This window comes from Pseudomonas sp. 43mfcvi1.1, assembly GCF_900115935.1.
Taxonomy (GTDB): domain Bacteria; phylum Pseudomonadota; class Gammaproteobacteria; order Pseudomonadales; family Pseudomonadaceae; genus Aquipseudomonas; species Aquipseudomonas bijieensis.
The window spans coordinates 228,379-275,196 of record NZ_UETT01000010.1; the positions used below are offsets into that span (position 1 = coordinate 228,379).

Genomic DNA, 46,818 nt, shown 5'->3' on the forward strand with positions numbered 1-46,818 from the left:
CCCTGGCCCAGGAGAAAGTCGGCAATGATCGAGCAGCGTTGTCGGATGTATTCCGGGGTTTTCTCGCCGTAGGGAATATGCCCACAGTCAGCCACGTACAACAGCGACTCATCGGGCAGCAACCGACGGATTTCCCCCAGCACCGACAACCCGCCGACACCCGAGTCAAGCACACCGACCGGCGCTTCACTCATGCCGACCACCACATACGCCGCAGCCTGGATCACGCTTGACCCGCAGTTCACGGAAACGCGAGCCCAATGCATCGATCAATAGCAGGCGCCCCACCAACGGCTCGCCGAAACCGGCCAGCAACTTCAAGGCTTCAAGGGCTTGCAGACTGCCTACCAAGCCCACCAACGGCCCGATCACGCCGGCTTCGCTGCAGGTCAACTCGGCTTCGCTGCCGTGGCCGTAGAGGCAGTGGTAGCAAGGGCTTTCGGGGCGACGCGGATCGAACACCGACAACTGCCCTTCCAGGCGAATCGCCGCACCACTGACCAGCGGTTTACCCACCGCGACACAGGCCGCGTTCACCGCCTCGCGGGTCGAAAAGTTGTCGGAGCAGTCGAGCACCACATCCACCGCCGCGACCGCCGCGGCCAGGCTGTCTTCATCCATGGCCGCCAGGTGAGGCACCAGCCGGACCTCGGGGTTGATCGCCGTCAGGCGACGCATCGCCGAATCGACCTTGCTCAGGCCGACGCTGTCGGTGTCATGAATGATCTGGCGTTGCAGGTTGGTCAGGTCGACGGTGTCGAAATCCGCCAAGTGCATCTCCCCCACCCCGGCGGCGGCCAGGTACAACGCCACCGGGGCGCCAAGACCGCCAAGACCGACGATCAGCACGCGGCTTTGCTTGAGACGCAATTGGCCGTCGATGTCGACGTGCTGCAACAGAATCTGCCGGCTGTAACGCAACAGCTCCTGATCGTTCAGCACGGCAGGCACCCCAGGCTGATGCGCTCGTGACCGCCCAGGTCCTTGCGGCTATGGACTTCAACAAAGCCTTGGGCTCGCAGCAAATCACGCACCGCTTCGGCCTGATCGTAACCGTGTTCAAGCATCAACCAGCCGCCCGGTTCAAGATGCCCGGGGGCCTGGGCAATGATCTGGCGCAGGTCATCCAGACCGTCCGGTCCCGCGACCAGGGCACTGGCCGGCTCGAAACGCACGTCGCCCTCGACCAGATGCGGATCGCTGGCCGCGATGTAAGGCGGATTACTGATGATCAATGTAAAACGCTCGCCCTCCAACGCGCTGAACCAGTGGCTGCTCAACACCGTGACGTTGCCCAGGTCCAGGCGCTGGCGATTACGTTCGGCCAGGGCCACGGCTTCCAGCACCCGGTCGACCGCCGTGACTTTCCAGGCCGCTCGCTCACTGGCCAATGCCAAGGCAATCGCGCCGCTACCGGTGCCCAGGTCCAGGACCCGGGCCGGGGTCGCCGGCAGCAACGCCAGCGCGGTTTCCACCAGCAACTCGGTGTCGGGACGCGGGATCAGGGTGTGGGGCGCGACTTCCAGGTCGAGCTTCCAGAAGCCCTGCTGCCCGAGGATGTACGCCACCGGCTCGCCGGAACGACGCCGGCGCAGGTATTCGGAGAACAGCAACGCCGCCTCGCTGGGCACGATCCGCTCGGGCCAGGTGTGCAGGAAACTGCGGGACTTGCCCAGCGCAGCGGCCAGCAACAACTCGGCGTCCAGCCGCGGCGTGGGCGAATCCGGCAGTTCGGCGGCGCGTAACAGACTGGCGATGATGGTCATTTATTCACCTGTGCTTACTCGCCAATCGCAGCCAACTGGTCGGCCTGGTATTCGGCCAGCAACGGCTCGATCACCGCATCGACACCACCGGCAAGAATCTCGTCGAGGGAATACAGGGTCAGGTTGACACGATGGTCGGTGACTCGGCCCTGGGCGAAGTTGTAGGTACGGATCCGCTCGGAACGATCACCCGAGCCCACCAGCAGCTTGCGCTCGCTGGCGATGGCATTGGCGGCGGCGCTGGTCTGCTGGTCGTTGAGCTTGGCCGACAACCAGGCCATGGCCCGCGCGCGGTTCTTGTGCTGGGAACGTTCTTCCTGACACTCGACCACGATGCCCGACGGCAAGTGCGTGATGCGGATCGCCGAGTCGGTCTTGTTGACGTGCTGGCCGCCCGCGCCGGAGGAACGATAAGTATCGACCCGCAGGTCCGCCGGGTTGATCTCGATGGCTTCCTGCTCGTCCGGCTCGGGCAATACCGCCACGGTGCAAGCCGAGGTATGGATGCGTCCCTGGGACTCGGTGGCCGGCACGCGTTGCACGCGATGGGCGCCGGATTCGAATTTCAGTTTGCCGTAGACATTGTCGCCTTCGACCCGGGCGATGACTTCTTTATAGCCGCCGTGCTCGCCTTCGTTCTCCGAGAGAATCTCCACCCGCCAGCCGCGCCGCTCGGCGTAGCGTGAATACATGCGGAACAGGTCACCGGAGAAAATCGCCGCCTCGTCACCGCCGGTACCGGCACGAATTTCAAGAAATACGTTTCGCCCGTCATTCGGGTCCTTGGGCAGCAGCATGCGTTGCAGGTTGCTTTCCAGTTCGAGCAACTGCTCCTTGGCTTCGCGAACTTCCTCCACCGCCATCTCGCGCATATCCGGATCGCTGTCCTTGAGCAGCGCCTGGGCACCTTCGAGGTCGCCCTGCACCTTGAGCAGCTGTTTATAAGTGGCGACGATCGGCTCGACTTCCGCGTATTCCTTGGAATAGGTGCGGAACTTGTTCTGGTCGGAAATGACCTCGCCATCGCCCAGCAAGGCGGTCAGTTCTTCGAAACGGTCCTGGAGGATGTCCAGCTTGTTGAGCAGTGACGCTTTCATTGCGGTTTTTTATCCGAAAAGCTATCCGGTGAGCCCTCACCGAGGGCAAAGAGTTCCTGGGCCATGGCCAGCGCATCGAGGCGACCTTCGGCGGTCAGCTTCTTGAGCTGGACGCTGGGGGCGTGGAGCAATTTGTTGGTCAGGCCGCGGGCCAGTTGCACCAGCACCTCTTCGGCACTGCCGCCGTTGGCCAGCAGGCGCTGGGCTTTTTGCAGTTCCTCGTCGCGCAGGCGTTCGCTCTGCTGACGATACGCCTTGAGCACATCCACCGCGGCCAGCTCGCGCAGGCGCACCATGAAGTCGTCGGCACCGACGCTGATCATCTCTTCCGCCGCCTGGGCCGCGCCCTGCCGGCTCTTGAGGTTCTCGGCGACCACCTCGTGCAGATCGTCGACGCTGTAGAGGTAAACGTCGTCCAGCTCACCGACTTCCGGCTCGATGTCCCGGGGAACGGCAATGTCCACCATGAAAATCGGTTTGTGCTTGCGCAGCTTCAGGGCACTTTCCACAGCGCCCTTGCCGAGGATCGGCAACTGGCTGGCGGTGGAACTGATGACGATGTCGCTGTGTACCAGTTCGGCCGGGATGTCCGAGAGCAGCACCGCATGGGCGCCGAACTGCTCGGCCAGGCTACTGGCCCGCTCCAGGGTGCGGTTGGCGACGACAATGCGCTTCACACCCAGGTCGTGGAGATGGCGGGCGACCAGGGTAATGGTCTCGCCAGCGCCGATCAGCAGCGCCTGGCTGCGTTGCAAATCACTGAAAATCTGTTTTGCCAGGCTGACAGCGGCAAACGCCACGGACACCGGGTTCTCGCCGATGGCCGTGTCGGTACGCACCTGCTTGGCGGCGTTGAACGTAGCCTGGAACAGGCGCCCCAGCAGCGGGCCGACGGTGCCGGCCTCACGGGCCACGGCATAGGCCGACTTCATCTGGCCGAGGATCTGTGGTTCGCCCAACACCAGCGAGTCGAGCCCCGAGGCGACACGCATCATGTGACGAACGGCCGCATCGTCTTCGTGCACATAAGCACTGGCGCGCAGCTCTTCAAGGCTCAGGTTGTGATATTCGGCCAGCCAGCGCAGGACTGAATCGACTGAAACGTGATCCTGTTCTATATAAAGCTCGCTGCGATTGCAGGTGGAGAGGATCGCAGCTTCGCGACTGTCGGTGAGTCGGCAGAGCTGCTGCAAGGCCTCAACCAGCTGCTCAGGCGTAAAGGCCACGCGCTCGCGGACGTCTACTGAAGCAGTCTTGTGGTTAATACCGAGTGCAAGGAAGGCCATTCAAGGTCGCTGATGGTGACGTGAAGCCGGCAATTGTCCTACTTCGTCAGATTCAGAACAACCACTCGATCTCTATCGCCCCGCGAGGGATGGTAAATCGACGGGGCGGTTATGTTTGACTCAAGGCTTGTGTCATGATGATCCGACCGCAGGTTAGTCGTCCTCTTCCTATATGAATAGATCTTCCGCGTTGCTCCTCGCCCTTGCCTTGCTCAGCGGCTGCCAGTCCATGGCCCCCGTTTCGACGGACGGTACGCCGCCGGTCGAAGACAGCGTGCAGGCACCTGAAAAACCCAAGGTCTACGGTTCGTTCAGCGAAGAAACCATCTTCAGCCTGTTGAGCGCCGAACTGGCAGGCCAGCGCAATCGCTTCGACATCGCGCTGGACAACTACGTGACCCAGGCCATCAACACCCAGGACCCGGGCATCTCCGAGCGGGCCTTTCGCATTGCCGAATACCTGGGCGCCGACCAGCCCGCGCTGGATACCGCACTGATCTGGGCCAGGAATGCTCCCGATGACCTGGAAGCGCAGCGCGCCGCCGCCGTGCAACTGGCCCGGGCCGGGCGCTACGACGACTCCATGGTGTATATGGAGAAGGTCCTGCTGGGCAAGGGCGACACCCATTTCGATTTCCTGGCGCTGTCCGCCGCCGATACCGACCAGGAAACCCGCAACGGCCTGATGAAAAGCTTCGATCGCCTGTTGCAGCGCCACCCGAACAACGGCCAGCTGATTTTCGGCAAGGCCTTGCTGCTGCAACAGGATGGTGACACCCAGGGCGCCCTCACCCTGCTGGAAGACAACCCGCCGGAAGCCGGCGAGGTGGCACCTATCCTCCTGCGCGCGCGCCTGCTGCAAGGCTTGAATCGCGGCGACGAAGCGCTGCCGCTGCTGGAAAAAAGCATCAAGAAGTACCCGGACGACAAACGCCTGCGCCTCACCTACGCCCGCATGCTGGTGGAAAACAACCGCATGGACGACGCCAAGGTGGAGTTCTCCAGCCTGGTCCAGCAATACCCGGAAGACGACGAGTTGCGCTACTCCCTGGCACTGGTCTGCCTGGAAGCCAAGGCCTGGGAAGAGGCCAAGGGCTACCTGGAGGACCTGATCGCCCGGGAAAGCCATGTCGACTCGGCCCACCTGAACCTGGGTCGCATCGCCGAGGAACGCAACGACCCCGAGAGCGCACTGATCGAGTACGCCCAGGTCGGCCCGGGCAACGACTATCTGCCGGCGCAGTTGCGCCAGGCCGATATCCTGATCAGCAATGGCAAGACCGCCGACGCCCAGAGCCGCCTAGCCGTACAGCGCGATTCCCAGCCGGACTACGGCATCCAGCTGTACCTGATCGAAGCAGAAACCCTGTCGGCCAACAATCAGGGCGACAAGGCCTGGAACGTGCTGCAACAAGCCTTGAAGCAGTACCCGGACGATCTGAACCTGTTGTACACCCGTGCGATGCTGGCGGAAAAACGCAACGACCTGGCCCAGATGGAAAAAGACCTGCGCCTGATCATCCAGCGCGACCCGGACAACGCCATGGCCCTCAACGCCCTGGGCTACACGCTGTCGGATCGCACCACCCGCTATGACGAAGCCAAGCTGCTCATCGAACAGGCCCACCAGATCAACCCGGAAGACCCGGCGGTGCTCGACAGCCTCGGCTGGGTGAATTTCCGCCTGGGCAATCTCGACGAAGCCGAACGCCTGTTGCGCCAGGCCCTGGAGCGTTTTCCCGACCAGGAAGTCGCCGCTCACCTGGGCGAGGTCCTGTGGGCCAACGGCAAGCAACGTGAAGCGCGGCAGATCTGGAGCCGATTCCTCAAGGATCAGCCTGACAGCCCTATCCTGCGCAGCACCATCAAACGCCTGACCGGATCCGAGACTCTTTAAAATCATGTTTTTGCGCCATTTCATCGTTTTCAGCTTCATTGCCTTGCTCGCCGGTTGCGCGGGCTTCGGCGCCCGTGAATCCGTCCAGGGCCAGGGCAACCAGGCCCAGTGGCGCGAGCACAAGCAACAACTGAGCGGCCTCGACGGCTGGCAGATCGACGGCAAGATCGGCATTCGCGCGCCGAAGGACTCGGGCAGTGGCACGCTTTTCTGGCTGCAACGCCAGGACTACTACGACATTCGCCTGTCGGGCCCACTGGGTCGCGGCGCGGCACGATTGACCGGCCGGCCGGGCCAGGTTTCGCTGGAAGTCGCCAACCAGGGACGCTACGAGGCACCCACCCCCGAAGCGCTGCTGGAAGAACAATTGGGCTGGAAACTGCCGGTATCCCACCTGACCTGGTGGGTTCGCGGGCTACCGGCACCGGACAGCAAGAGCCGCCTGACCCTCGACGCCGACAGCCGCCTGTCCAACCTGGACCAGGATGACTGGCAGATCGAATACTTGAGCTATGCCCAGCAGAACGGCTACTGGCTGCCCGAGCGCATCAAGCTGCATGGCAGCAATCTCGACGTCACGCTGGTGATCAAGCAATGGCAGCCGCGCAAGCTGGGGCAATGACATGACCGCTGCACGCCTGACCCTGCCCTCCCCGGCCAAGCTCAACCTGATGCTGCACATCCTCGGTCGCCGCCCCGACGGCTATCACGAGCTGCAGACGATTTTTCAGTTCCTGGACTACGGCGACGAAATCACGTTTGCCGTGCGCGACGACGGTGTGATTCACCTGCACACCGAATTCGATGGCGTCCCCCACGACAGCAACCTGATCGTCAAGGCGGCGAAAAAACTCCAGGAACAATCCGGTTGTTCGTTGGGCATCGACATCTGGATCGAAAAAATCCTGCCCATGGGCGGTGGTATCGGTGGCGGCAGCTCGAATGCCGCGACAACCTTACTGGGGCTAAACCACCTCTGGCAGTTGGGCTGGGACGCGGATCGCCTGGCGGCGCTGGGCCTGACACTGGGTGCCGACGTGCCGGTTTTCGTGCGTGGCCACGCCGCTTTCGCCGAAGGCGTAGGGGAGAAACTCACCCCGGTGGAACCCGAAGAACCCTGGTACTTGGTACTGGTGCCGCAAGTCTCTGTAAGTACAGCAGAAATTTTTTCAGATCCGCTGTTGACACGTAACTCTCCTCCCATTAAAGTGCGCCCCGTTCCCAAGGGAAACAGTCGAAATGACTGCTTACCGGTGGTAGCAAGGCGTTATCCAGATGTTCGTAACGCATTGAATTTGTTAGGTAAATTTACCGAAGCAAAACTCACCGGAACTGGAAGTTGTGTGTTTGGGGGCTTCCCAAGCAAAGCTGAAGCTGATAAAGTCTCGGCCCTTCTGACAGAGACCCTTACGGGGTTTGTAGCAAAAGGAAGCAACGTTTCGATGTTGCATCGCAAGCTACAAAACCTGCTCTAAAAGGAATCGAGTGCTGGGCACTCGCAGCAACAGATACAGGGGCGTCGCCAAGCGGTAAGGCAGCAGGTTTTGATCCTGCCATGCGTTGGTTCGAATCCAGCCGCCCCTGCCATTTTCCTATACTCATCCAGGTATACCCTCAGCCTTCAGGTACTGCGCGTGTCCAAGATGATGGTCTTTACGGGGAACGCCAACCCCGATCTGGCTCGGCGTGTCGTACGTCAGCTGCATATCCCTCTCGGTGACATTTCTGTCGGTAAGTTCTCCGACGGCGAAATCACTGCCGAGATCAATGAAAACGTTCGCGGTAAAGACGTCTTCATTATTCAGCCGACTTGCGCTCCGACCAACGATAACCTGATGGAACTCGTCGTGATGGCTGATGCCTTCCGCCGTTCCTCGGCTACTCGTATCACTGCTGTTATTCCTTACTTTGGTTATGCCCGTCAGGATCGCCGTCCGCGTTCCGCACGTGTGGCAATCAGCGCGAAAGTCGTGGCTGACATGCTTACCGTAGTCGGCATCGATCGTGTCCTCACGGTTGACTTGCATGCTGACCAGATTCAGGGCTTCTTCGATATTCCCGTGGATAACATCTACGGCTCCCCGGTCCTGGTGGATGATATCGAAGATCAGCGCTTCGAAAACCTCATGATCGTGTCCCCGGACATTGGTGGCGTCGTGCGTGCACGGGCCGTTGCCAAATCCCTGGGCGTGGATCTGGGTATCATCGACAAACGCCGTGAGAAAGCCAATCACTCCGAAGTGATGCACATCATCGGCGACGTCGAAGGGCGTACCTGTATTCTGGTCGACGACATGGTCGATACCGCCGGCACCCTGTGCCACGCGGCCAAGGCCCTGAAAGAGCATGGCGCCGCCAAGGTCTTTGCCTACTGCACACACCCTGTGCTGTCGGGTCGAGCGATCGAAAACATTGAAAATTCCGTGCTGGACGAACTGGTGGTGACCAACACCATCCCGTTGTCCGCAGCAGCACAAGCCTGTGCGCGTATCCGTCAACTGGATATCGCACCGGTGGTTGCCGAAGCGGTTCGCCGCATCAGCAATGAAGAATCGATCAGCGCGATGTTCCGCTAAGGGCCCTGCCCTCACCGCGACATCTCGTTGACGAAAAGCGCCCCGCCCCGACATTCACTGTCGGGGCGGGGCTTTTTTGCCCATATCGCCTTTAGCGCTGGTCGCAAGCGCTGGGGTGAATGTGGTTACTTTGGAGATACAACATGAACGATTTTACTCTGAATGCTGAAGTGCGTTCCGACCTGGGGAAAGGTGCGAGCCGCCGCCTGCGTCGTCTCGCAAGCCTGGTTCCAGCTGTAGTCTACGGTGGCGACAAAGCCCCTGAGTCCATCAGCATGCTGGCCAAAGAAGTTGCCAAACTGCTCGAAAACGAAGCGGCCTACAGCCACATCATCGAGCTGAACGTTGGTGGCACCAAGCAAAACGTCGTGATCAAGGCCCTGCAGCGTCACCCGGCCAAAGGCCACGTGATGCACGCCGACTTCGTACGCGTAGTAGCTGGCCAGAAACTGACCGCTATCGTGCCTGTGCACTTCGTTGGCGAAGCTGCTCCGATCAAGAAAGGCGGCGAAATCTCGCACGTTGTTTCGGAAATCGAAGTGACCTGCCTGCCGAAAGACCTGCCTGAATTCATCGAAGTCGACCTGGCTAACGCCGAAGTCGGCACGATCATTCACCTGTCCGACCTCAAGGCTCCTAAAGGCGTTGAGTTTGTTGCTCTGGCACACGGCGATGACAAGGCTGTTGCCAACGTCCACGCTCCACGTGTTGCTCCAGAAGCCACTGAAGAAGGCGCTGCAGAGTAATTTCACTCTGTCGCCGGAGTGACCGGAAACATCGCGGACTGGAACGTAGCGAGACAGCGGGCGAGAACGCGAAGTTTACTTAACGGTAAATCCTCCATTTTCGTCCACTGTCGCAACACCGCCTGATTGCGACATTGTTATCCACACTCCAGGAAGGGCCCCTATCGTGACTGCCATTAAACTGATCGTTGGCCTGGGAAATCCAGGCGCTGAATACGAACAGACCCGGCATAACGCAGGGGCCCTTTTTGTTGAGCGCATCGCGCACGCACAAGGCGTCAGCCTGGCGGCCGATCGCAAATATTTCGGCCTGACCGGGCGCTTCTCGCATCAGGGTCAGGATGTTCGTCTGTTGATCCCCACCACCTACATGAACCGCAGCGGCCAGGCCGTGGCGGCATTGGCCGGTTTCTTCCGCATCAAGCCTGAAGAAATCCTGGTGGCCCACGACGAACTCGACCTGCCTCCGGGCGTTGCCAAGCTCAAGCAAGGCGGCGGCCATGGCGGGCACAACGGGTTGCGCGACATCATCGCGCAATTGGGTAATCAGAATACCTTTCACCGCCTGCGGCTCGGCATCGGCCACCCGGGCGTAGCCAGTATGGTTTCAAACTTTGTCCTGGGTCGTGCGCCTCGCGCCGAACAGGAAAAACTCGATGCCAGCATCGACTTTGCCCTCGGCGTGCTGCCGGATATCCTCGCCGGTGAATGGAACCGCGCGATGAAAAACCTGCACAGCCAGAAGGCCTGACACTTATCCGAGGGGAAACACCATGGGATTCAATTGCGGCATCGTCGGCCTGCCTAACGTCGGCAAGTCCACCCTGTTCAACGCCCTGACCAAATCCGGTATCGCGGCCGAGAACTTCCCCTTCTGCACCATCGAGCCGAACACCGGCATCGTGCCGATGCCCGACCCACGCCTGGAGGCCCTGGCGGCCATCGTGATCCCGGAACGCGTGCTGCCGACCACCATGGAGTTCGTCGACATCGCCGGCCTGGTGGCCGGGGCCTCGAAGGGCGAAGGCCTGGGCAACAAGTTCCTGGCCAACATCCGCGAGACCGACGCCATCGCCCACGTGGTCCGCTGCTTCGAAGACGAAAACGTGATTCACGTCTCCAACAGCGTCGACCCGAAACGCGATATCGAGATCATCGACCTGGAACTGATCTTCGCCGACCTCGACAGCTGCGAAAAGCAACTGCAGAAAGTCGCTCGCAACGCCAAGGGTGGCGACAAAGAAGCCGTCGCCCAGAAAGCCCTGCTCGAACAGTTGATCGCCCACTTCACCTTAGGCAAGCCGGCCCGCAGCCTGATCAAGAACATGGGTGCCGATGAGAAGCAGATCATTCGCGGCTTCCACCTGCTGACCACCAAACCGGTCATGTACATCGCCAACGTCGCTGAAGACGGCTTCGAGAACAACCCGCACCTGGATGTGGTCAAGGCCATTGCCGAAGAAGAAGGCGCCATGGTCGTCCCGGTCTGCAACAAGATCGAAGCGGAAATCGCCGAGCTTGAAGACGGCGAAGAGAAGGACATGTTCCTGGAGGCCCTGGGCCTGGAAGAACCTGGCCTGAACCGCGTGATCCGCGCCGGCTATGAAATGCTCAACCTGCAGACGTACTTCACCGCAGGCGTAAAAGAAGTCCGCGCCTGGACCGTTCGCGTCGGTGCCACCGCGCCACAAGCCGCGGCCGTGATCCACACCGACTTCGAAAAAGGCTTCATCCGCGCCGAAGTCATCGCCTATGACGATTTCATCCAGTACAAGGGCGAAGCCGGTGCCAAGGAAGCCGGTAAATGGCGCCTGGAAGGCAAGGAATACATCGTCAAGGATGGCGACGTGATGCACTTCCGTTTCAACGTCTGACGGCTTTCCTGAGCCTATCGCGTGGCAGCACTCACTGCCACGCGACCTTCTCAAGCAGACGTCACGTCAATAGATGCCCTTGATCGACCTCTGCCGCTACCCCGATCAGCCCTATCCCGGCGTCGGGCGCAAAGATCATGTCATCTTCGTCGAGGTTTTCCCGCCAATCCCCGGCCAGCGCGATCTGGAACCGATGGCCTTGGGCGTCTGCTCCCACATCCGCCAGATAAGTGCGGTCCAGTTCCTGGTTGTAAACCATCTTCAGCGTAGTGCCCGTACCGTCTCCGAAGCCGGTATAGCCCAGCGTCGCCACATCGATCTTGTCGTCAACCGTGAAGCCTTCGATAAGGTCGGTAAAGCTCTGGCTGTCAGTACGGTAGCTGTCTTCGGTAGAGGTGTAGCGGAACACGTCGGCGTTTTCCCGGTTATCGGTCCACAACGAGATGTCGGCTCTGTCTCCGCCGTTGAGACGGTCGGCGCCCGCGCCGCCAATGATTACATCCGCGCCAGCGCCGCCGTCGATACGGTCATTGCCGCCCAGGCCATAGATGATTTCCGACAAGGCAGAACCATTGATCGTATCCGCGGTAGACGCACCTTCAACGGTGGGCGCGGTGAACACCAGGTTGGTGCTGTTCAATTGCCCCACCAGGTTGCCGTCCAAGGCCAGTTCAAACCGTTGCCCGGCGGCATCGGCGTCGTAGCTCTTGAGGTAGGTGAGCGTGCCGTCTGCGCTGGCCTGGACGGCCAAGGTGCCGTCATGGCCGTCGCCAATGCCGGTGAAGCCCAAGGCAATCAGGTCGATGCGGTCCCGAGAGGCGTCGAAGTCCTGGACCCGGTCGCTGTGGTTTTGCGTCGCAGTGCGGAAACTGTCGCTCAGTTCGGTGAAGCGGAAGATGTCAGCGCCAACGCCACCTTGCAGGAGGTCGCGCCCGCCGTTGCCTTGAAGCACATCATCCCCCGCCAGGCCACGGATAATTTCGGCGGCGTCGCTACCCTGCAAGATTTCTTCACCGACGTATCCGTCCACATGGAGCTTGCCGTCCTGGCTGCCGAAGCTTGTATCCACACTGCCATCCGCGTTCCAGCGGATGATGCTGAAATCCCCACCGCTCGTGCCGGTCGCCAGGATCTTGCCATCGGCCTGCACCGTCACAGCCACAGGCGTGTCGGCCTCGAAGGTCACCCTGCCATTGGAGCCAAAACTGGTGTCAAAGGAACCGTCAGCGTTAAACCGCGCCACAGTAGCCGAAGTGGAGCCTTCGCCATGGCCCATGACGATGATCTTGCCGTCAGCCTGCACGGTGACCACTGAGTCTTCGCCAAACCCCATGGCAGCACTCAAGTAGAGAACACCGCCATCACCGAAATGGGTATCCAGCTGACCGTCGGGATTGAAGTGCTGCAAGGCGTACGTCGGCTCACCCGCGCCGGGGGCATTGTACGCAGCCCCGACCACGACGCCGCCATCGGCCTGTACCGCAGTGGAAATTGCGCCGTTGTAGTATTCGTCTTCGGGAATGTTGACGGTCAGCACGCCATGGTCGCCAAAGCCATCGACGAAAGTGCCGTCATTGTCGAGCCTGGTCACTGTAGCCTGGTCAAACCCGCGGGCGCTGATCTGGAACGTGCCATCCGTATTGGCCGTCAGGTCGATGTCCTTGAAGTCATGGCTGATATCGACCGTGATAGCGCCGTTTTGACCGAAGGTCGCATCGCGCGTCCCGTCGCTGTTGAAGCGCTCCACCTGAACGCCGGTATTCAGCGCTGTGGCGATCAGCACCTTGCCATCAGATTGCACCGCCGTCAGCTCGTAGCGCGACGCCGGGGCTGTCGCGGCGGGTACGATATCGACGCCGCCGTCATGGAAGCTGGTGTCCAGACTGCCATCTGCGTTCAGGCGGATAACGCTATGGTTCTGTTCGTAGCCGTAGCTTTCCTCGCCTGGCGCCCCGGGGTAGCCCCATGCCAGGTACTCCGTATAGCCACCGACCAGGATCTTGCCGTCCGGCTGGATAACGATGCTCTGGTTATCATCGAACTGGCCGGTGAGGTCGACCTGGACTGTGCCCGGGCCAGTTCTCACGGTATGAGTACTGACCGTCGTGTTGTCGGTGGTTGCCATGGGTTAATCCTTTAAGGGCATTGGATCCGTCACTCTAGTGGAGCAGGAAGGATTTGCACGCGGCCCCATCGCTGACACGAGCAGCGTCCGACCGATGGCTTTTTTTAGCCGTCTGGCCTCGCTGGAGGGCTGAGAAAGGTGCGCATAGCAAAAAGCCGCGTTGGTTCGCGGCTTTTTCATGGGCGTGGTGATGGAGGTACTTGAGAGTCGCTACGGTCTAGAACAGATAGCCTATATAGATCGCCCCGCCACCACCGGCCTGCAAACCAGCATTAATGCCTGCCATGACCAACGCGCCCTTGGCCGACTTCGCCAACTGCCGGTTGACCGTGGTGGACGCGATGAGCGCGGTCGCCGGGTTGGCGTTCAGCGCCATCGACAATGCCAGCAGCTTGGGATCGAGCCCGAACAGCAGGGCCGTGGCCGAGCCGCCAATCCCCAGGCCCACGCCCACTTCGGTATACATGCAAGGGCCAGTGATGTCGTCACTGGTCAGGTCACGACTGACCAGGGCGTCGCTGACGAAGACCTTGCCGGTGCTGGGAAACGCCTCAGCCGCACCGGCCGCACTCACGCCCTTGCCCTTGATCTGGATATTGATCTTGCCGAAGCGCGGCAGCCTCGCGCCAAACCCGGCACCCACGCCGACCCCGCCATAGCGGTAGCTGATGTCTTCGCCTTGGGGCGAGCGCAGGATAATCGAGCCGCCACTGCCCGCCACCATGACCACAGTCAGGCCTCCACCGCTGGCGGTCTGGTACTGCCAACGACTTTCATTGACCGGGAGTGGGATGTTGTAGCTCATACGTCAAAGTCCTTTATGTGAATGAACCGCACCGCGGCCGCGCGGCCGGATGGCTTTTAGCAGGCCGACAAAAGTGAACACCAGGCCGATGAATCCCAATACTCCAGAGGTGCCCCACAGGGCGGCCGGGGCATCGACGATGGCGCTGCCCGCCGGCTGCTCGGGCAAATAATGCACCCGCACCGGCTGGTCCTTCTGGTAACCGAAGATAAAACCGCCTTGGGGGTAGGAGATCTTTTCGCCGCTGGCGGTGGTGAAAGCGATCTCAGGATGCGAACCACCGGCATTCAAGTGGCTGACAATGCCATCGGCAGTCTGTGCCCGGGCGAGAAAGTCGCGTCGATCGATTGTGAGATTGACGGCAATGCCCAACAAGCCAATGCCAATCAGGGCAAAAAGCAGGCCCAGCAGAATTGTCCCGATACGTGACGGGGTGTCGTTAGCCATGGTTTATCTCGGCGTTCATCCATGAAAGAGGCCGTCAGGATAACAAAGAAGTCTCGCTATCCCCCCAACAAAATTATTCAGGGCCAGGAGAAACCGCTGCCTCTTGCATGAAGCGTCGAGGCAGCTTCCAGACCTATGATCTACGCCTGGACCAGGTTGGCAATCTTGACGTCCGGATCGACGTCAGCCTCGTAGTCCACCCCTTCGATGCCGAAACCGAAGAGACGCAGGAACTCCGCCTTGTAACCGACAAAATCAGTCAGCTCGTAAAGGTTATCGGTGCTGACCTGATCCCAGAGTTGCTTGACGCGATCCTGGACTTCGGGAGCCAGTTCCTTGTAGTCCACGCGCAGGCGCCCCTCCTCATCCATCACGGGAGAATGGCCGTACAGGCTGTCTTTGTAGAGCGCATGGACCTGTTCGATACACCCCTCGTGCGTGCCCTGCGCCTTCATGACTTTAAACAGCAATGACAGGTACAGCGGCATGATCGGGATCGCTGAGCTGGCCTGAGTCACCACGGCTTTCAATACCGAGACCCGCGCATCGCCCCCCAGGGCAGCCAGTCGCTCACGAATGCCAAGGACTTTCTGGTCCAGGTCCTTCTTGGCCGCGCCAATGGAGCCATTCCAGTAGATGTCATGCGTCAGCTTTTCGCCCAGGTAGGTGAACGCGGTCGTTTTCGCCCCGTCGGCCAGGACACCTGCGTCGTGCAGGGCATCGATCCACATTTGCCAGTCTTCGCCGCCCATTACGGCCACCGTGCCATCGATTTCGCTCTGGGTCGCCGGTTCCAGGGTCGTGTCCTTGACCACTTCTTTATCCGTGTCCAGGCCCCGCAAAGTCACGGCCTTATCGAGCGGCTTGAGGGTAGAACTCAATACCACACCGGTCTTGGGGTGTGTCCGGCGTGGCGCGGCCAGGCTGTAGACAACGAGGTCGATCTTGCCCAAGTCGCGTTTGATGACGTCGATGGTCTGTTGTTTGATTTCATCGGAAAACGCATCGCCGTTGATGCTCTTGGCGTAGAGGCCCTCTGACTCGGCGAACGAGTGAAAGGCCGCAGTGTTGTACCAACCAGCGGTGCCAAGCTTGCCTGGATCACCTTCACGCTCGAAAAACACCCCCAGGGTCTTGGCGCCACAACCAAAAGCGGCGGTTATCCGCGCAGCCAGCCCGTAGCCGGTCGATGCACCGATCACGAGTACGTTCTTTGGCCCAGCGGTGATGGGACCTTGGGCGGTCACGTAGTCGATCTGACTCTTGACGTTGGCTTCGCAGCCAGTGGGGTGGGTGGTCACACAGACAAAACCACGAACGCGCGGCTTGATGATCATAGAGAATCTGCCTCTTCCAGGATGTAAAGCGCCAACACTGGCAATATTAAGTCGTAGACGCCTGGAAAGTTGAAGCGTCACGATGAATGCGTCCTGACGCGGTCGGACTCACCAACGGTAGACTCACCACTAACGCGGCGAACATGACCGGCCGACCGTTATCGCTGGGCAATGACCACCCGGATCGCTTTCAGGCAGCCGATCTCGCGGAGCAGCAAGTGCACGATTTCATCGATGGACAAGTCCGGCGCGCGGCTATCGGCCAGCCGATTTCTCCAGATTGAATCAAGTTGGCGAGTGTGGGGCTATGGGAATGATTGGGACGCTGTTCGAACATCGCAATCACGCCGGTTTCACCGTTGCGGTGATTCGCCCGGGTTGAAGGGTGCCCGCGCTCCAGGCTGGCGCCTGGAGCGGGTTGGAAAAAAACTAACTCCTTTTGACCTTGAAGCGTCCCAGCACACGCTGCATCAGCGATGCCCGCTCCGAAAGGTCCTTGGCCGCCACCGCGCACTCTTGTGAGTTGGACTGGTTTTTCTGTGTCACTTCATCGATCTGCTCCAAGCCGATGCTGGCCTGCTGCAAGCCCGAAGCCTGCTCGCTGGAGGCTTGATAGATCAACGAAACCAGGTTGGAAACCGCGCTGGTTCCATTGACGATGTTCTTCAGCGATTCGGCGGTCCGGCCGGCGATGATCATGCCGCGCTGGGTCTTGCTCGAGGAGTCAGCGATCAGCGCGGCCGTCTGCTGGGCGGCCTCGGCGCTGCGGGCGGCCAGGCTGCGCACTTCATCGGCCACCACGGCAAAACCGCGCCCAAGCTCACCGGCCCGGGCCGCTTCGATGGCCGCGTTCAGGGCCAGCAAATTGGTTTGTGCAGCGATGTTGTCGATGGTGGTGATGATCGCGGTGATGTCCTTGCCCGAATTGTCGATCTCGGCCATGGCGGCAATCAGCTCGCTCATCAGTTTATCGCTCTCCCCCGCATCGGCTCGCGACGCCTGGGATTGCTCATCGGCTTTCTTGGCGTTGGCGGCGTTGTCCCGGGTCTGCGCCGCCATTTGCGTCATCACCGCACTGATTTCGGTGATGGACGAGGCGGAATTGGACGCGCCATCGGACAGTGACTGGCTCAGGTCGGTAACCTGCGCCGAGCTGCCGGTAATCTGCGTGGCGCTGATTTGAACCTCGGAAATCAGTTGATTGAGGTTGCTGACCATCTTCTCCAGTGACTTGCCCAGGGTATCGTGGGGCGAAGACAAGCGAACCTCCAGGTCCAGGTCTCCCTCGGAAATGCGCTCGGCCACCCGCACTTGCCGTTGCAGGCTTTCAGACATGTCGTTAAGGGCCGCAGACAACTGCCCGACTTCATCCTCGGATTTCTGCACCAAGCGACGGGAGAAATCCCCCAGGCTGATGTTGCCGGCCAAGGCCGCGGCCTCGCGGATCGGCCCGACGATCTTCGCGGCGGCAAACCACAGGGCGGCCAGGGCCAGCAGCGAAATACCCAAGCCTACCGAGACTTGCCAGATGCTGTTGCTGATACTGCGCGCCTGCAACTCCTGCTCCAGGGCAATGGCCTGGCTCATGACCACGGCCTTGGGCAGGCGAATCAGTACCGCCCAGGGCTTGCCAGTACGACCGAGCGTAATGGGCATCAGCACTTCGATATTCTGGGTTTGAGGGTTGAGCAAGCCGTCACTACGACCGCCCTGGATATCACTCAGCACTTTTTCCCAGGACTCAGGCAGCAAGGCCTTGATGGACTGACCAATCAGATCAGTGCGCTGGCTGTCCGCGACTACCAGCCCCTGGTTACTCAGGATCGACACCGTGCCCTTGCCACCGTAGAGCTCGGCGGACATCTGCTCGCTGAGTTTCTGGATAAAGGCGATATCGTAGTCCGCCCCGACCACACCATAGAACTTGCCATTGGCGACGATCGGAACCGACAAGGTGGTCAGCCATACGTTTTTACCCTGGACCACGTAAGGAATGGGGTCCAGCACGCTTTCCTTCAGGGTGTCGCGCGGGCCGCTGTACCAACCGCCTTTAGGCACACCATTGGGGTGACGATCCGGCGAGTCATACTCGACCAACGGCTGCACCGCGACATGGCCACCGGCGCTGCGGGTCCAGTAAGGCGTGAAGCGCCCCGTCTGTGGATTACTGCCATCCTGGGTGTTGCGCGATGCCAGATCCTGTCCGTCCAGCGCATCCGGTTCCCAGCAGGAATAGGTGCCATTGAAATCGGGGTTGTCCTTGAGGACGCCGAGCAACACCGTATTGATCTGCTCCCGGCCCAATGCCAGGGGGCTTTGCGTGACCTTGCTGGCGGCAAATGCATTGGCCATGGTGCGGGCCGCATCCAGGGCATTTTGCAACTTGGCCTGAATGGCGTTGGCCCGGGATTCGGCCAGGTTCTGAATTTCCCGGATGGTTGATTTTTCCACCAGCGCCGAGACTTCGGTGGCCACGTATTGCTCATTGGCCCGTGCGGTAAAGAGCCCGTAGATAATCAGGCTGACCGATGAAACAAACAGGCAAACGCCTGCCGTGACACAAATGCGTGCCTGCAATGACTTGAACTTCATATCATCCCCTGCCTGATTTCTATTTATTGCCAGCGTTAAAGACGACGGTCTCTAACTCATGCACGACGCAGCGAATAAGCATCGATCACGGCTGTTTACGCGGCCTGCGAGACAATCGCCTTGAAAGGGCACGGCGATACAGCTGCTTTATAAGTATTTGAAACGTGGCAGGTTGGGGGCACAAAAGCAGTAGAGGTATTCAAGTCAGGAACCGAAGGCCTTATGTCCAGGACAGTAAGGGCGATAGCTGGAAAGAATGCGAAGCCTGCTTGTCCAGTAACCACAGGGTCACCCTTGAATAATGCCGCAGAATCCATTCAGACCAATAACCACAACAGCAAATTAACACGGTCGAGATTTGTACAAAATCGAACTTAGGACTTATACAAAATAGTGCTTTAGGCGTAATTCGCCGGGCCCCATCATCCGGATGAAAGTGTCCACAAGCGACGTGAACACCGTGCCTTACCGGGAATATCTGAGGCGTCACGCCGGGCCATTTGATCCTGAAAAGGGCTGGGCACCCCGTCGCGTTATCGACTATAGGAGGGCATCGCCAATGGCACCGGCTGCGGGTTGGCGATGACCCAGCGCACAGCCAATTCACAAAGACGATCAGTGTGCTCGGCGTCATCGTTGCCATTGCGCAGAGCAACTGCCAGCGCCCGTGTTTCAGCGAGTTCGGCCGCCGGCAAGGACACGGCGCTGCCCACGTGGTCAACCAGAGCCGCCAACATCGCTTTGAAATCCGCGTCCCAGTTGGCCGAGCCGTTGTGGTGAATCTCTCGGGAGATACGGCCACTGATGCGGATCACCTCACCTTGCATCGTCGCTGCGGCACCAGAGGATGGCACCAGCAGCTCCCACAGTTGCTGATGCTGGTCAGGCCAGCCGTTGGCCGTGACGACGATAGCGGCCTGACCGTCGTGAACCTTGCGGGAGGCAACGGGAGTGACGTCGAAAAGACGATAAAGACTGGCCAGGGCAGCGTCCGTTGCCTCGAGATAGTCCGGGTTGAAGGAGGCCCGATGAAATTCGAATTCACGGCCGATGCGCTGCACCTCGGCGAGCATGCCGTCATCGGGTTGCAACCCTGCCGCCAGCAGAGTCTGGGCGATTTTCGCGGTGGCCTCGATATCGGCATTGCGGGTAGTCGCCAGGGCAATATGCAGCACACCCTGTCCCTGCCGACTCCTGGCATCGACGCTGGCGCCGCGGCGGATCAGGGCAGCGATGGCCTCGGCTTTGTGACTGTTGGCCGCGGCATGCAGCGGCGTGTAGCCCTGGTAATCCTGCGCCTCGATATCGGCGCCCAGATCCAGTAGCAGGTCGACACCGCCGATCCAACTCGAACTGCGATGGTGCAGGGGTGTTCGTTGGTAAGTGTCACGGGCATTGATGTCGGCGCCCTGCTCCACCAGCCAGCGGGCCAGTTCATCGGGACAGTTGTAGAAGCCCAGCGCGGTGCTCTTGCTGTAACCGCCGGTGGCTTCAAGCTCGCATTCATCGAACACGGCGACCAGCTCGGCAAACGAGGCGTGCTCCAGCAACTGAGCGAAATCCTTCGGCAATGTCTTGCGTTTACGCTTACCCATGGCGGCGGTCACCGTTCTGATCAAAAAGGTCTTCATCATAAAACTGGATTTCATTGGTAACAGCCATCTCGATGGGGTTAAACCTCACGCCACATCCGATTGTCTTCCACGACAAATGAACCAAAGAGCCCACTGCACTCGGTGCCATCCGGTGCCTGCACTGAGACCCCTGCACCGATACTTGTAACAGCAAAGTGAAGTGCGGAAATCGGACCTGGTGCGCTAGCGAGTAGTAATGCCTGCGCAACGATGTCACGAGACATCTGAATGCCAGGTTTATCTTCAAGCAGATCCTCTTCGAGGTACCGGGCAACTCGCTCCATTTCTCGCAGTTGGCCGCCTCCAGAGAATTTCAACAGATCAAACCAATAGGGATGAGCCATCACCAGTTGCAAAAACTCCGCGAGCGAAGCCGCGACTATTCCAGCCTGCCCCTCAGAGGTGACGTAGAGAATCGAATCGCTGGAACCCCCCTGCAGGAATACACCGCCAGCGCCTTCGGTGGCGATAGGCAGGAAAGACTCTGGCGCCTTGACGGTAAACCATACCGACTCGTCAGGCACAGGAGCGAAATCAATATCGAACGCGGTCGCCAAGGTCTGTGCCAGATGCCGATTCTTTGCGATGTGATGTGCCGTTTCTTCCATGAAAGTCTCGCGTTTGGCCTGAGCGACGGCTGGAGGCAGGCGCCCGCTCGATATGGCAGTGCATGGGTTCAGCGAAGTATGACACCTCCCGGAATCGCTTCGAAGAACCTCAGGCAGGGTATGAATGCCGGGCTACACTTCATGCGCGTTCTGCAAGGCATATCACTCAAACGCCTTCATCCGCAGATAGGGAGATTCGTATGAACCGTCTCGCAACCTATGGATATATAAAGAGACCTGCCCCCTCCGTTTCCACACCGTCGCCAGCGACTGGCCGCATTGCAAGACATCAGCCTGGCTGACCCCCTCATCCAAACCACCTCCTGGATCTGTTGATGCGCCTCCAGGCCTGGTTGCAACACCAAACTTGCAAGGTTTCCCGACCGATCGAGTCGGCGCAGTGGGCATAGACGCGCGGTATTTGTGCGACCGCAGCCCGGCCCATGCCCCGTCGCTCATTTCCGACAACAACCGCAAGGCGTCCACCCAATGCAGTGAAAAGGAGATTCACATGAACAACCTGAGCGATACAGCGCTGGCAACATCCACCAACCCCAGCATTTTCCGCACCGTGCCACTCGGCGAGCCGGTCCAGGCCGACAGCGGCAACATTCCACCCAATACGCGGATGCTGCCCGGTCAGTGGGCGGCAGCGGCCGGCAACGGCTATGTGTTGCTGCTGCAGACTGACGGCAATCTGGTGCTGTACCAGGTCGTCACGGGGCCCGTGTCGGCCAACAGCTCGTTCACCGGTAGCGCGATCTGGGCCACGAACACCGACGACGGTGCCTATTTCGACGTCCAGACCGATGGCAACCTGGTCCTGGGTACCAGCGACGGCAACGTGGCGTGGTCGCCTTATACCAACGGCATCGACCCTCAGGAATTGCGCGTACAGAACGACGGTAACCTGGTGCTGTACAACACCCTCGGCCAAGCCTGCTGGGCCTCGAGCAGCAATCACTATCAGGTCTGGCCACCGACTCGTTGGGTCAATGTGCAAAGCAGCCTCGTCGCGCCCGTGAAAGGCGTGCCCTTTGTACTCACCGCCGGTTCCGACGGCATGACGTTGAGCCCCTTCGTGGCCGGTTCGCCCAACCAAATCTGGCAAATCACCGCCGATGGACGGCTGCTCAGTGGGCTGCTCGGCGGGTTGGTGTTGGGTCAGGATGCAGGCAGCAGTACGGCAATCAACACAACACAGAACGTGCCCGTCCCGGTCGAGCAGACCTGGCTCTGGGGAACGGGACTGGGCCCCACCACCCTCCAGAACAGCGGTTCGAACCAGTACCTGAGTGTCGACATCGCAGAGGGCTCGGTACAGATGCAAGATACCGACACTTCGGGCCAATGGTACTTCATGCCCACCACTCCCCTGGACAGCATCATGGCCTTGCCGGCGTCCGACCCGCCCTTTCCAGCCTTTACGCCTGACCAACAGGTGGTCTACGACTGGATCAACAGCAAACTGGCCGCCATGAACAATCAACCCCATTTGATCCTGCGCGAACAGTACACCAACGGCGCCAGCACCCTGGATGGTTACCGACAAGACATGCTCGGCCTGGACTACAGCGCATTCGAGCCGCAAGTCTGGCAACCCGTGGTCGATCAACTCAAGTTGGAGCTCAGCGCAGCGAGCGCTGTTAACAGCCTGTTCGCCTGCTACAGCAGCTTCCACACCCAGTTGTTCGTGGACCAGGGTGCGCTGCTCTCCGAGCTGGGCCAGGATGCCGGCTTCGAGGACGGTGACTCGACCAACATCGGCGGCATCATCCTGGCGGTGCTCTCGGGCGTCATCTACACCGTGCTCTCGGCGGAGACGATGGAAGGCGACATCAATTATTTCGCCGTCGCGGCCAACGTTCTCCAGAGCGGCATCAATGTGGCGGTCGCGGCCCAGAGTTCGAGTGTTTCTCCCAGCCTGTTCCAGGTGGCCTACGCCGACCTCTGGGGGCAATTGAGCGCTACCTTCGAAGGGTTGCTGAGCACTTTCGGCAGCATGGAAAACGCGATACTGACCGACTGGGCCAAGCTGGAGGTCACCTATACGCTGATCGCCTCCAAAGCGCCCGACGGGTTGTTCTGGAACTCCGGTGAAACCGGAAACATGGTGACAGCCGCCAAGCACGGTTACGTGCTGTCGGTGATGCAGATGCTGCTGCCGGCCAAATTCCAGATCTACCAATACCTGGACGTCAATGACAACCCCATCGACGGTGTGCCCGCCTATGCGCAGTACATCACTGCGGCGATCGACGGGACCTACTTCAAATACTGGATCGCCGACTCGACGGACTGGTCAATCTATCCGGAAGAAATCGCGCTCACCCAAGTGTGGGACAACGGTGGCTCGAAGGACGACTTCTTTAACAGCAGGAACGGTTGGGCGTTCGCCTTGACGCGGCCCTACACCTACAGCGGCAACGCCGCCAATTACCTGGTCATCGCGCTGACCAACCTGAGCCCGAACACGCTGGTGGCCACGGTGTTCAATCCATCCCCCACCTCCGCCGGGCCGTCCCCACAAACCCTGTATCCCTACCAGACGGTGTTGATCGAGGCCGAAGCTGCATATCCTGGTGGCGTAGCGATCACTCTCTCGATCTTCGACCCTTCCCGTGGCAACTACTTCGACGAGCCAATCGCCTCGTTCGATGCCTTTCAGGATTACTCTGGGTTCGCGGCCGGTAATGTGCGCACCGCCAACGCCACGACGGCGGGCGACTACCAACTGTCGACACCACTGTGCAACACGGGCGGGTACAAGCAATATCCTGGCGCCATCCAGGCCAGTATCTACCGTCCTTGAGGGGTGAATCGCAGGCATGAGGAGCGGGCCCCTGTGGGAGCGAGCCTGCTCGCGATTGCGCAGGCTCAGTCACATCGATGCTCCCCGCCTCAGGCCTTTCGGGTCCTCGGCAAGAAAATCGCCAATACCCCGAACAACGGCAGGAACGAGCACAACCAATACACGTACTCGATGCCACGGATGTCCGCCAGATGCCCCAGCAACGCGGCGCCAATCCCGCCGAAACCGAACATCAGCCCGAAGAACACGCCGGCGATCATCCCGACATTGCCCGGCACCAATTCCTGGGCATACACGACGATGGCCGAGAACGCCGAGGCCAGGATGAAACCGATGACCACGCTGAGGATACTTGTCCACAACAGGTCGACGTGAGGCAGGATCAAGGTGAACGGTGCCACGCCGAGGATCGAGAACCAGATCACCGCCTTGCGCCCGATCCGGTCGCCAATCGGCCCGCCGAAGAAAGTCCCCGCCGCCACCGCTCCGAGAAACAGGAACAGGTGCAACTGCGAAGAGGCCACCGACAGGTCGAACTTCTCGATCAGATAGAACGTGAAGTAGCTGGTGAAGCTGGCCATGTAGAAGTACTTGGAAAACACCAGCAGCCCCAGCACCACCAGCGCACTCAAGACCCGGCCCTTGGATAGGCCATGGGTGGCCGCCTGGCCTTGCTTGAGCTTGAACAAGTTCAGGTGATTGGCGTACCAGCGGCTGATGCGGTACAGCACGAACAGCGCAAACAGTGCGAACAACCCGAACCAGGCCACATTGCCTTGCCCGTAGGGAATGATGATCGCCGCCGCCAGCAGCGGGCCGAAGGCCGAGCCGGCGTTACCGCCCACCTGGAACGTCGATTGCGCCAGCCCGAAGCGGCCGCCCGAGGCCAATCGCGCCACCCGCGACGCTTCCGGGTGGAAGGTCGACGAACCGATGCCGATCAATGCCGCCGCCAACAGGATCAAGGCAAAACTGCCGACCATGGACATCATCACAATGCCGACCAGCGTACACACCGTTCCGGCCGGCAGCAGCCAGGGCTTGGGGTGGCGGTCAGTGTGATAACCGACCCAAGGCTGCAACAAAGAAGCGGTCAACTGGAACGTCAAGGTGATCAAGCCAACCTGGGTGAACGTCAGGCCATAGCTGTCCTTGAGCATTGGATAAATCGAGGGCAGCACCGCCTGGATCAAGTCGTTGATCAGGTGCGCCAGCGCCACGGCGCCGATGATCCGCATGACCAGCGGGCTGCTTTGCGCCGGGGCAGTAACGGGTGGGGTGACAGCCTGGGTATTGCTGATAGCCATGGGAGTTTCCATACGACAGAGGGCGCACGCGGGCAGGTGCGTCAATGTGCCATTTTTCGGTGCAGCAAGGCTATCCCCTTAGCTAGCTATCGACCTTGAAAAATTGTCGAAATCCAAGGTGATAGCTCAACGCCATGGTCTGAATCTTGCCTTGTTAATCAGCTACAACGCGGCCCCTTACAAAGGGGACCGAGAATGGGAAGTTTCGCTACAGAGCTGGCCTACCGAGCCGATTTGGACAAACTTTCGAGGCCTTTTAAAAGGGCACCTGTTTCAGCACTTGTGTAGAAACGCACAAAAACAGTGCAAAGGTGTTCAGGGGAGTATGGGCATGCAGGCTTTTTTATCACCCGGAATCAGATTGTTGGGGCACTTCGGCTTCGCCCGCAAATTCCAATTGCTGTTCCTGCTTTTTATCCTGCCGCTCATGGGCAGCCTGTGGCTAATCGGCCAGGATTATCGCGACAAACTCAGTCTGATTTCCGGGGAACGCACCGGGGTGCGCCAATTGCTGGCCCTGGATAACCTCGACAACTTGCTCACCGCCCAGCGCAACCGCGCCGCCCGCTGGCGTGCCACCGAAACCAATCGGCAACCAACCCCGGCGACGCTGGCTGCCATGGCGGCATTCGATGCCGTTCAACCGGCCCTCAACCAGGCCGCCAGTGACCTGGCCACTACCCTGCAAACCGAAGGCGCTGAAGCCGATACCCTCGCCCGCTATCAAGCTCTGCAAACCAGCCTCAACGGTCTGGATTCGAAAAGCCTGGGCAGCGTGGGCTGGTGGCCCGACGGCTACGACCGCTTCACCGCCGCTCTCAGCGCCCTGCAAGCCTTGCGCGAGCAGATGGTCATGGACAACCGCCTGACCCTCGCCTCCTGGTTGGAAACCTATCTGCTGACGCAGATTTCAACTCAGCAGACGCCCGACCTGATCGAACGGGTCGGCCGCCTGGCCAGCGTCGGCCAGGCCTCCGTGGTGTCGGGCCAGTTCACGCTGCAGAGTCGCCTGCAACTGCGGGACCTGCGCAGCCGTATCGGTGACGCACGGGACCAACTGGTCAAGACCGGAGCACTCCTGGAAACCCGTCTGCCCAGCGAATTGCAAACCTGGGCCGGACAGTACCAGGGCAGCCTCAAGCACTTGGATGCTGGCCTGAAAGTGCTGGATGACGGCGTGTTCGGCGGCTCCATCAACCTCAAGCCCGAAGACTTCGAGAAACACATGGATGCCCTTCTCGCTGATCTGGCGATCCTGCGGCAACAGTCGCTGGTGGCACTGGATACGCGCCTGGACCACTACCACGGTTCGGCGATCCACCAGTTCACCCTGGTAGCGACGGTGCTGGGCTGCCTGCTGCTGGCCGCGCTGTATCTTTTTGTTTGCCTGCAAGCGTCGATCCGGCGCAGTGCCAGTGGTATCACCCTGCTGGCCGAAGCCCTGCGCGACGGCAATCTCAGCCTGCAAGTGCCGGTGCAAGGGCGCGATGAACTGGCGGCCATCAGCACTGCCCTCAACGTCGCCGTGGTGCAGTTGCGCACCAGCCTGCTGGGGGTGGACCACGAAACGTTGCAGTTGAGCAATGCCGTGCGCACCCTCAATACGCACTCCAGCGGCGCCTTGGGAGAAGTCGAGGCCCAACAGATGCAGATCAGCCAGATCGCTGCCGCCGCGACGCAACTGGCCGCCACCTCCCAAGGCGTGGCGAAGAGCTGTGAACAGGCATCCGACAGCGCCCAGCAAACCCGCCGCATTGCCACCGACAGCAGCCGCGACAGCCAACGCACCACGGCGAGCATCCAGCAGCTCAACCAGCGCCTCAACGAAACCGCCGCCGCATTGGGGCGAGTCAGTGAACAGGGGCAACAGATTCAACTGGTGGTCGATACCATTCGTGGCGTGGCCGAGCAGACCAATCTGCTGGCCCTCAATGCCGCCATTGAAGCGGCTCGCGCCGGAGAACAGGGCCGTGGTTTCGCGGTAGTGGCCGACGAGGTGCGCAGCCTGTCACAACGCACCCAGTCCTCCACGCAACAGATTGCCGCCACTGTCGACAGCTTGCGCGCCACGGTCAACGAAGCCGTCAGCCTGATGGAAGCCGCCTGCGGCCAGGCCCAGACCGACGCCCAAGCGGTCACCGGCCTTGGCGAACGCCTGGGAGAAATTGCCAGCGCGGTGCAAAGCGTCACCGACACCCTGGCGCAGATCGCCACTGCCGTGGATGAACAAGCCAGCACCGCCGATGAGGTCAGTGGCAATATCCAGCAGGTCGACCAGGCGGCGATGCGCTTGCTCGAAGGCGCACGAGCGGTGAACCTGGCGGCGGACACGCTGAGCCAGGGAAGCCAGGCCTTGAGTGCCAACACAGGGAGATTTCAGCTCGGCTGACAAGGATTTGCAGCGAGGATTGTTAAGCGGTTGAAAGCGCAGAGAAATATTTCAGATTTACGCTTGACACATCTTCGTTACCGGCGAATAATGCGCGCCACTTGGCTACATAGCTCAGTTGGTTAGAGCATAGCATTCATAATGCTGGGGTCCGGGGTTCAAGTCCCTGTGTAGCCACCAAGTACTAAAAACGGCTTATCGAAAGATAAGCCGTTTTTTTATGCCTCGAGAAAAGTACCTGCTCTATCAGGATTCAGAGTTATCTTGAGCCTCAGTGGCGAGGTGGCACCGGGCTCCATCAGTCCGGTGTTGATTTGCGCCACACACCGCCCATGACTACAGTCAGCCTCTATATCCCAAGCCCACGGATGGAGTGACACGTGCCCACAGATCTGAAACCGAACTTTCATCGCCTGTCAGCCGTTTCGCTGCTGGCTGTCGCTCTGACACTCGCAGCCTGTAAGGCCCCGCCCTCCTCCACAACCACACCGGCATTGCCTGCCCCACCGGAGGTCGTCTCCGGCTACCGCACCGATCTACAGACCCGCTACGCCGACAAGCACATGGCGGCCGCGGCCAATCCGTTGGCGGCCGAGGCCGGGCGGGAGATGTTGCGACGTGGCGGCTCGGCCATCGACGCGGCGATTGCGATGCAAGCGGTGCTGACTCTCGTGGAACCGCAATCTTCAGGCATCGGCGGCGGCGCGTTCATTGTGCTGTGGGATGGCAACGCCGTACGCACTTACGACGGACGCGAAACGGCACCGGCCGGCGCCACCGAAAGACTGTTCCTGCAAGCCGACGGCCAACCCATGCCGTTTACGGCCGCGCAGATCGGCGGTCGTTCGGTGGGTACACCGGGGGTATTGCGCGGACTGGAACTGGCCCATCGCAAACATGGCCGTCTCGAATGGGCGACGCTGTTCGAGCCGGCCATCGCACTGGCAGAGCAGGGCTTCGCGATCTCGCCAAGGCTGCACGCCTTGATCGCATCCGACCCATCGTTGCCGGGCTCGCCCGACATGGCGGCGTACTTTCTCAATGCCGATGGCAGCCCGAAGGCAGTCGGCACCGTGCTGAAAAACCCGGCCTTGGCAGGCGTGCTCAAGCGCATCGCCCACGAAGGTCCCGATGCGTTGTACAAAGGGCCGGTTGCCGAGGAAATCGTCGCCAAGGTGCAGGGCCACCCCAACCCCGGCAGTCTTTCGCTGAACGACCTTAAGAGCTACACCGCACGGGAGCGGCCAGCGTTATGCACCGACTACAAGCGCTGGCAAATCTGCGGCATGCCACCACCGTCTTCGGGCGGGGTTGCCGTGGCGCAGATCCTCGGGACATTGCAGGCCCTGGAACAGCGCGACAGCAGCGCCGCCCTCGCGCCCTTGAAACCGCTCAATACCACTAAACCCGCCAGCATTGAACCCACCGCCGAAGCGGTGCACCTGATCGCCGAAGCCGAGCGCCTGGCCTATGCCGACCGCGCCCAATACATCGCCGACCCGAATTTTGTCGCGGTACCGCTCAAAGGCCTGGTCGACCGAGGTTACCTGGCCAGCCGCGCCAGCCTGATCGGCCCTCGTAGCATGGGTGTCGCCAAACCCGGCACGCCACCGGGCATCCAGGTGGCCTACGCCCCGGACCGTTCCCCACTGCGTATTTCCACCTCGCAAGTGGTGGCTGTGGACGATCAGGGTGGCGCGGTGTCCATGACCACGACGGTGGAATCGGCGTTCGGCTCACATTTGATGGTCCAGGGCTTCATGCTCAACAACCAGATGACCGACTTCTCGTTCATCCCCGAAGAGAATGGGCAAAAAGTCGCCAACCGCGTCGAACCGGGCAAACGCCCTCGCTCATCCATGGCTCCGACGCTGATCTTCGATCAGCAAGGTAGATTGGTGGCCGCAGTCGGCTCCCCCGGCGGCTCGCAAATCATCGAGTATGTCGCCAAGTCAGTCATTGGTCTGCTGGATTGGAACCTGGACCCGCAAGCCGCTATCAACCTCCCCAACTTTGGCAGCCGCAATGGCCCCACCGAACTGGAAAAGGGGCAGTTCAGCCCGACGCTGATCCAGGCCCTGAAAGACAAGGGCCACACCGTGAGCGAGATCGACATGAACAGCGGCACCCAGGCCATCGTCCGGGTGCGCGACGCGCAAGGGAAAACATCTCTGGCCGGCGGCGCGGATCCAAGGCGCGAGGGTCAAGCACTGGGGGATTGATCAACTTCGCCCGGAGGCTGATAGACCAGCAGATCGGCTGGCTGGCATTGCAGATAGCTGCAAATGGCCTCGAGGGTTGCCAGGCGTATGCCCTTGACCTTTCCTTGCTTGAGCAAGGAAAGGTTGGCTTCGGTAATGCCTATGGCAGCGGCAAGGTCCTTGGATTTGACCTTGCGTGTCGCCAGCATTACATCAAGTTGAATCACGATAGGCATGAGGTTCTCAAACGAAAGTTCGGTTTTCTGAATCGACTTCACTGGCCTGGGACAGGATCCGGGCAATGATCGCAATACAGGCCGCAAGAAACAAAGCCACAAAAGATGGGGCGGTAATGCTGAGGGTCAGCAATCGTTGGCCAACCGGCGCATTGATCGTCATCAGCAGGCTAAGAAACGGCTCACAGAGGAAATCCAGCAACACCCACAACGCAACCGCGCGCCCGGCCTTGCCCAGATAAACAGCTGCTTCGTTGGAGAAATACTGGCCGTGGGCATACCGCTTGAACAACTGCCGCAAATTCGCCAGCCCGGCAGCCAACGCCAGCAAAGGGATACTCGACAGCAGGATGCCGCCAAGAGACTGCCAGGCGGTCAAGTACATCGCCTCTTCAGACAAGCTCGACATCTGTCGCTCGGTCAGGGCAAACCCCAGACCGTATCGTGACGCAACGTCGGGAAAAAGCCAGGCCGCCGCATTGGCGGCCATCATCGCAACCATGAACAGAAGCGTTATGGCAGCCATGCGCTGGCTATACAGAGCGAGACGATTCGTACGCATGTGAGGCTCCAACAGAATGAGAGGAGCCCAGAACATAGCCACGAAATTATCACAAAACAATAATTAATATGTAAAAAACAATAATAACCTGTACTTAGGTCGATAACTGGTTTGCAAACTGACTCACCGCATCGACCACCTTCTTCGCCCCGTCCTGGATCTCGACGATCACCGTCCCCGCTTCGGCGGCCAGGGCCAAGCCATGTTCGGCCTGGTGCTGGCCATCGGTCATCAGGGCCACGGCATTGCGGGCCATGTCCTGGTTCTGGCGGACCACGCCGACGATTTCATCGGTCGCCTGGCTGGTGCGCGATGCCAGTTGTCGCACTTCATCGGCCACCACCGCAAAACCGCGCCCTTGCTCGCCGGCCCGGGCCGCTTCGATCGCGGCGTTGAGCGCCAGCAGGTTGGTTTGTTCGGCGATGCCGCTGATGGTCTTGACGATGGTACCGATCACCAGGGATTGCTCATTCAGGGCCTCGATACCTTCGCCTGCGGTTTGCATGTGCCGGGCCAGGTCGCGCATCACATCCACCGCCTGGGTCACTACCGTCGTGCCGCGCTGGGCACTGTTGTCGGTCTGCAACGAGGTGCTGTAGGCAATGTTGGCGGCTTCGGCGACGGCTTTTTCCTGGTTGACCTGGTCCGTGATGTTGGTCGCGAACTTGACCACTTTGTACAACCGCTCGTTGGCATCGAGCACCGGGTTGTAGGAAGCCTCCAGCCAGACCTCGCGACCACTGCTGTCGAGACGCTTGAAACGGCCAGCCACGAATTCACCGCTGTTCAGGCGCTTCCAGAACTGCTCGTAGGCCGCGCTGTTGTATTCCTCGGGTTCGCAAAACGTGCGGTGATGCTTGCCCTTGATCTGCGCAAGGCTATAGCCCATGGCGTTGAGGAAGCGATCATTGGCCGTCAGCACATGACCACCCAAATCGAACTCGATCACCGCCGTTGAACGCACCAACGCACCGATGAGGTTCTCATGCTCGCGAGAAGCCTCGATGGTGCGGGTCAGATCATTGGAGTACATCGAAAAATAGCGAATCCGCCCATCGACATTCCGTACGGGCTGGAGGATCGAACGCAGCCAGGCTTCCTGGCCATTGCCCCGCAGCAAGCGCACGGCACCGGAAAAGTGTTCGCCGCGGGTCAGCGCCGACGTGAAGCGAACCTGGAACTCATTGGATTTCAAATACGCGGGAACCAGCTCATTCACAGGCCGGCCAATCAAGTCCTGGCTCTTGTAACGCATCTCGTCGAGGAAGTTCTGGTTGACCGATTGAATCCGTCCGTCGGCGTCCAGGGTGAGGCCAAGCATTTCACGGTCCAGGCTTTCCTTGACTTGCATAAGACTGGACAGTTCTTGGCGCAGAGCCAGTAGCTCCTGCTTCAGGCGGTTGTTAAACATTGGGCAGCTCCGACAGCGGGAGAATTAAGTGGCTTGTTCCCTTGCCATCGGCGCAGCGTTTTTTTTCTAAAGAGCGCCGCGAGCCCATATTGAAAATATTCCAGGACGCCCTCGAACCCGATAAGCCTGCCATGGTCACTGGATTGTTCTACTGTTGCGCCTGTCCCTTGAAGCCTTGCCGCCATCAATACCCATAACCATAAAAACGAGGTAATTACCGTGACCACCGACATCGAAGACAGCCGTTCCGCCCGCTTCGCCTTGCGCTGTTCCAGTTTCGCCGAGCGCTGGTTCCCGGACTCCTGGGTCTTTGCCGCGCTGGCGGTGCTGGTGGTTGCCATGGCGACACAATTGATCGGCGCCACGCCTACGGCGGCGGCCATGGCGTTCGGTGACGGCTTCTGGAGCCTGATCCCATTCACCATGCAAATGGCCTTCGTGGTGATCGGCGGATACGTGGTCGCCAGTTCGCCACCGGCCGTAAAATTGATTGACCGCCTGGCACGCATTCCGACCAACGGCCGCTCCGCGGTGGCGTGGGTAGCGCTGATTTCCATGGTCGCGTCATTACTCAACTGGGGCCTGTCGCTGGTGTTTGGTGGTTTGCTGGTGCGCGCCCTCGCCCGTCGCACCGACTTGAAGATGGACTACCGCGCCGCCGGAGCCGCCGCCTACTTGGGCCTGGGCGCGGTGTGGGCCCTGGGCTTGTCTTCGTCGGCAGCGCAATTGCAGGCCAACCCGGCCAGCCTGCCGCCGTCGATCCTGTCCATTACCGGTGTCATTCCGTTTACCCAGACGATTTTCCTCTGGCAGTCTGGCGTGATGCTGCTGGCGCTGATCGTGATCTCGTTGATCGTCGCCTACGCCACTGCTCCCGGCCCCAACAGCGCCCGTGACGCCGCCGCTTGCGGGATCGATCCGAGTTTCAGCATGCCGGCGTTGCAGCCCCGCACCCGACCTGGGGAGTGGCTGGAGCACAGTCCGCTGCTGATCATTGCGCTGGTGCTGCTGGCCGCCGGCTGGCTGTTCCACGAGTTTTCAACCAAACCTGCGATCAGTGCCATTTCCGGCCTCAACACCTATAACTTCCTGTTCATCATGCTGGGCGCCTTGCTGCACTGGCGGCCGCGCAGCTTTCTCGACGCCGTGGCGCGCGCGGTGCCGACCACCACGGGCGTGTTGATCCAGTTTCCGCTGTATGGCTCGATCGCCGCGCTGCTGACCACGGTCAAGGGCAGTGACGCCCAGACCCTGGCCCACCACATCTCGACCTTTTTCGTACAGATCGCCTCCCACGACACCTACGCCCTGTTGATGGGCATCTACTCGGCAGTGCTGGGCTTCTTCATTCCTTCCGGCGGCGGCAAGTGGATTATCGAGGCGCCCTACGTCATGCAGGTGGCCAATGACCTGAACTATCACCTGGGCTGGGCCGTACAGATCTACAACGCCGCCGAAGCGCTGCCGAACCTTATCAACCCGTTCTATATGCTGCCTTTGCTGGGGGTTTTGGGGCTGAAGGCCAGGGACCTGATCGGTTTTTCCTTCGTGCAGTTGCTGGTGCATACGCCCCTGGTACTGGTGCTGCTGTGGGCGCTGGGGACAACATTGAGTTATTTACCGCCAGTGATGCCATAAAGCCATAAAAAAGGGCCGATATTTCCGTCGGCCCACTTTTTCTTCGGCCCGGTCTGTTTCAGTATGGAGACACCCTGTTTCGAGGGGTCCACACGCTGAAAAGGATCTGAGCATGTCCAAACTCGCCGTACTTTCTTTTGCCGCCCTGGCCTTCAGTGCCGCCGCCCATGCCACCGACATTGACGTACAACTGGGCAGCACCGAACGCGTTACCCGCCTCTTCGCCTACCCCAACAACTGCAACGTCATTTGCTTTCGCGACTGGACCCTGGAACAGACCGTCGAGCATTACCTGACCCAAAGCGTGCAGCGCGACGGCTACGGCACGGCCAAGGTCCACGTCAAAATCGATAACGACAAGGTCTATGCCAGCATCAGCGGAGTGCCCAAGAGCTACGGCCAACCGCTGAAGGCCCTGCTCGACGCTGGTGACCTGGCGTATAACGGCGCGAGCAAACTCAACAGCGACAAGAAATGGTCCTACAACTGGTACCTGTTCCTGCCGCTGGGCATGGCCCTGGAAAACCGCAAGAGTGTCGAGTTGCTGCACTTCCCGCCGGATTACTCCCTGACCCAGGCCCAGGACTACCTGGAGTCGGCCACCACCGATCGCTGGGCCACCCTGCTGACCGTCAACGGCATTGCCGCCGACCAGACACCGGCCTACCAGACCATCATCGACATCGCGCCCATCGCGGCGCCGTCCAATGCCGGCAGCACGCTGGAAGGCCTCTACAGTTACTTCAACGATTACCAGACCACCATGGTCACGCAGATCACCCAAACCGCCAGCGGCGCCGCGTTGCCGATGGTGGCCTTCGGAGCGCCCGTTCGGAACTGGATCAAGACCCAGTACGGCCAGACTGTGGGCGTGCTCGGCCTGGCGAGCATCACGCCGACTGCGGGGGTCAAGGTGCCGGTCCTGGGCTCCAACCACCCGAGCTACATCTGGTACGCCGCCGACAAGGAAAACTACGACGGTGACGAAGCCAAGGCCGATGCCGCCGGCTTGAAAGTCATGGGCCAGGACCTGAGTGCTGCATGCTGGCAGGCTGGCATGGGCAGCAAGCCGGGCACCGATCCGAGCGCCCTGCTGAACCAGTGCACGCAGACCTGGCAAGTCACGCAAAAGGAAAAGACCTGCGAGTTGTTCTACACCTCGGTGCGTAAACTGAGCGAGGAAGACGCTGAGAAAAAATGCGAAACGCCGGCGATCAAGTCGCAACTTCCGCAACTGAAGGTGCCCATGCCGCTGCCTGCCGAAGCGGTCTGAACCTTGGGGCGCCTTCCCGCGTAAGCTTGCACTGACGCGGGAAAGCGCCTTTGGCTCCTGTCAGAGTCGACAGTAGATGCCGCGCTCGACTTGGGCGAAGCTATCAATGTCTATAGCGACCGCTGGCAGGATCGCCGGCGCCAAAAATTCGAGTGCCCTAAGCCGACAGGGACCGTCATGACCACCTTCATTGCAAATAGAGCTAGCTCACAGAACCAGGATTGCATTTACCCTGAAAAAGAACTCAGCACCCGCCTGGGTTATCCATCCGTCCGCGATTTCGACGTGCATCAAACGAGCGACGGACGCAGCAATGGGGTCATCGCCCGAAGGGCCTTCCCCCCCATGGAGCGGATGTGCCGGGTATCGGGGCTTCTGGTGAGCCGACGACGCCTGCATACGCTGCAGATATTGCCGGAAATACACATGTATGACCCACGTTTCGCTGGATTGCTGCTGCATTCTTGCAACCCGAATGTCTTTCTCGACATGAGCGAATTGTGGTTGTGGTCGCTGACCCACATCCACAAAGGCGACTACCTGACGATGGACTACGCCAGCACCGAACGGAAACTGTATCGGCAGTTCGCCTGCCGGTGCGGTTCATCCAACTGCCATGGCTGGATCACCGGCTATGACGAACCGCCGAATGAGCAGGGAATGAAATTCCTACGGCACTGGCGTCGTCGCTGTCATCGCGACTGACCCTGAATCAGGGTGCGTCGACCGGACGCAGCCGATACTGCGGCGGCAGTTGCTCGAAACCGCTGATCGTGGTGTCCAGGCTTTTCCAGCGTCCGTCCTTGATGCCGTAGATGCAGCCGTGGATCGACAGTTTCTGCCCACGGTGCCAGGCGTTCTGCACGATGCTGGTATGACCGACGTTGGCCACCTGCTGGATCACGTTGAGCTCGCACAAGCGGTCGACACGTTCCTCTTCGGTCGGCAATTGGCCCAACGCCTCGCGATGCTCGTAGTACAGGTCGCGAATCGAGCGCAACCAGCCGTCGATCAGGCCCAGTTGCCGGTCCTGCATCGAGGCCCGCACACCGCCACAGCCGTAATGGCCGGTGACCAGGATGTGTTTGACCTTGAGCACGTCCACCGCGTACTGGATCACCGACAAGCAGTTGAGGTCCGTGTGCAGCACCACGTTGGCCACGTTACGGTGTACGAACAGATCGCCCGGCAACATGCCGACGATCTCGTTGGCCGGCACCCGCGCATCGGAACAGCCGATCCACAGGTACTCCGGGGTTTGCTGACGGGCCAGCTTGGAGAAGAAGTCAGGATCTTCCTGCTTGATCGCATCGGCCCAGCGCGCGTTGTTATCAATCAGATCTTGTAATTCGTTCATGCTGTCTAGCCTCGATAGAGAGTGCGCAACTGTGACAGACGACCGCCGGTCGAGGTCACGTCAGCGATGCATTGGAATTCCTGGGTGCGCTGCCGGTCGACACCAGTAAGGCCCACAGTATGAGGAATTGCCATGAATGATTCACGACGCCCCTTCGATGCGACGCAACCGGAACCCATCGACGACAACGAAGATCGCATGGGCTCGATGCATGAGTTGGAGTTCGACGACGAACAGCCCAGTGCGAAAATCGGCGACGAATTGCCGGAAAACGAACGCGAACAGCTGATGCCACGTGAACGCGTGCGCGAAGCGGGCATGACCGGCGCCTCGACGGATGATCACGAGCCGACCGACGACGACCTGAGCCCGGAAACACTGATTCGCGAAGACGGGGCCCGGGATGCCTTTGAGGCCGGCGACGACGAACAGGCGGACTGGGAGCTGAGCGTGGTGGATGAAAATGATATTGGTGGGGGCGATGGGCTGGATGAAGCGGAAATGGCCGATATCGATCCGCTGGATGGCAAGCGGTAAGTGTCGATAGAGCTGACGCCATCGCGAGCAGGCTCGCTCCCACAGGTTCTGCGTCATAACCAAATGTCTTGAGCGATGCAGATCTAATGTGGGAGCGAGCCTGCTCGCGATGACGGTGTTGCGGTCAACCTTGATGTGGCAGTTCAGTCCACCAAGGTACACGCCATGACCACCGCATCCTCACGCCCACCCACCGCTGGGTAATAATCCCGGCGCCGGCCCACTTCATTGAAGCCATAGCGCTCATACAGCCGGAACGCGGTGCGGTTGCTGTCGCGCACTTCCAGGAAGCATTCCCGGGCCTCGGCCTTGTAGGCAATCGACATCAAGTGTTCCAACAGACGCAAGCCCAGGCCACGGCCCTGGTTTTCCGGCTTGACGGTAATGTTGAGCAGGTGCGCCTCATCCAGGATGATCTGCACCACGCCATGGCCCACTTGCTGCTGGCCTTCGAACATCAGCCAGATCTGGTATTTGCCCAGCCCGTCGAGAAATATCCCGCGGGTCCAGGGATGACTGTAGGCGGCGTATTCGATCTTCAGCACAGCGTCGAGGTCCGCCTCGGTCATCGGGCGGAACGATACAGCGTCACTCATTCGATTCTTTCCAGCGCGCCATCAGCCGGCGCATGGCTTGCCAGACATCAGCCTTGCGCTGTGGCGTTTCCATTAACAGTTCCAGGCCGGGCAACGCCCAGGCCGAGCCCAGGCCTTCGACCTGCAGTTCGCGATTGAACGCTTCGGCATCCGCCTCGCCGGCGAACTTCACCGCCGGCAGGCCGATCAGCCACAAACACGCACAGGGTTCATCTTCGAGCCGCGCCGAAACAAAGCCCTGGACGAAATCCCGCGCCGCTTCCGGCCCCTGGTCCATGGTGCCGCGGGACAACAGCGGCCAGCGCACCGGTTCACCGATGATTTGCGGGCTGTCCGGCAGACCGGCGGCGCGCAGCATGTCCTTGAGCAGCAGATACGCCGGGTCGCGGCTCTGGAAGGGATCGCCCGTGGGCAATTCCACCAGCAACAGGCAACGCCCGGCCCGCAGCAGTTGCAGGGCGAAACGCGGCGGGGCGACGTAAGGTGCCTTGGGCGGCGCCTCGACAACTTCTTCCACCGGCTTGGCATTGGTCCGGGTCGAGGCCAGGCTCGGCCGCGGCACTTCGATTTTCGGCCGTTCGGCCACGGGCGCTACCGGCTCGGCCACCGTCTTGGCCACAGGCGCGGTCACGACCGGCGCAATGTACTCGGGCTCGGGCGTTTCCAGCAGCTCGGGCCGCGACGGGGCGGCGAACGGCAATTCGGTACGCGGCAGCCAGTTGACCACCTGCATGGCGGTCAGATAGGCGCGGCGACGGGACTCGATAAGCAAGGGTCGGCCACTTGTGGATAACTGAAAGTGGAAGGGATTCTACCGCCCTTCGGCGCGGATCGCTTCCCTGTTGCACCGATAGTTGATCGATACAGAACGACAGTCCGTCCAAGGGGTGAATCGCAACCGGCCCGATGCAGTACAATCGCCGCTTTTAATTGCCAACCCGACGGCCATTGCGATGATCGAACCCAAGCGCGTCTTGCGCGCCCTCGCTGAACACTGGGCATTGCTGGAACCTTTGTGCGAGCACTTCGACCAGGGCACCCTGAGCCTCAACGAATTGCGTTCACAGCTGGCCGCCCAACAACTGGACAGCACGCCCCAGGACATCACCAACCTGCTGGACGTGTGGATCCGCCTGGACATCCTCGTACCGGTGGCGAAAAGCCCGAACCGCTTCGAGCTCAATGCCCAGATCCATGACTTCCTCGCCTACCTGCGCCGCGAACACCGCCTGGGCCTGTGCCTGGAGATCGAAGCCTACCTGCGCCACCTCGAGCGCCTCGCCGGCTACATCCAGGACGCCTTCGACATCCGCGACGGCAACGACCTGGCCCGCCAGTTGCGCCTGCTGGACATGCGCGTGCGCGACGTGCTCAAGAAACTCGCCAACGACGAACAGGCTCTGGTGGCCGTGGCCGAACGGGCCAAGACCAGCGACCGGCAGATCCCGCTGCGCCAGCGCTACGCGGAAGTGTTGGCAACCTGGGACGAATACGTCGAGCCGATGATCCAACTGGTGAACGCCGATGGCGCGTTCGAGCAAGGCGTGCGCAAGGTCGAGAACGTGCTGTTGCGCATGCTCACCGAACAGCAGCGCCTCGGCCACCTGGTGGACGACGACATGCTGCTGCGCACCCACGCGCGCATCCTCGAGATGCAGACCAGTGCCCAACTGACCCTGCGCCATGCCCGTGAACTGCTCCTGCCACTGCGCGAAGAAGCCCGCCGCCACAACGCCGTGACCCGTGGCGCCGCGCTGGCCCTGGCCGCCATTCGTCGCAAAGGCATCGATGCCGTGCCACAGGCCGCCATGCCGCTGTTCACTCGGCCGCAAAGCACCTTCCTCGGCAGCGCCAGCCAGGTCGAGGCCTATGTCTATGCCCTGGCCCGCTTCGAACCGAAACCGGCGCGTTTCCCCAAGTCCCACAAGACCCACAAGGGCGGCGAAGCACCGCGTGCGCCACGCACCGTGCGCGAGATGGTCGAGCGTTGCGAAGACGCCCTGCCGATGCCGGACCTCATGACCTGGCTGCTGGAACAGGAACCGGACGGCGCCACCGACGAATTGCTGTATTGGTTCTCGCGCCTGTCGCGGGAAAAACGTTTCAAGCGCGAGCGTCTGGAACGCCGCGAATACCACACTCACGAGCATCAGGTCAGCCTGCGCTCCTTCGCCCTGCTCTCGGCCCGCGACAGCGCCGCCGAGGATTCTGCGAGCATCCCCCATGCATCTTGATCTATCCGAACTGTCCCAGCTGGCGCCGATCTTCCGCGAGCTGTTCAAGGGCTATCACGTCAGCCGCCGCGACCCGGAGCTGTACGCGCAACTGTCGAACTTCCAGGACCAGTACCGCACGCTGTTCAAGGCCCTGGGCTTCGAGCTGGTATGCGACACCCGTGGCTTCTACTACTTCGTGCCGGACCTGGCCGCCGCGGCGGTGAACAAGACCGCCCAGCGCCTGGCCCTGTTCACCTTCATCCTCGTCGAGCACCTGGCCGACCAGGGCCGCGACCCGATCGCCGTGCTCGACGGTGGCAGCCTGGGTCGCGATGAGCTGCCTTCGCTGCTGGAAAAATACCGCGACCTGTTCATCCAGGCCGAAGTACAAACCCAGGAAGAGCTGGAAGAAAAAATCATGCGGCGCATGACCCAACTGGGTTTTGCCAGCGAAGAGAACGGCGTGTACCGCTTCCTGCCGCCGATGCACCGCTTCCTCGATGTCTGCCTGTCGGTCCAGCAGGACCGCGACCTGGCCGCCAGCCTGCACAGCGTGCTGCCGTTGCCGGCACCGGTGCTGATCGACGAAGACAGCGACGAAAAACTGCTGCAGACCGATGATCCGCTAGATCTGAGCGAATTCGAAGGTGAAAGCGAAGAAGACGCACTGGCCCGCGCCATTGCCGAAGAACAGGAGACCGACGCATGAGCAAGGAACGCTACGGCATCCGCCGCTTTGCCCTTTTGAACACCGCCGGCTACAGCCTCGGCCTGTTCCCGCTGGAAGAACCGTTGTCGGTGTATGGCGCGAACAACCTGGGTAAATCCGCCTCGATCAACGCCTTGCAGTTCCCGATCCTGGCGCGCATGTCGGACATGAGCTTCGGCAAGTACAGCCTGGAACAATCCCGGCGGTTCTACTTTGCCTCGGACACCAGCTACATCCTGGTGGAAGTCGCCCTGCCCCACGGCCCGCATGTGATCGGCGTGGTCGGTCGCGGCCCGGGCGGCGGTTTCGGTCACCAGTTCTTTGCCTACGCTGGCAAACTGGACCTGGCTCACTACCAGAAAGATGACACCTGCCTGCGGCAGAAAGAGCTGTTCACCAACCTGGAGCGCGAAGGCCTCAAAGCCTACGAACTCAAACCGGATGAACTGCGGCGCCTGCTGGTGGGTGGGCACACCTCGATTCCGCTGGACCTGACGCTGATCCCGCTGCGCTCCACCAGCGAGCAAAGCCTCAAGACTTTCCGCGCGCTGTTCATCAACCTGCTGCACATGCGCGAAATCACCGCGGCCAAGCTCAAGCAACTGTTCCTCGACGCGTTCGAGCACAGCCTGCGCTCCGGTAGCGTGGATTACATTGCGGCGTGCGAAGAAGCCTTCCGCGACGTACGACGCATGGAGCAGGACTACAACTCCCTGGTCGCCGCCGGCCCGCTGGTTGAAGCCCTGGCCAATGGCGTGAAGCAGCGCGACATTTTGCGCGGAAAACTGCATCGCCTGTCGCCATTGCTCGACTCATTACTGGGTACCTGGTCGGACTACGCCAGTGCGCGCAAGGAAGAGCTGACCATCCAGGCCGAACACTATCGCAACGAACAGGATTCGCTGCAGAACGACCAGCGCGGTGGCACCCAGGAGCTGATGCGCCTGGAGCGGGAAATCAGCGGTATCCAGCGCTGGATCGGCGAGCTGTCAGTGCTCAAGAACCGCTTCGCCCTGGTGGATGACGTCAAGGTCCTGGAGCAGCAACTGCTCGCCGCCAAGGACGCCCACGATGAACTGGCCGGCGCCCTGGCCCAGTCCCGGCAGTTCAGCGCCGAAGACCTCGAAGAGCGCCTGCGGGATCTGGAAAAACGCCTGAAGTCGGTCAAGCAGCAACTCGATCACGCCGACAACAACAGCTACGCCCGCCTGCGCGAAGAGTTCTCGCAACAGGATGTCGAGCGCCTGATGCGCCTGTTCAACAGCGCCCTGTTCAGCCTGCCACTGGGCGAACACGGCATCGCGCTGGACGAAAACGGCGAGTGGGTCAAATCCATGGAACTGATCCTCGACGGCTTCAAGGGCGAACGCTTCGAAGTCCCGGGCCTGTCCATCGACCTGTCCCACATCGAACCGCCAGCCCTGCAAGCCCTGGCCGATCGCGCCGCACTGCGGGACCAGAAAGAGCGCCTGGAAAAAGAACTCAAGCAGCTCAAGACCCAGCAAGCCGTGGCCGCCGACCGTGCCGCGAGCAAGACCCAGACCGAAGCGCTGTACCAACAGGTCCTGGATGCGCAAAAAGCCCTGGAAGACTTCCGCCGCACCCAGACCCTGAGTGCCGAGGAAGGCGAGAAGCTCGAGCAACTGGCGCAAATGGAAGCCGCCCAGGACGAACTCAAGCGCTCCAGCGATGCCTTCACCGAGCGCGTCCAGCAGTTGTCCGCCAAGTTGCAACTGGTGGGCAGGCAGATCGCCGACATGGAAGCCAAGCAGCGCACCCTCGACGACGCCCTGCGCCGTCGCCAATTGCTGCCCGCGGACCTGCCGTTCGGCACGCCATTCATGGACCCGGTCGACGATTCCATGGACAACCTGCTGCCGCTGCTCAATGACTATCAGGATAGCTGGCAAGGCCTGTTGCGGATCGACGGCCAGATCGAAGCGCTGTATGCCCAGGTGCGCCTCAAGGGCGTGGCCAAGTTCGACAGTGAAGACGACATGGAACGCCGTCTGCAACTGCTGATCAACGCCTATGCCCACCGCACCGACGAAGCCCTGACCCTGGGCAAGGCCCGACGCGCGGCAGTGACCGACATTGCCCGGACCCTGCGCAACATTCGCAGCGACTACGACAGCCTCGAACATCAACTGGCGCTGTTCAACCGCGAGATCAACAAGCGCCAGGTGTCCAACCTGCAGAGCTTCCGGATCGTCCTGGCGCCGAACAAGGAAGCGCTCAAGCACATCGACCAGATCATCCACAGTGCCGGCCAGTACGAGGAAGGCGAGACGCTGTCGGTGTTCGACCTCAGCCAGAGCGCCGAGCAGGACAACAAGAACGAAGAAGCCAAGGAATACCTGGCGCGGCTGGTGGCAGCGAACCACAACCAGCTCGGTCTCAAGGACCTGTTCGAACTGGCGTTCGAGATCACCAAGGTCAACGGCCAACCCGTGATCCACACCGACATCGACGGTGCGGCATCCAACGGCACCACCATGACCATCAAGGCGCTGACCAACATGTATTTGTTGCTGCACCTGATGGACCGCGAACAGGCCGGTCGTGTGCGCTTGCCGTACTACCTCGACGAAGCGGCGGACATCGACGAGAAAAACCAGGCCGCGCTGCTGGAAACTAGCCTGCAACTGGGCTTCGTGCCGATCCTGGCCAGCGTGAAGCCGCAAGTCTGCGCCAGTGTCGCCATCGACCTGGAGGGCGGCAGCGGCCCGAACGGCATCTACATCGACGAAGCGGACTGGAAGTACATCCGTCGTCATGATGCAGTGAAGGCCACGGTGAATGTACAGGCCGATGAGCCGGAGCTGGATCCGGTGTGATGTGAATCTCCGGATGTGAAAAAGGCCGCGATCCAAATGGATCGCGGCCTTTTTCATTGCGAAGTCTTTAATGAACATCATCGCGAGCAGGCTCGCTCCCACATTGGATTGATGTCGTACTTGATAGCCATGAACGACACTTGATCTGTGGGAGCGAGCCTGCTCGCGAAGACGTCAGGACAAACTAACGCGGCCCAATTATTTGCCGAGACTGATCTTCGGCGCCCAAGTCAGCCATTCATCTTCAAACTTGTCGAACAGTGGGAAGGTCTGCTCCGCTCGTGCCGGGCTGCCCATTCTTTCGCCATCCGGCGTTGCGAAGGCAATGCCACCCTGGATCAGCGTTTCAAGCGACTCGGTTCGCACCGTCGCGCCCTTGAACAGACCGAAGTCCAGACCGAAGCCACTGCTGTTCCAGAAGCGTGAGCCGCTGCGCACCAACGGCGCATATTTAGGCTCGATCAGGATATGGATCAGCACCCGGTCCGCCGTCTGGCCCAGTTCATAACCGGTAACCTTGCCCACCGTAATCTCGCGATAGGTCACCGGCACGCCGATCTTCAACGAACCACGGCGGGCCGCGCTCAGCACCAGGCTCAGCCCCGCTTCAGGTACAGCGCTTTCCGGTGGATTGGCAAGGGCCACGAAGCTCTTCTGCGGCCCGAGGTTTTTCGCCGAAGGCTGCACTTCAATGTATTGGCCGGTTACCAGCGTTTCCAGGTTGGAGGTCTTCATCAACCCCAGTTCAGGCTTGACCACCCAGAACTGGGACCCGACCCGGGCGATGCGCTCCGGCACTTCGGTGATACGCGCAGTGAGCAGCACCGATTGCATATCGGCGCTGAGATCAACGTCCTCGATCTTGCCTACATCCAACCCTTTGAAACGAATCGGCGTACCACTGCGCAAACCATCGGCGCGGTCGACCTTGATCGTGACCATGGTGCCCCGCTGCTGTGCAGTTTCATGATCGGCAAACAGGCGGAAGCGTGGAATGCGTCTTTTCAGCGGCACATTCGGTTCCGGGGTTTCGAAGGCAATCCCGCCAGCCATCAGGCTTTGCAGGGACTCACTCTTGACCTGGATCCCGCCCGTCAAGCCTCCCGAGAGGGTGATGCCACTGGCGTTCCAGAAACGTGTGGAGCCGTTGACCAGTCCTTCGTATTCCTTCTCGATGTGCACACCGATGATCAACTGCTTTTTCTTGCGGGAGAACTGATAGCTCTGCACCGAGCCGACCTTGACCTGCTTGTAGAGGATCGGACTGCCAACCTCCAGCGATCCGAGGTTTTCGGTCAGCAGGACCAAGTGCAGCCCCGGGGAACGCAAGTCCAGCGGCGGCGCTTTGGCCCGGGCTTCGAACTCGCGCTGCGGCGCGCCGCCCTTGTCACCCGGTCGCACGGCAATGTAGTTGCCCTTGACCAGCGCTTCCAGGCCAGTGATACCCGCCAGGGAGATCGACGGCTTGACGACCCAGAACTGCGTGCCGGTCACCAGGTAATCTTCGGCCAGCGGGTCCAGGGTCAATTCAGCCGTGGCGCTGGACAGGTCTGGATCGACCTTGAGGTTCTTCAGACTGCCGACCTGAATACCCTTGTACATGACCGGCGTACGGCCGGCCTGCAATCCTTCGAAATCGCTGAGTTTGACCTTTACACGGATACCCGCCGCAGCAGCGTCGAAGTCTTCGTAAAGACGGAACGGCAGGCTTGGGTCCGTCGGCGGGCTGTCCTTGCGGCTTTCCGGCGTGGCGAAGGCAATCCCCCCGGCCACGATGCTGGCCAGGGACTCGCTGCGCACTTTGACGCCCGAGAGGTTGGCATCGATGCTGATGCCACTGGCGTTCCAGAAACGCGTATGTTTGCGCACCAGGTTGGCATAGGTCGGCTCGATGAAGATTTTGATCTCGACCTTGCTCTGATCCTCGGACAGCAGGTAGCTCTTCACCTGACCGACCTGGATCTGTTTGTAGAACACCGGGCTGCCACGGTTCAGTGAACCCAACCGATCAGCCTTGAGGGTCAGATGCAAACCCGGCTTGGCGTCCGACAGCGGCGGCTCTTCGACCAGGGCCTTGAATTTACGGGTCGATTCGCCTTCACCGGGGCTGATGGCCACATAGTTACCCGATACCAGGGTTTCCAGGCCAGTGATCCCGGCCAGGCTTACGCTCGGCTTGACCAGCCAGAAACGCGTTCCGGTCTTGAGGTATTGCTCGACGTCCTTATTCATCTCGACCGTCGCGACCACGCCCTTGGAGTTGCCTTCGTCATCGAGTTTAAGGGCCGTCACTTTGCCGACCGTCATCCCTTTGTAGACGACTTCGGTTTTGTTGACCTGGATGCCTTCGCCACTCTCAAAGCGCACAGTGATCTCGATTCCGGTCTCGTTATAAGCCCGCCAGCCGAGCCAGCCGCCGATGATCAAGGCAATCAACGGCAAGACCCAGATGGCCGACCAGTTCGAAGCCGGTCGGGTTTTAGCGTTAGGCAAATCAGTCATGGTCGTCATCCGACTCCGTGTTATCCCAAATCAGTCGGGGATCGAAAGTTACTGCGGCAATCATTGTCAAAATCACTACGCTGGCGAAAGCGATCGCGCCGAGACCGGCTTCGACACTGGCGAGTCGCCCAAAATTCACCACTGCCACCAGAATGGCAATCACGAAAATATCCAGCATCGACCAACGACCAATGAACTCGATGAAACGGTACATAAAGATGCGTTGCCGCGCCGACATGGGCTGGTGTCGTTGCACGGAAAACAGCAACAAGGCGATACCCACCAACTTGAAGGTGGGTACAAGGATACTGGCGATGAACACCACGGCGGCGATGGGAATCATGCCGTGTTGTACCAACTCGATGACGCCGGACATGATCGTACTCGGGGCACCTTGGCCCAGCGAGTTGATGGTCATGATCGGCAACATGTTGGCCGGAATATAGAGAATCGCGGCCGTGATCAACAATGCCCAGGTCCGCATCAAGCTGTTCGGGCGACGGGGGTGAACCAGCGCGCCGCAGCGAGTACAGGTTTGGTTGTCGGCTTCAGCGTCCTGCCGATTCAACTCATGGCACTCCGTACAGATCAGAATGCCTGCATCAATCGCCCGCATGGGCATCTTCTCCTGATAACGCCTGCCAGATCTGATGCGGTGACATCACCACCTCCAGCCAGACCTGGACCAGCAACAAACTGATGAAACACACCAGGCCAAGGCCTACGGTGATGGCCGCCATGTCGGCCAACTTGACGATGGCCACCAGCACGCCCATGAGGTAGACCTCAAGCATCCCCCAGTCTCGTAAATGGTGATAAATGCGGTACAGCAACAAACCGTAGCTACGGCCAAAGTCCAAGCGAATGGTCAACAGCACAGCCAACTGACAAAACAACTTGAGCAGCGGGATGCCCATGCTGCACAGGAACACCACTGCCGCGATACCTTGCATACCGGTATCGAACAAACCGACTACCCCACTCCAAACGGTATCCTGGGACGACTGCCCGAGCAGATTGAGTTGCATGATGGGTAAGAAGTTGGCCGGCACGTATAACAGCAGGGCGGCGATAACCAGGGCAAGACTGCGCTCGACTACATTGTGCCGGTGAGCATAGAGCTCATAGCCGCAGCGGGGGCACTCGGCTTTTTCGCCATGGGCCAGTTGAGGCTTGCGCATCAAAAGGTCGCACTCATGACATGCCACCAGATCGCTCAGGGGTAGATCTGACAACCTATCAATGTCTGACGGATCGGGCATAAACAGCTCTGGCTCAGCTAAGGTGGGGCTATTCTAGTGCTCCAGCTCGGAAATAACTGTGCAAATTTATCACGAGCTTTCGTAGACTTTTCCTGCGGGCAAAACAAAACCCCTACCTGCGTCAGCAGATAGGGGTTTCGGAATTTAATCTTGACGATGACCTACTCTCACATGGGGAAACCC

40 protein-coding genes, 2 tRNA genes and 3 pseudogenes (1 of these 45 only partly in view) are annotated in these 46,818 nt (G+C 60.4%); 19 read left to right on the forward strand and 26 right to left on the reverse strand.

The genetic code is table 11. The features are described 5' to 3' along the window. The 5 genes in view from murI to hemA are tightly spaced (at most 14 nt apart) and all read right to left on the reverse strand, a layout consistent with a single transcriptional unit that may run on beyond the window. Positions 1-194: the 5' portion of a glutamate racemase gene (gene murI, locus DTP52_RS20160; RefSeq protein WP_109754943.1), read on the reverse strand. The gene continues 598 nt to the left of window position 1, outside the view; only the first 194 of its 792 coding nucleotides appear in the window; it begins with the start codon at positions 192-194; its stop codon lies beyond the left edge, outside the window. Continuing rightward, positions 187-942: a molybdopterin-synthase adenylyltransferase MoeB gene (locus DTP52_RS20165; RefSeq protein WP_109754942.1), complete on the reverse strand. Its 756-nt coding sequence runs from the start codon at positions 940-942 to the stop codon at positions 187-189. The genes murI and DTP52_RS20165 overlap by 8 nt, the downstream gene beginning before the upstream one ends. Then, positions 936-1,766 carry a peptide chain release factor N(5)-glutamine methyltransferase gene (gene prmC / locus DTP52_RS20170; protein ID WP_109754909.1) on the reverse strand — a complete coding sequence of 277 codons (831 nt, stop codon included), beginning with the start codon at positions 1,764-1,766 and terminating at the stop codon, positions 936-938. The genes DTP52_RS20165 and prmC overlap by 7 nt, the downstream gene beginning before the upstream one ends. Before the next feature lie 14 nt (positions 1,767-1,780). Continuing rightward, complete coding sequence (prfA, locus tag DTP52_RS20175) at positions 1,781-2,863, reverse strand: peptide chain release factor 1 (protein WP_063324387.1); 1,083 nt, start codon at positions 2,861-2,863, stop codon at positions 1,781-1,783. Next, positions 2,860-4,149 carry a glutamyl-tRNA reductase gene (gene hemA / locus DTP52_RS20180; RefSeq protein WP_109754910.1) on the reverse strand — a complete coding sequence of 430 codons (1,290 nt, stop codon included), beginning with the start codon at positions 4,147-4,149 and terminating at the stop codon, positions 2,860-2,862. The genes prfA and hemA overlap by 4 nt, the downstream gene beginning before the upstream one ends. Positions 4,150-4,321: 172 nt before the next feature. Between hemA and DTP52_RS20185 the strand changes: the two genes are divergently transcribed. From DTP52_RS20185 to ychF, 8 genes are all read left to right on the forward strand, one after another. Further along, positions 4,322-6,046, forward strand: a complete 1,725-nt coding sequence (locus tag DTP52_RS20185) for a tetratricopeptide repeat protein (RefSeq protein ID WP_060740651.1) — start codon at positions 4,322-4,324, stop codon at positions 6,044-6,046. Between the two features lie 4 nt (positions 6,047-6,050). Next, complete coding sequence (gene lolB, locus DTP52_RS20190) at positions 6,051-6,668, forward strand: lipoprotein insertase outer membrane protein LolB (RefSeq protein ID WP_109754911.1); 618 nt, start codon at positions 6,051-6,053, stop codon at positions 6,666-6,668. Between the two features lies 1 nt (position 6,669). Then, positions 6,670-7,521 (forward strand): 4-(cytidine 5'-diphospho)-2-C-methyl-D-erythritol kinase, encoded by an 852-nt coding sequence (gene ispE, locus DTP52_RS20195; protein WP_109754912.1) that lies wholly within the window; start codon positions 6,670-6,672, stop codon positions 7,519-7,521. Positions 7,522-7,558: 37 nt separating this feature from the next. Beyond that, positions 7,559-7,633: transfer RNA gene (locus DTP52_RS20200), tRNA-Gln, on the forward strand. Positions 7,634-7,680: 47 nt separating this feature from the next. Further along, positions 7,681-8,622: a ribose-phosphate pyrophosphokinase gene (locus tag DTP52_RS20205; protein ID WP_003171603.1), complete on the forward strand. Its 942-nt coding sequence runs from the start codon at positions 7,681-7,683 to the stop codon at positions 8,620-8,622. Between the two features lie 143 nt (positions 8,623-8,765). Further along, positions 8,766-9,368 (forward strand): 50S ribosomal protein L25/general stress protein Ctc, encoded by a 603-nt coding sequence (locus DTP52_RS20210; RefSeq protein ID WP_109754913.1) that lies wholly within the window; start codon positions 8,766-8,768, stop codon positions 9,366-9,368. A 166-nt stretch (positions 9,369-9,534) separates the two neighbouring features. Further along, a complete protein-coding gene (pth, locus tag DTP52_RS20215; protein ID WP_003185374.1) occupies positions 9,535-10,119 on the forward strand; it encodes an aminoacyl-tRNA hydrolase in 585 nt (194 codons plus the stop codon). 22 nt (positions 10,120-10,141) lie between these two features. Beyond that, positions 10,142-11,242 (forward strand): redox-regulated ATPase YchF, encoded by a 1,101-nt coding sequence (gene ychF, locus DTP52_RS20220; RefSeq protein WP_109754914.1) that lies wholly within the window; start codon positions 10,142-10,144, stop codon positions 11,240-11,242. A 61-nt stretch (positions 11,243-11,303) separates the two neighbouring features. On the opposite strand, the gene DTP52_RS20225 is transcribed toward ychF, so the two are convergent. From DTP52_RS20225 to DTP52_RS20260, 9 genes and pseudogenes are all read right to left on the reverse strand, one after another. After that, positions 11,304-13,367, reverse strand: a complete 2,064-nt coding sequence (locus DTP52_RS20225; RefSeq protein WP_109754915.1) for a calcium-binding protein — start codon at positions 13,365-13,367, stop codon at positions 11,304-11,306. Positions 13,368-13,584: 217 nt separating this feature from the next. Beyond that, positions 13,585-14,172, reverse strand: coding sequence for a hypothetical protein (locus DTP52_RS20230; protein WP_109754916.1), 588 nt, complete (start codon positions 14,170-14,172; stop codon positions 13,585-13,587). Positions 14,173-14,175: 3 nt separating this feature from the next. Next, positions 14,176-14,619: a DUF3592 domain-containing protein gene (locus DTP52_RS20235; protein ID WP_109754917.1), complete on the reverse strand. Its 444-nt coding sequence runs from the start codon at positions 14,617-14,619 to the stop codon at positions 14,176-14,178. A gap of 140 nt (positions 14,620-14,759) precedes the next feature. Continuing rightward, positions 14,760-15,956: an enoyl-ACP reductase FabV gene (gene fabV, locus DTP52_RS20240; RefSeq protein WP_109754918.1), complete on the reverse strand. Its 1,197-nt coding sequence runs from the start codon at positions 15,954-15,956 to the stop codon at positions 14,760-14,762. Positions 15,957-16,126: 170 nt separating this feature from the next. After that, positions 16,127-16,320: pseudogene (locus DTP52_RS31390) on the reverse strand (protein kinase); the annotation flags it as partial. Positions 16,321-16,385: 65 nt separating this feature from the next. Then, a complete protein-coding gene (locus DTP52_RS31680) occupies positions 16,386-17,291 on the reverse strand; it encodes a methyl-accepting chemotaxis protein (RefSeq protein WP_371925610.1) in 906 nt (301 codons plus the stop codon). Further along, a pseudogene (locus DTP52_RS31685) lies at positions 17,286-18,548 on the reverse strand (HAMP domain-containing protein); the annotation flags it as partial. The gene DTP52_RS31680 and the pseudogene DTP52_RS31685, both read right to left, overlap by 6 nt. 533 nt (positions 18,549-19,081) lie before the next feature. Further along, the gene (locus tag DTP52_RS20255) at positions 19,082-20,182 is read right to left on the reverse strand and encodes an ankyrin repeat domain-containing protein (RefSeq protein ID WP_256594269.1); all 1,101 of its coding nucleotides are present in this window, start codon (positions 20,180-20,182) and stop codon (positions 19,082-19,084) included. A gap of 38 nt (positions 20,183-20,220) precedes the next feature. Further along, positions 20,221-20,790, reverse strand: coding sequence for a hypothetical protein (locus DTP52_RS20260; RefSeq protein ID WP_109754920.1), 570 nt, complete (start codon positions 20,788-20,790; stop codon positions 20,221-20,223). Positions 20,791-21,301: 511 nt separating this feature from the next. On the opposite strand from DTP52_RS20260, the gene DTP52_RS20265 reads away from it, so the two are divergent. Next, positions 21,302-23,602 carry a calcium up-regulated protein gene (locus tag DTP52_RS20265; protein WP_109754921.1) on the forward strand — a complete coding sequence of 767 codons (2,301 nt, stop codon included), beginning with the start codon at positions 21,302-21,304 and terminating at the stop codon, positions 23,600-23,602. An 89-nt stretch (positions 23,603-23,691) separates the two neighbouring features. Here the strand turns inward: DTP52_RS20265 and DTP52_RS20270 are convergent, their stop codons facing one another. After that, on the reverse strand, positions 23,692-24,909 hold the full coding sequence (locus DTP52_RS20270; protein ID WP_109754922.1) for an MFS transporter: 1,218 nt from the start codon (positions 24,907-24,909) through the stop codon (positions 23,692-23,694). A 1,645-nt stretch (positions 24,910-26,554) separates the two neighbouring features. Between DTP52_RS20270 and DTP52_RS31690 the strand changes: the two genes are divergently transcribed. The 3 genes from DTP52_RS31690 (at position 26,555) to ggt (ending at position 29,520) form a co-directional block, all read left to right on the forward strand. Beyond that, complete coding sequence (locus tag DTP52_RS31690) at positions 26,555-27,298, forward strand: methyl-accepting chemotaxis protein (protein WP_370873835.1); 744 nt, start codon at positions 26,555-26,557, stop codon at positions 27,296-27,298. 103 nt (positions 27,299-27,401) lie between these two features. After that, positions 27,402-27,478: transfer RNA gene (locus tag DTP52_RS20280), tRNA-Met, on the forward strand. A 200-nt stretch (positions 27,479-27,678) separates the two neighbouring features. Further along, a complete protein-coding gene (ggt, locus tag DTP52_RS20285) occupies positions 27,679-29,520 on the forward strand; it encodes a gamma-glutamyltransferase (protein WP_109754923.1) in 1,842 nt (613 codons plus the stop codon). On the opposite strand, the gene DTP52_RS20290 is transcribed toward ggt, so the two are convergent. The 4 genes and pseudogenes from DTP52_RS20290 to DTP52_RS31700 form a co-directional block, all read right to left on the reverse strand. Beyond that, complete coding sequence (locus DTP52_RS20290) at positions 29,502-29,735, reverse strand: helix-turn-helix transcriptional regulator (protein ID WP_109754924.1); 234 nt, start codon at positions 29,733-29,735, stop codon at positions 29,502-29,504. The two genes, ggt and DTP52_RS20290, sit on opposite strands and share 19 nt — an antisense overlap. 7 nt (positions 29,736-29,742) lie before the next feature. Further along, a complete protein-coding gene (locus DTP52_RS20295) occupies positions 29,743-30,297 on the reverse strand; it encodes a DUF2975 domain-containing protein (RefSeq protein WP_109754925.1) in 555 nt (184 codons plus the stop codon). Positions 30,298-30,391: 94 nt separating this feature from the next. Further along, positions 30,392-30,823 carry a methyl-accepting chemotaxis protein gene (locus tag DTP52_RS31695; protein ID WP_370873836.1) on the reverse strand — a complete coding sequence of 144 codons (432 nt, stop codon included), beginning with the start codon at positions 30,821-30,823 and terminating at the stop codon, positions 30,392-30,394. A 108-nt stretch (positions 30,824-30,931) separates the two neighbouring features. Next, positions 30,932-31,708 (reverse strand): annotated as a pseudogene (locus DTP52_RS31700) (PAS domain-containing protein); the annotation flags it as partial. Positions 31,709-31,927: 219 nt separating this feature from the next. Here DTP52_RS31700 and DTP52_RS20305 point away from each other — a divergent pair. The 3 genes from DTP52_RS20305 (at position 31,928) to DTP52_RS20315 (ending at position 35,324) form a co-directional block, all read left to right on the forward strand. Then, positions 31,928-33,346 carry a short-chain fatty acid transporter gene (locus DTP52_RS20305; protein WP_109754927.1) on the forward strand — a complete coding sequence of 473 codons (1,419 nt, stop codon included), beginning with the start codon at positions 31,928-31,930 and terminating at the stop codon, positions 33,344-33,346. A gap of 112 nt (positions 33,347-33,458) precedes the next feature. Beyond that, positions 33,459-34,619, forward strand: coding sequence for a hypothetical protein (locus DTP52_RS20310; RefSeq protein ID WP_109754928.1), 1,161 nt, complete (start codon positions 33,459-33,461; stop codon positions 34,617-34,619). A 177-nt stretch (positions 34,620-34,796) separates the two neighbouring features. Further along, positions 34,797-35,324 (forward strand): lysine methyltransferase, encoded by a 528-nt coding sequence (locus DTP52_RS20315; protein ID WP_109754929.1) that lies wholly within the window; start codon positions 34,797-34,799, stop codon positions 35,322-35,324. A 7-nt stretch (positions 35,325-35,331) separates the two neighbouring features. Here the strand turns inward: DTP52_RS20315 and can are convergent, their stop codons facing one another. Together can and DTP52_RS31405 are read right to left on the reverse strand one after the other, a co-directional pair. Beyond that, positions 35,332-35,976: a carbonate dehydratase gene (gene can / locus DTP52_RS20320; RefSeq protein ID WP_003205581.1), complete on the reverse strand. Its 645-nt coding sequence runs from the start codon at positions 35,974-35,976 to the stop codon at positions 35,332-35,334. 5 nt (positions 35,977-35,981) lie between these two features. Then, positions 35,982-36,110: a hypothetical protein gene (locus tag DTP52_RS31405; protein WP_256594270.1), complete on the reverse strand. Its 129-nt coding sequence runs from the start codon at positions 36,108-36,110 to the stop codon at positions 35,982-35,984. Between DTP52_RS31405 and DTP52_RS20325 the strand changes: the two genes are divergently transcribed. Further along, the gene (locus tag DTP52_RS20325; protein WP_109754930.1) at positions 36,109-36,513 is read left to right on the forward strand and encodes a serine kinase/phosphatase; all 405 of its coding nucleotides are present in this window, start codon (positions 36,109-36,111) and stop codon (positions 36,511-36,513) included. The two genes, DTP52_RS31405 and DTP52_RS20325, sit on opposite strands and share 2 nt — an antisense overlap. A gap of 143 nt (positions 36,514-36,656) precedes the next feature. Here the strand turns inward: DTP52_RS20325 and rimI are convergent, their stop codons facing one another. Both rimI and DTP52_RS20335 read right to left on the reverse strand, forming a co-directional pair. Next, entirely contained in the window at positions 36,657-37,109 is a 453-nt protein-coding gene (gene rimI / locus DTP52_RS20330) for a ribosomal protein S18-alanine N-acetyltransferase (protein WP_047229376.1), read from the reverse strand. Continuing rightward, positions 37,102-37,881 (reverse strand): energy transducer TonB, encoded by a 780-nt coding sequence (locus DTP52_RS20335; RefSeq protein ID WP_109754931.1) that lies wholly within the window; start codon positions 37,879-37,881, stop codon positions 37,102-37,104. Before DTP52_RS20335 ends, rimI begins: the two co-directional genes overlap by 8 nt. Positions 37,882-38,062: 181 nt before the next feature. On the opposite strand from DTP52_RS20335, the gene mksB reads away from it, so the two are divergent. From mksB to mksF, 3 genes are read left to right on the forward strand one after another with little or no spacing between them, the layout of a single operon-like run. Next, entirely contained in the window at positions 38,063-39,343 is a 1,281-nt protein-coding gene (gene mksB, locus DTP52_RS20340; protein ID WP_109754932.1) for an Mks condensin complex protein MksB, read from the forward strand. Further along, positions 39,333-40,034: an Mks condensin complex protein MksE gene (gene mksE / locus DTP52_RS20345; RefSeq protein WP_014340217.1), complete on the forward strand. Its 702-nt coding sequence runs from the start codon at positions 39,333-39,335 to the stop codon at positions 40,032-40,034. Before mksB ends, mksE begins: the two co-directional genes overlap by 11 nt. Continuing rightward, positions 40,031-42,871: an Mks condensin complex protein MksF gene (gene mksF / locus DTP52_RS20350; RefSeq protein ID WP_109754933.1), complete on the forward strand. Its 2,841-nt coding sequence runs from the start codon at positions 40,031-40,033 to the stop codon at positions 42,869-42,871. Before mksE ends, mksF begins: the two co-directional genes overlap by 4 nt. Positions 42,872-43,069: 198 nt before the next feature. Here mksF and DTP52_RS20355 read toward each other — a convergent pair whose 3' ends face one another. From DTP52_RS20355 to DTP52_RS20365, 3 genes are read right to left on the reverse strand one after another with little or no spacing between them, the layout of a single operon-like run. Beyond that, entirely contained in the window at positions 43,070-45,373 is a 2,304-nt protein-coding gene (locus tag DTP52_RS20355; protein WP_109754946.1) for a PqiB family protein, read from the reverse strand. After that, positions 45,366-45,989, reverse strand: a complete 624-nt coding sequence (locus tag DTP52_RS20360; protein ID WP_109754934.1) for a paraquat-inducible protein A — start codon at positions 45,987-45,989, stop codon at positions 45,366-45,368. The genes DTP52_RS20355 and DTP52_RS20360 overlap by 8 nt, the downstream gene beginning before the upstream one ends. After that, positions 45,976-46,635 carry a paraquat-inducible protein A gene (locus DTP52_RS20365; protein WP_109754935.1) on the reverse strand — a complete coding sequence of 220 codons (660 nt, stop codon included), beginning with the start codon at positions 46,633-46,635 and terminating at the stop codon, positions 45,976-45,978. Before DTP52_RS20365 ends, DTP52_RS20360 begins: the two co-directional genes overlap by 14 nt. Between the last annotated feature and the right edge of the window lie 183 nt (positions 46,636-46,818).

Excerpts from the sequence above, each read along its gene's own strand:
- DTP52_RS20255 (WP_256594269.1), bottom strand. The coding sequence starts at position 20,182 with ATGATGAAGACCTTTTTGATCAGAACGGTGACCGCCGCCATGGGTAAG.
- DTP52_RS20355 (WP_109754946.1), bottom strand. The coding sequence starts at position 45,373 with ATGACTGATTTGCCTAACGCTAAAACCCGACCGGCTTCGAACTGGTCG.
- DTP52_RS20210 (WP_109754913.1), top strand. The coding sequence starts at position 8,766 with ATGAACGATTTTACTCTGAATGCTGAAGTGCGTTCCGACCTGGGGAAA.
- DTP52_RS31405 (WP_256594270.1), bottom strand. The coding sequence starts at position 36,110 with ATGGCAATTCCTCATACTGTGGGCCTTACTGGTGTCGACCGGCAGCGC.
- ispE (WP_109754912.1), top strand. The coding sequence starts at position 6,670 with ATGACCGCTGCACGCCTGACCCTGCCCTCCCCGGCCAAGCTCAACCTG.
- ychF (WP_109754914.1), top strand. The coding sequence starts at position 10,142 with ATGGGATTCAATTGCGGCATCGTCGGCCTGCCTAACGTCGGCAAGTCC.
- mksE (WP_014340217.1), top strand. The coding sequence starts at position 39,333 with ATGCATCTTGATCTATCCGAACTGTCCCAGCTGGCGCCGATCTTCCGC.
- DTP52_RS20185 (WP_060740651.1), top strand. The coding sequence starts at position 4,322 with ATGAATAGATCTTCCGCGTTGCTCCTCGCCCTTGCCTTGCTCAGCGGC.
- DTP52_RS20225 (WP_109754915.1), bottom strand. The coding sequence starts at position 13,367 with ATGGCAACCACCGACAACACGACGGTCAGTACTCATACCGTGAGAACT.
- DTP52_RS20295 (WP_109754925.1), bottom strand. The coding sequence starts at position 30,297 with ATGCGTACGAATCGTCTCGCTCTGTATAGCCAGCGCATGGCTGCCATA.
- DTP52_RS20290 (WP_109754924.1), bottom strand. The coding sequence starts at position 29,735 with ATGCCTATCGTGATTCAACTTGATGTAATGCTGGCGACACGCAAGGTC.
- DTP52_RS20230 (WP_109754916.1), bottom strand. The coding sequence starts at position 14,172 with ATGAGCTACAACATCCCACTCCCGGTCAATGAAAGTCGTTGGCAGTAC.
- DTP52_RS20325 (WP_109754930.1), top strand. The coding sequence starts at position 36,109 with ATGAATGATTCACGACGCCCCTTCGATGCGACGCAACCGGAACCCATC.
- hemA (WP_109754910.1), bottom strand. The coding sequence starts at position 4,149 with ATGGCCTTCCTTGCACTCGGTATTAACCACAAGACTGCTTCAGTAGAC.
- DTP52_RS31695 (WP_370873836.1), bottom strand. The coding sequence starts at position 30,823 with ATGCGCGACCTGGCCCGGCACATGCAAACCGCAGGCGAAGGTATCGAG.
- DTP52_RS20315 (WP_109754929.1), top strand. The coding sequence starts at position 34,797 with ATGACCACCTTCATTGCAAATAGAGCTAGCTCACAGAACCAGGATTGC.
- DTP52_RS20260 (WP_109754920.1), bottom strand. The coding sequence starts at position 20,790 with ATGGAAGAAACGGCACATCACATCGCAAAGAATCGGCATCTGGCACAG.
- DTP52_RS31690 (WP_370873835.1), top strand. The coding sequence starts at position 26,555 with ATGCAGATCAGCCAGATCGCTGCCGCCGCGACGCAACTGGCCGCCACC.
- lolB (WP_109754911.1), top strand. The coding sequence starts at position 6,051 with ATGTTTTTGCGCCATTTCATCGTTTTCAGCTTCATTGCCTTGCTCGCC.
- prfA (WP_063324387.1), bottom strand. The coding sequence starts at position 2,863 with ATGAAAGCGTCACTGCTCAACAAGCTGGACATCCTCCAGGACCGTTTC.
- can (WP_003205581.1), bottom strand. The coding sequence starts at position 35,976 with ATGAACGAATTACAAGATCTGATTGATAACAACGCGCGCTGGGCCGAT.
- DTP52_RS31680 (WP_371925610.1), bottom strand. The coding sequence starts at position 17,291 with ATGTCTGAAAGCCTGCAACGGCAAGTGCGGGTGGCCGAGCGCATTTCC.
- DTP52_RS20235 (WP_109754917.1), bottom strand. The coding sequence starts at position 14,619 with ATGGCTAACGACACCCCGTCACGTATCGGGACAATTCTGCTGGGCCTG.
- DTP52_RS20270 (WP_109754922.1), bottom strand. The coding sequence starts at position 24,909 with ATGGCTATCAGCAATACCCAGGCTGTCACCCCACCCGTTACTGCCCCG.
- DTP52_RS20310 (WP_109754928.1), top strand. The coding sequence starts at position 33,459 with ATGTCCAAACTCGCCGTACTTTCTTTTGCCGCCCTGGCCTTCAGTGCC.
- prmC (WP_109754909.1), bottom strand. The coding sequence starts at position 1,766 with ATGACCATCATCGCCAGTCTGTTACGCGCCGCCGAACTGCCGGATTCG.
- DTP52_RS20360 (WP_109754934.1), bottom strand. The coding sequence starts at position 45,989 with ATGCGGGCGATTGATGCAGGCATTCTGATCTGTACGGAGTGCCATGAG.
- fabV (WP_109754918.1), bottom strand. The coding sequence starts at position 15,956 with ATGATCATCAAGCCGCGCGTTCGTGGTTTTGTCTGTGTGACCACCCAC.
- DTP52_RS20265 (WP_109754921.1), top strand. The coding sequence starts at position 21,302 with ATGAACAACCTGAGCGATACAGCGCTGGCAACATCCACCAACCCCAGC.
- rimI (WP_047229376.1), bottom strand. The coding sequence starts at position 37,109 with ATGAGTGACGCTGTATCGTTCCGCCCGATGACCGAGGCGGACCTCGAC.
- DTP52_RS20365 (WP_109754935.1), bottom strand. The coding sequence starts at position 46,635 with ATGCCCGATCCGTCAGACATTGATAGGTTGTCAGATCTACCCCTGAGC.
- mksB (WP_109754932.1), top strand. The coding sequence starts at position 38,063 with ATGATCGAACCCAAGCGCGTCTTGCGCGCCCTCGCTGAACACTGGGCA.
- mksF (WP_109754933.1), top strand. The coding sequence starts at position 40,031 with ATGAGCAAGGAACGCTACGGCATCCGCCGCTTTGCCCTTTTGAACACC.